This window comes from Aurantimonas sp. A3-2-R12 (assembly GCF_036016755.1).
GTDB classification, from domain to species: Bacteria; Pseudomonadota; Alphaproteobacteria; order Rhizobiales; family Rhizobiaceae; genus Aurantimonas; species Aurantimonas coralicida_A.
The window spans coordinates 1-54,503 of sequence record NZ_JAYXIH010000025.1 but is presented as its reverse complement, the minus strand read 5'-3'; the positions used below and the strand labels follow the sequence as shown (position 1 = coordinate 54,503).

The window sequence follows — 54,503 nt, the reverse complement described above, 5'->3', positions numbered from 1 at the left end:
GATGCAGGGTCTGGGTTTCCTCGCGCCCGCTCGAGCCGCTCTGCCAAGGATACATCGCGCCGCGGTAACCTGCCCCGCGCGCCAGCCGACGTGCTTCGGGCAGCCGCCGATAGCGGTAGAGCAAGAGCGCCCGGCTGATTTCCGGCAGGTGAAAGTTCAGGTACGGCAGGATGAACAGCTCGTCCCAGAAAATATGCCCCCGATAGGCTTCGCCGTGCAAGCCGCGCGCCGGCACACCGGCATCGAGATCAACCGTGTTGGGGGAGACCGTCTGTAGAAGGTGGAAGACATGCAGCCGCAGGATCATCTGCGTGCGCGAGCCCTGATCGATGGCGATGTCGCAGCGGTTCCATAAAGCGCGCCATGCACGCCTGTGAGATTCCAGAAGCATGTCGAAGCGCTCGGCTTGTTCAAGCGCCTTTATCGCGGCCTGGCGCGGCTCGGAGATCGCCCGGTCCCGCGAGGTGAAGACCGCCACCGTCTTCTCGATCGTGACGGAACTTCCTTCCGCGACCGCGAATCTCAGTTCCTGTCCGACATAGCCCTCTTCCTCGTGGCTCTCGCACGCGACGGTGAGCAGATCGTCGCCCTCGAAAATCCGTGTGCGCGCCGCTTCCGCGATCCGCAGGCGCGACTGGCTCGTCTCGGCGGTGAGCAGCATGCCGTCATCTCCCAGCACTTGCGTCTCAAGCGGCACGAGGTGCTTGCTGGCGAGTGGGCCATAGCGCTCGACGCCGCCATTGATGACGCGCCCGTCCAGGGCGGTCCGCACGACAAGCTGGCCCGACCAATTCTCCGGGAGTAGCGTGATCGCGATCGCCGCCAGATGCGGTCGTCCCATGTGGACCAGCCTGCGGCTGAGGAGGGACGTTTCGCGGCCATGGTCGTCGCGGATACGCACCTTGCGTTCGAGTACGCCGCCGCCGAGATCGAGCTCTTGCCGATAGGCGAGGATTTCGACGCGCCGCAGGTTGATCCAGTCGCCGTCCTCGGGGCGAAAGCGCAGTGGCAGCCAGTTCGGCAGATTGACGAGGTCCTCGTTCTCGACCATGCGGCCGGCGATGTCGGTGGACAAGCGGTTATAGCCGCCGGCAAGATAGGTGCCGGGGTAGTGGACATCGTCGGCCGCGCTCTCGTCCGCCGCGCCGCGTGTCGCGAAATAGCCGTTGCCGAGCGTACAGAGCGCCTCGCGGAGACCTTCCTGCGCCGGCTCGAAGCCCTCATACACGAGCGTCCAGCGGCTATCGGCCATCGCGCCGCTCCATCGATGTGGGCCCCGCCGATGGCATGGGGGACGGCAGATGCAAGGCGGCGAGGTCGGCTACGACCATGTCGGCGCCGGCCTTGCGCAGGGCCGCTGCCTGATCCGCCCGGTCGACACCCACAACCAGGCCGAAGCTGCCGGCGCGACCGGCCTGGACGCCGCTGATCGCATCCTCTAACACCGCGGCCCGTTTCGGCGGAACGCCGAGCGCCTTGGCGGCGGCGAGGAAGATGTCGGGCCGCGGCTTTCCCTTCAGGTCGAGCTGGTGTGCGTCGGTGCCGTCCACACAGACGTCGAAGAGATCCGTGAGCCCGGCGGCGGCGAGGACGGCACGAGCGTTGCGGCTGGACGAGACGAGCGCCGTCTTGACGCCGCGTGCGCGCAGCTCGCGGATTAGCGCCACGCTGCTCTCGAAGACTTCGACGCCGTCTTTCTCCAAACTCTTATGAAAATACTGATTCTTGCGGTTGCCGAGTCCGGAGATGGTTTCACGATCGGGCGGATCTGTGGCCGCGCCAGGGGGAAGCGCGATGCCACGCGATTGCAGAAAGCTCTCTATCCCGTCATAGCGCGGCTTGCCGTCGACATAGCGCCGGTAATCGTCATCGAGAAATGGGCGGAACGGCGCTCCTGTCGCTCCAGCCCGCCGCTTCAGATACTCGTCGAACAGGCGCTTCCAGGCGGCAGCGTGGACGCGGGCTGTCCGCGTGACCACACCGTCGAGATCGAAGATCGCGGCGTCAAAATCCTCGACCCGCCAGGCGGCGTCTTCACGTCGCGGACTTTGCGCATAGCCCATCGTGTCGACCTTCTTTTCCATGCCAATGACCCTTGCGGCAAACGCAGGAAACGACGTCGAATGCGTCGACGCGTGATGTCTCTTGCTAGCCTTTGGTTCACAACAGACGGAACACCATGCGCGGCGTTACAGCACTTTCGACAGACCAGCAGTCATGTCGGCGCCGAGGCCTCTCTTGCCCAAATGACACACAGTCGCGATCGTCGGACACCGGGCTTCCCCACGTGCAGACACCTCAACGACCGGGCCCAAAGCACCGATCGGCGGACACAGCTCCGCGATGAGGCATTCGACGCGGTATTATGGCCGAAGCAGGCGATCCAATCGGTCAGGAAAAGGCGACTTGGCTCATCTCTGTCGCACCAGTCGAGTGGTGGCGGTCGCCGCATGTGCAACTGTTGAAACCATGTTCGCAACAGCTGCCGCAGCATTCGTACATTGCTTCGCGCAAAGCTTGGCGTGCTCGATGCAGCCGGACTCTGGCGTTTCCAGGTGTAATGCCGAGATTCGCTACGGTCTTTTCGCGGGGTTCGTCCGATAAATCGTCCCGTTGCAGGATCACCGCATAGTCCGGCCGCAACGCGGGGAGGAGTTCGCGAAAACATTCGCAAGGGATATCTTCGAGATCGATTTCGTCAGGATTTTCGCTCAGCGTGGTCTGCTCCCGCGCATAGCTGCCTTCCCGCCGCCGTCGCGCGGCCTCCCGTCGGTAGTGATCCGTGAGGGCAGACCGCAGCACCGTATAAAGCCAAGCAATCACGCCTTCACTCTTTCTGAGGTCGACGCTGCTGGAAACTACCCGCAAGCAGAAGTTCTGAAGCACGTCCTCCGCCGTATCCCTGTCCCCGAGGCGGCGCAGGAGATAGCGCAGAAACTCACCACGATGATCAGCCAGCGCAGCGGTAACGACCGGCATTACCGGCACATAAGCATCATTGGGCTGAACCGGCTTCACATTGGGTGCGAGACTTCGGCGATCCGCTGCGAACATCTTCCAAAGCCTTTCCTGATTTGCTGCGTCGGGAGGACAGGGTCGTTTCCCGCTTCAGTCGCTAAGAAACAGCGCTTAAAAAACGATCCGGCCTTTTTCTATGGTCGCGCACGCAGTCCGAGCGCCAATTTGAGATCAATCATGCAAGAAGTGCGCGCAGGCGGCTTTGATCTTGATCAAGACCACCGGCCGCATCGGAAAAAAATTGGTAAAAGGTGTTGCGGACTCCTCGTAGGTTCGAGCCCTACACCAGCCACCAAATTATCCCTCCATTTGTCTGTATGATGTTCTCCTGATAGGCGGCAGCGGGAATTGGCCGAATACGGAGCAGCGGCGATATGACCAGCGACGACGTGCTTGCGATCTTTCGCGAGGCCGGAGCCTATCTCGAAGGCCATTTCATCCTGACGTCCGGCCTGCGCAGTCCAGTATTTCTGCAGAAGGCCAGGGTGTTCATGCATCCGCCTTTGACCGAGCGTTTGTGCCGTGCCCTGGCCGAGCGGATTCGGGCGGACGTCCCTGGACGCATCGACTACGTCGTCGGGCCGGCGATCGGCGGGCTGATTCCGGCCTATGAGACGTCACGGCATCTCGGCGTGCCGGCAGTATGGGTCGAGCGGGAAGGCGGGGTCTTCAAGCTCCGCCGGTTCGAGGTGCCGCGCGGCTCCCGCGTCGTGGTGGTGGAGGACATCGTCACAACCGGGCTGTCGATTCGCGAGACCATCGCGTGCCTGGAGGATCTGGGAATAGAGGTCGCGGCGGCGGCCTGCATCATCGATCGTTCCGCCGGTAAAGCCGATGTCGGCGTGCCGCTGGTCGCACTGGCCGAACATGCGGTCCCGGCCTATCCGGCCGATGCGCTGCCGCCCGAACTCGCCGCAATTCCGCCAGTCAAGCCCGGTAGCCGGACGCTCTGAACCGCGACCATGGCCGGTGCTCGTCAAGCCGTTTACGGAATGTCGGCATCAGGTCCTATATAGGTTGTGGACCATGGCCGGTGCGCCGGCGAGATGAGGAATGCGACGGGCATGCTGTTCGGGCGACGCCATCCGGAAAAGTTTGGATCGAAGCTTCGTACGCTGCTTTGGCCGCGCCGCTCGTTCTCGCGCTCGTTCCGTTACCTGCAGAAGCGTGTTCTGCGGCTCAATGCGACGCCGCACGCCATTGCCGCCGGCTTCGCCGCGGGGGTCTTTTCATCCTTCACACCCTTCATCGGCTTCCACTTCCTGCTCGCCTTCGCGCTCGCCTATGTGGTCGCCGGCAACATGGCGTCGGCGGCGCTCGGAACGGCGGTCGGCAACCCGCTGAGCTTTCCGTTCATCTGGGGCGCGACCTATGAAATCGGGCAGTTCTTCCTGACCTCGCGGACGATCGATGGAACGGCGCCCTCGGGGATTGGCCGCGCCTTGACGCATATGGATTTCGCCTCGATCTGGACGCCCATCGTCAAGCCGATGCTCGTCGGCGGGATTCCCCTCGGCACCGCTGCCGGGTTGCTGGCATACGGGCTGGTGTTCGCCGCGGCGCGCAGCTTTCAAAAACACCGCACGCGGCGCATTCTGGAAGGGCGGCCGCCGGCCAGACCACTTCGGAGTGCCGAGAAGGCTCAACGCTCGGTCACGGCGGGGGGAAGCCTGCGCATCTCCGACGAAGTTTAACAATTCAGTGCATTGCTCCGGTGAAAGCGAGCCGATAGAAGGCGCCGAGCGACGTTTTGCGGCGCGAAACGGCAATGAAGGGCAGGGCATGGTCGACGAGGCCGAACGGGCGGAACAAGGCGGCGGCTTCGGCGAAACCGTCAAGGTCATCGTGCAGGCGCTGCTTTTGGCGCTGATCATCCGCACGTTCCTGTTCCAGCCATTCTCGATTCCCTCCGGCTCGATGATGCCGACGCTTTTGGTGGGCGACTACCTCTTCGTCTCCAAATGGAGCTACGGCTTCTCGAAATATTCGATCCCGTTCTCGCCGCCGCTGTTCGAGGGCCGGTTGCTCGGCTCCGCGCCGGATCGGGGTGATGTCGTCGTCTTCCGCAAGCCACGCGAGGAGGACACCGATTATATCAAGCGGTTGATCGGTCTGCCGGGCGATCGCATCCAGGTCCGCGATGGCGTGCTCTCCATCAACGGCAAACCGGTACCGCGCGAAGTGGTGGGCGAGTTCGTCGCCGACGACGGCACCGCCGTGCCGCAATATCGCGAGACGCTGCCCAATGGCGTCTCCTATCTGACGCTTGATCTCAGCCCGAGCTCGGCCGGCGACAACACCCGCGAATTCGTGGTGCCGGACGGGCATTATTTCATGATGGGTGACAACCGCGACAACTCGCTGGATAGCCGGTTCGACGTCGGTTACGTTCCCTTCGAGAATTTGGTCGGCAAGGCGCAGGTGATCTTCTTCTCCGTCCAGGATGACGTGTCGCCGCTCGAAATCTGGAAATGGCCGACGGATTTGCGTCCGAGCCGCATTCTGACATGGCTAAGCTGAAAGCCGACAAGTCGCTCGACGAGCTCGAACGCCGGCTCGGCATTCGATTTCGCGAGCGCGCGCGGTTCGAGCGCGCGCTCACCCATTCGAGCCTGCGGCCCTCCGGTGGCAACGACCGCAGCTACGAGCGGCTGGAATTTCTCGGCGATCGGGTGCTCGGCCTTGTGATCGCCGAAAAGCTGTTCGAAATGTTTCCCAGTGCCGACGAAGGCGAGCTGTCGTTGCGGCTGAATTCCCTGGTCAGCGCCGAGACCTGCGCCGAAATCGCCGATGAACTCGGACTCTACGAATTCGTCCGACATGGCGGCGATCTGAAGAAGCTGAAGGGCGAGCGGACGCGGAGCATCCGCGCCGATCTCGTCGAGTCGCTGATCGCGGCGATCTATCTCGGCGAAGGGCTGGAGACGGCGCGCGGCTTCATCATCGCCCATTGGGCGGGGCGTCTCGATGACGCGGGAAGCGCCCGGCGCGATCCGAAGACGGCGCTGCAGGAATGGGCCCATACCCGCGGGCCGGAGACACCGCGCTACGACATCGTGGAACGGTCCGGCCCCGACCACGATCCGGTGTTCACCGTCCGCGTCACCGTCCCCGGTGTCGAGACGGCGGACGGCCAAGGACGCTCGAAGCGAATTGCCGAACAGGAGGCCGCCACCGCGGTCCTTATCCGCGAATCTGTCTGGAAGGATGACAATTGACCGACCAAGACGACCAGACCCACGACACCGCGGTCCCGGCCGAGGGCGCTCTCGCGCCGACCCGCTCGGGCTTCGTGGCGCTGCTCGGCGCGCCCAATGCCGGCAAGTCGACGCTGGTCAATCAGCTTGTCGGCACCAAGGTCTCGATCGTCACGCACAAGGTGCAGACGACACGGGCGCTGGTGCGTGGCATCGCCATCCGCGACCGCACCCAGATCGTCTTCGTCGACACGCCGGGCGTGTTCGCGCCGAAGCGGCGGCTCGACCGGGCGATGGTGCGGACCGCCTGGTCCGGTGCCAGGGACGCCGATATCGTGCTCGCTATCATCGATGCCGACCGGGGCATCAGCGAGGACGTGGAGACGATCCTGGAGCGGCTGAAAACCGTCGATCAGCCGAAGGTGCTCTTGCTCAACAAGGTCGATCGCATGAAACGCGACCGCCTGCTGGGGTTGACCAAGGAGATTTCGGAGCGCGGCGATTTCGCCGAAATCTTCATGATCTCGGCGCTCAACGGCTCGGGTTGCGACGATCTGATGACCTATCTGGCCCGCGCGCTGCCGGAAGGCCCGTGGTATTATCCCGAAGACCAGATCACCGATCTGCCGCTACGCCAGCTCGCGGCCGAGATCACCCGCGAAAAGCTCTTCCTGCGACTGCATCAGGAACTGCCCTATTCGTCCCATGTCGAAACCGAATTGTGGGAAGCGCGCAAGGACGGGTCGGTGCGTATCGAGCAGACGATCTATGTCGAGCGCGACAGCCAGAAGCGCATCGTCATCGGTCACAATGGCGAGACCATCAAGGCGATCGGCCAGGCGGCGCGCAAGGAGATCATGGAGGCCGCCGACCAGACGGTTCACCTGTTCCTTTTCGTCAAGGTCCGCGAAAACTGGGGCGATGACCCGGAGCGCTATCGCGAGATGGGGCTGACTTTCGAGAAATAGTCAGCGCGATCGCCGACATCGGATTGCCACCGGATTTCGGGTGCTATCCGATCCGGCGCGTCGGCGCCGGTCCAAGCGGGAAGGGACGCGGTTTCCCATGGAATGGCGTGAGGATGCGATCGTGTTGGGCGTGCGCCGACATGGCGAGACCAGCGTCATCGCCGAGGTGATGACCCGTGAGCGTGGCCGCCATCTCGGTCTCGTGCGCGGCGGGCGCTCGCGCAAGCAGCAGCCGATGCTCCAACCCGGCAATTCCGTCGCTATCCACTGGCGCGCCCGGCTCGACGAGCATATGGGCACCTTCCGCATCGAACCGCTGGAACTTCGCGCGGCGCGGCTGATGGAAAACGGCATCGGCCTCAACGGTGTCCAGCTTGTCGCCGCGCATCTGCGCCTGCTCGCCGAGCGCGACCCGCACGCAAGGCTCTATGACGGACTGGCAGTGATCGTCGATCATCTGGACGAGCCGGACAAGGCGGCGGAATTGATGCTGCGGTTCGAGATCGCACTCTTGGAAGAACTCGGCTTCGGCCTTGACCTGGAGCGTTGCGCGGCGACCGGGCGGCGGGACGATCTCGCCTATGTCTCGCCGAAGACCGGCCGGGCGGTCAGCCGGGGCGCTGGCGAGCCGTGGCGCGACAAACTGTTGCCTCTCCCCGCTTTTCTCATTGAAAGCGACACGGCGTGCGACCCGCAAAGCCTCGTCGACGGGTTTCGCATGACCGGCTATTTCCTCTCGCGGCATGTGTTCGAGCCGCGCGGCCTTGCCGAGCCGCTCTCCCGAGCGGGGTTCCTGGCCGCCATCGAGAAAATCCGCGCCCGAACAAACGCCTGATCGAACGCCGTCTTATGCCGGCAGCAATTCGCGCTCCACCGGCGCCTCACGGATCGGCCAGTGGACGACCGCCGCGATCAGGCCGAGGATGACGCCGAGCCACCAGACCGGATCGTAGGAGCCCATCGCGACGTAGAGATAGCCGCCGAGCCAGACGCCGAGAAACGAGCCGATCTGGTGCGACAAGAAGACCAGCCCGCCGAGCAGTCCCAGATAGCGGGTGCCGAACATGATCGCCACGAGCGCATTGGTCGGCGGCACCGTCGACAACCACAACAGCCCCATCACCGTGGAGAAGACGACGACCGTCGCCGGCGTCTGCGGCGTCAGCAGGAAGATGGTCACCGCGATCGAGCGGCCGATATAGATCAGCGCGAGGAAATGCGGCTTGGAATAGCGCTGGCCGATCAGGCCCGAGCCGATCGAGCCGATGATGTTGAAGAAGCCGATCAGGGAGAGCGCCGTCACCGCCCAGACCGGCGCCATGCCGAGGTCGGCGATATAGGCCGGAAAATGCGCGGTGATGAAGGCGACCTGAAAGCCGCAGACGAAGAAGCCGGTGGTCAAAAGCAGATAGCTCTTGGTCGCGAAAGCCTCGCGCAGCGCCGCGCCCATGGTCTGCTCCACCTCTGCCTGGAGGTTGCCGGAGGTGCGGCTATTGCCGCGCAAGGCATAAGCGAACAGTGGCACCAGCAGCATCATGGCCGACAGGATGAGCAGCGAATCGGACCAGCCATAGCTGTCGATCAGTGCCTGGCTGAGTGGCGCGAACAGGAACATGCCGGCCGAGCCCGCGGCGGTGCCGAGGCCGAAGACGAAGGAGCGCTGCTCGGGCGACACCCGCCGCGCGAAGGCCGCCAGCACGATGCCGAATGAGCCGGCGGCGACGCCAAGCCCGACAAGGACGCCGGAACCGATGGTCAGCCAGAACGGCGTCGGGGCGATGGCGGTGACACCGAGCCCGGCGGCGTAGAGAAACCCTGATAGAATCAGCACCCTGCCGGTGCCGAATCGGTCAGCGATGGCGCCGAAGATCGGTTGCCCCGCGCCCCAGAAGAGGTTCTGGATGGCGATCGCGATGGCGAAATCCTCGCGGCTCCAGCCATGCTCGGCGAGCATCGGAATCTGGAAGAAGCCGATTGCCGAGCGGGGACCGAAGGTCAACAGCGCGATGGCGCAACCGGCGGCGATCGCGATCCATGGCGCCGTCGCACCCTTGGCGGTCGATGTGGTCGCGCTCATGCTTCCGGTCTCCGGTTCCGCTCACCGAGCGTTAGCATCCGGATCGAGCCCAAGGGAAACGCGTTTCGGTGATCGGTGTGATCATCAAAGGGAATGCAGGCGGTCCCCCGGCGAATTGGCCGCAAGTTGATCTTGTAACGTAATTACGTTGTGATAACTTTGCTGCTATGGAAATTCGTCTGGTTCAGATCGGAAACTCGCGCGGCTTGCGCCTTCCCAAGAGCGTGATCGATGCCGTCGGGCTAACCGACAGGGCCGATCTTGCGATCGAAGATGGTGCCTTGGTCATACGGCCGCGTTCCCAGTCTTCGCGGAGTGGCTGGGCCGACGCCTTCGGGGAGCGGGGGGCCGAGATTTCGGAAGAAGATGCGACGTGGCTGGAAGCTGATCTCGAGGGGGTCGATGCCGATTGAGCGCGGCTACCCACGCCGCGGAGAGGTCTGGCTCGTGACTCTCGATCCGACCATTGGTTCCGAGATTCGAAAGACGCGACCGGCGGTGGTGGTATCCCCGGATGAAATGAACGGCGCGTTGTCGACGGCGATCGTCTGTCCGCTGACACCGCGGCTGCGGGGATGGCCGACGCGTATCGCCGTGACCTTCGATGGCCGTGACGGCGAAATCGCGGCGGACCAGATCCGAGCGGTCGATCATCGCCGGCTTGCCACGCGTCTCGGCACCCTCAGCGAAACGGATGCGCGTTCGCTCCAGGAGCGGCTCGTTCAAATGTTCGCTTTCGTTTGATTCGTCTCCATCATGGTTGGAACGCGGTTAAGCCTTCCACCGGAGGCCTCGGGTCGCTAAAAGATCCGCGACAGCCGAGGAGGGGCGCTTGCAGTTGTTCGAACGGATCGCGCCGCTACGTGCCGCGCTGAAGGCGCATCGCCTCGCCGGCGAGACGATCGGTGTCGTGCCAACCATGGGCTATCTGCACGCCGGGCATCTGAAGCTGGTCGAGCGGGCGGTGGCCGAGAACGACCGGGTCGTGGTCACCATCTTCGTCAACCCGACGCAGTTCGGTCCGAACGAGGATCTCGACGCCTATCCCCGCGATATCGAGAGCGATTTGGCGCAACTCGCGAATTTCCCGGTCGACTACGTCTTCGCGCCGCCCGTTGATGAGATGTATGGCCGGCCGATGCAGGCCTTCGTGGACCTGAAGCCGCTCGGCGACATCCTGATCGGCGAATTGCGCCCCGGCCATTTCCGGGGCGTGGCGACGGTCGTCACCAAGCTGTTCAACATCGTCCAGCCGGACCGGGCCTATTTCGGCGAGAAGGACTATCAGCAACTGACGATCATCCGGCGGATGGTCGCCGATCTGGAAATGCCGATCGAGATCGTCGCCGTGCCGACGGTGCGTGAAGCCGACGGTCTTGCCCTGTCGTCGCGCAATGTGCGCCTGTCGCCGGAGGAGCGCACAGCCGCGACGGTCCTGGCAAGCGCTCTCGACGAGGGCGAGAGATTGGTCGTTGGCGGCGAGCGCGATGCGGCGACGGTTCTCTCAGCCGTTCGGGTGATCATCGAAGCCGAGCCCCGCGCCGGTCTGCAGTCTCTCGATCTTCGCGACGCGGCGACGCTCGACGCCGTCGATCGGATCGGCGATCGGCCGGTGGTCCTGTTGGTCACGGCGCGGTTCGGCGAGGTGCTGTTGATCGATCAGCGCGTGGCCGCGCAGAAGAGCCGATCCGCCCAAACGGGAGAATGCGCATGAGTTCGCCGATCCGCACGACGCGCCTGACGGCACCGGAACTGCGTTCTCGCAAAGGTGCGACGCCGATCGTCGCCGTCACCGCCTACAACACGATCATGGCACGGCTCGTCGATCCGCATGTGGATTGCATCCTCGTCGGTGACAGCCTGGCGATGGTCGAGCACGGCATGGGGTCGACGCTCGGCGCGTCGCTGGAACTGATGATCGCCCATGGGCGGGCGGTGATGGCCGGCGCGTCCAAGGCGCTCGTCGTCGTCGACATGCCGTTCGGCAGCTACGAAGCGAGCCCGTCGGACGCCTTCCGCGCGGCCGTGCGAATGATGGCGGAGACCGGCTGCGGGGCGGTCAAGCTCGAAGGCGGCACCCGCATGGCTGAGACGATCGGTTTCCTGGCCGAGCGCGGGATTCCGGTGATGGCTCATGTCGGGCTGACACCGCAATCGGTAAACGCGCTCGGCGGCTTTCGCACGCAGGGACACGACGAATCCGGGCGCGAGCGGATTCTCGCCGACGCGCGGGCGGTCAGCGAGGCGGGGGCCTTCTCCGTCGTGCTGGAGGGAATCGTCGAGCCTTTGGCCGAGGCGATCACGCGGGATATCGCGACTCCGACCATCGGTATCGGCGCGGCCGCCGCCTGCGACGGGCAGATCCTCGTTCTGGAGGACATGCTGGGTCTGACCGAACGGGCGCCGCGCTTCGTCAAGCGCTACGCGGCCCTTGGGGAGGCTGTGGGCCAGGCGGTATCGAACTATGCCGACGAAGTTCGGGCGCGAGACTTTCCCGGACCGGATCACGTGTATCGGCCGCGGGGCTGAGGCAGGCCTTCTTCCTCGGTGACCTTCGGCGATAACGCTGGAGATCTGCCGCTAAAGCGTCAGCGGCAGAACGAAGGGCGTGCCGGAGAAGGCGTCTTCGCCGCGGCCGATGGCGTGAATTGCCTTGACCATCCGGCCGCCGCGTCCGAGCTTTTCGTCGGCCAGCGCGACGAGCCGCCGATTGGGTGTCGCGGACGGGGCGCGCCGCCGCAACTCCTGCGCCAGCGCGGCTTCCTCAAGATCCGGATTGATCGCCAGCGCCAGGATGAAGGCGGCGGCGGTGGAGCGGCTGATTCCGGCCCAGCAATGGATCGCCAGCGGCTTTTCGCGGTCCCAACGCCGTCCAAACACGAGCAGTTCGTCGATGTGGTCGACGGACGGCGCGATCATGCCCTCGATCGGCTCGGCGATGTCGTTGAAGCCGAGAAACAGATGACGCTCGGCGACAATGCCCGTCGGCCGAGGCACCGCCGTATCGGCATTGATCAGCGTCACGAGATCGCGCGCACCGTGCTGGGCGACGATGGCGGGAAGTTCGGCAAGGGAAGAGACCACGAGATAGGACATGCGCTGACATTATGTCCGGTGCCGTCGCGCTGTCACCCCCGCCTGACCGCTTTGCCAACAATCGACGTCGTCGCCGCGACTTCGGCATCGAGTTCGGCGAATCGCTGAAGGAAGGCCGCCTCTGTCGCCGCCGTCGGCACGGGCGCGAAATCATCAGGCTCGAACCGCGACGGTCCGGGCTTGCCGAAGAACGCCGCCGCTTCATGGGCTTCGAAGCCGGCGAGCAGTGTCGCCTCGAAATAGGCCGAGATCCGGTCGGCGGCCTTAATCGCCTTCTCGACCGGGGCGGGAAGCCTCGCCGGCAGACCGAAGCGCAGATGCACCGCCGCCTGGAGCCGCTTTTCGACCAGCTTGTAGTCGCCGCCCATGACGCTCTTGAACGGCGAGATCATGTCGCCGATGACATATTCTGGACCATCATGGAGAAGGGCCGCCAACCGCCAGCGCGGGTCGCTTTCTCCTCGCGCCACGATCGCTTCGACGATCAACGAATGCTGCGCGACGGAGAAGGCGTGATCGCCGCGCGTCTGGCCGTTCCAGCGGGCGACGCGGGCGAGGCCGTGGGCAATGTCCTCGATCTCGACGTCGAGCGGCGACGGGTCGAGCAGATCGAGCCGGCGGCCCGACAGCATCCGTTGCCAGACGCGCTTCGGCTTGGGTCCGATTCGGCTCATGCTTCGGTCCCGGTCCCGGTCCCGGACGCGGCCTGGTTGGGCTCCGGCAGGGAAAAGCCCGCCCAGGGCGGGATCGTCGCCGTCAGCGGGACTCCGTCGGAAGACAGCTTTTCGCCCTTCGCCAACATGTCCGCCAGCCGGTCGATCCGGACGAAGCCGAATCCGTCCGCGCCGGTCGTCGCCAGCACCGTTCCCACAGTCTTGCCGCCGGCCTCGATATTAGCGCCGGGGGTCAGATGCCGTTCGCCGGACAAGAGCATCAGGCGCCGCCGCGCGGTGCCGCGATGCTGCATCCGCGAGACCACCTCCTGGCCGACGAAGCAGCCCTTCTTGAAGGAGACGCCGCCGTTCTGATCGAGCAGCACGTCGTGAGGAAAGACATCGGAGCCGGGATAGTCGGTCTCGGCTTCGGCGACGCCGCTTCTGACGCGAAGCGCGTGATAGTCGTCCGGGCCCGCCGCTTGGATCCCTGCCGGCGCGTTGCCATAGCGACGGGCGACGTCTCCCTCCGGGAAGCGCCGGTCGACGAAGGAGCCGGCGAGGGCGGCATTTGCCTCGCCCCACAGCGCGAATACCGGCGTCGCTTCCGGCTCGATCGCGACCTTGCTGCGCAGGCGATACAATCCGAGACGCTTGGTCAGACCCGCCGCCGCGGCCAGGGCGCAGTCGAGGCGATAGCCGCCGTCGATTCGGCCGATCAAGAATTCGAACAGGATCTTGCCCTGCGGTGTCAAAAGCGCCGAGGGCCGCATCTCCGCCGCGCCGAGCTGGTCGAGGTCGGCGGTAACCAGCGTCTGAAGAAAATGATCGGCATCGTCCCCGGTGACGGCGAGAACGGTCCGCTCCGGCAATTGGGCGTAGGGCATGGGCGGCTCGCTTGTGTGATCCAGCTCAGTTACGTAAGCCGGACACGGCAGAGGGACAAGCACGGGATAGCATCGATGAGCACGACCGCCACGACCTACGAGACGGTTCTAAAGGGCGGCACGGTCGTCAATCAGGACGGCGCCGGCATCCGCGATATAGGGATCATAGAGGGACGGATCGCCGCGATCGGGACGATCGATCCCGGATCGGCCGGGACGGTGATCGATTGCACCGGCCTGCACGTTCTGCCGGGTGTCATCGACAGCCAGGTGCATTTTCGCGAACCCGGAGCCGAGCACAAGGAAGACCTCGAAACCGGATCGCGCGCCGCCGTCCTCGGGGGCGTGACCTGCGTCTTTGAAATGCCGAACACCAATCCGCTGACTACGAGCGAGGCGGCGCTCGCCGACAAGCTGCGTCGCGGTCGCCATCGGATGCATTGCGATTTCGCCTTCTGGGTCGGGGGAACGCGCGAGAACGCGGCGGAGGTTGCCGAACTGGAGCGGCTGCCGGGCGCCGCGGGCATCAAGGTGTTCATGGGCTCGTCGACCGGCTCGCTGCTGGTCGAGGACGACGACGGCGTCCGCGAGATCCTGAAACGCACGCGCCGGCGCGCCGCCTTCCACTCGGAGGACGAGTTCCGCCTGCGCGAGCGGGCGGCGCTGCGAATCGAGAACGATCCGGCGTCGCACCCGGTCTGGCGCGACGAAATCGCGGCGCTGCAATGCACCGAGCGGCTGGTGCGAATCGCCGAGGAAGAGGGCGCCCGCATCCATGTCCTGCATATTTCGACCGCAGAGGAGATCGCGTTTCTCGCCGGCCACAAGCGCAACGCCACCTGCGAGGCGACGCCGCATCATCTGACGATGACGGCGGACGATTATGCCCGCCTCGGCACCAAGCTGCAGATGAACCCGCCGGTGCGCGAGGCGCGGCACCGGGATGGAATCTGGCGAGGCGTCGCCGACGGCGTCGTCGACGTCCTCGGCTCGGACCACGCGCCGCACACGCTGGAGGAAAAGGCCAAGCCTTACCCGCAATCGCCCTCCGGCATGACCGGGGTTCAGACACTGGTGCCGATCATGCTCGATCACGTCGCCAACGGCCGGCTGTCTCTCGCCCGCTTCGTCGATCTAACCTCGGCCGGGCCGCAGCGCATCTTCGGCATAGCGGACAAGGGCCGGATCGCGCTCGGCTACGACGCCGATTTCACCATCGCCGATCTGAAGCGCCAGACGACGATCAGCGACGGCTGGATCGGCTCGCGCGCGCAATGGACGCCCTATGACGGCAAGCAGGTCACCGGCTGGCCCGTCGGCACGATGGTCCGTGGCCGCCGGGTCATGTGGGATGGCGATTTGGTCGAGAGCGCTACCGGCGAGCCGGTGGAATTCCTGGAAGCTCTGCCGGTGCGACGATAGGCGCGGCGCGCCTGGGGCGGGGCGGGAACCGCCGCCTCCACTGCGTTCAGTCGCCGGCGACGAAGAAGCTGAGTCGCCCGTCCGGCGAAATGCCGACGCGGTAGAAATTATAAGCGCCGAACTCCTTCATCGCCTCGTAGTCGCCGGCAGTAACGAGCTCGAACAGTTCGACCAATTGCGACTTCGACAGGCTGTCGATGGCAACCTGGGTAAAATACGGCCAGACATAGATCTCGTTGTCGGCGCCCGGTTCGACGCGGACGTGGCCAGCCTGGAGAATCTCTTGAAGAATCGCCAGAATTTCCAGACCTTCGCCATCGCCGGACGTCTGTTTTAGAAATTCAATCGGATCGCCGCCGACATCGCCGAAAGACAGAACCGTCCCGTCTTCGCCGGCCTCGATATAGGGGCGCAATTTCTCGATCTCGCCGGCCCTGGCGATCGCGATGAGTTTGGCGCGAAGGTCGCGCACCGGCGCGGGCAGCCCGTCGTCGCCATAGGCGATCTCGGTGGCGAGCGGAACCGCGAGCACCGTCTTCGCGTCGGCGGACGAAGGCTTCGATTTCAGATCGCCGCCGCTCTCGGGTTCCTCGGCGGGCGGCAATGGCGATTCGCCGTCGTCAGTGCGCTCGGGATCGGTATCGCTTGGGCTGTCGTCGCCGATCTGCGGCGCGGGCCTGTTCGCGTCGGCGTCCGCGGAGGGCAGCGGCGGTAACGGAACGACGAGGATTCCTTCCTTGGAATCCGATTGTCCCTCAGTCGGTTCGATCTGGGAGAAGGCCTGAGCATTGGCCGCTGCGAGCAGGGCCACGCCAAATGCGGCGACGCTGATGACAAGGTTCACGCGGCGCATCGGCTTGGCAAAACTTTCACTGCCTTCGAACGAGTGCCGGGACGCCGGCACGACAAAACGGTCGGGACGACCCTGCGCGTCTATTGGATGGTCCGGTTCGGCCGGAACTCGCCAAACTCGATTCGCTGGCGTAGCGCCTCGACCATTCCCAGGACGTCGTCCTCGCCATGCAGCCTGACAAGCTCGGTCAGCGCGGTCGTGATCGCGGTCTCCGCCAGGATCTCGGCCTCGATCCCGTCCGAGATGCCGTCGGCCCAGGCTTCGTTGTGATATTCGAAAGCGACTTGCTTTTTTTCGGCCTGGATCATCTCGTCCAGCTCGGCACCCTGCAAATCGATCATTGCGATCCCCTCAATTCCAGCCTTTCGGCTTCACGTCCCGTTAACGTCCTAACACGATCTCATTGCAAAAATCGAAGCCGTTTTCGAGGACCGTTAATCCGAGGTTAATTTCCGTACCTAGCGCCAATCTCGCGTGCGAGCGTCGCCCCCTCGCCCTGATAGCGATTGACCGCGACGCGAGCGGCCGGTGTGCAACTGCGGTAGGTCGATTCGAACGAGCGGTAGCCGCCGTTGAAACTCGCCACCAGATGCCTTCTGTCAGCGTCGTTGGGCGCTTGCGCCTCGATCAGTTCCCGCATTTTCTCCCGCCACACGGCGGCCTGAGGATCGTTGCAAAGCGTCCGCAGAAAATGCATCGACCCGAGAATCGAAGCGAGGCGGTTCAACGACTTCGTGTAGGGCGCGTCGATCGGCGCCACCGTCGCCGGAGTTTCCCCCGCGTCCACGACACCCTCTTCTTGCGCCGGCGTCTCGGTTGTCTGTGCGTGTAGGTCAGTGCCGCCGACGGAACCCAGAAGGACCGCCGCGATGGCGATGGCCGAGAAAGAAACACGCAGACGCATCGGAAATCTTTCAGCTCTCGTTAACGGATTTGCAAGGGTTGCCTCACAATGCCGGGCCTTATCCCGCAGCCTGCGCCATTCTGGCAACAACCAGAGGCGCCGCCGACGGCGAAAGTCTGCCGAAACCCGCTCGCTGGCCTCCCACTCAGTCCTTGACCAGTTGCTCCGCAGCGGCGCTCACGGCCTGCCAAAGGCCAGGCGTCGTTCGGCCGTCGGCGTCCGCTGCTGCGACCTCCGCCAAGCTCATCAGATACAGCGCAGCGGCGTCGTCCGCCGCTTGCATCGCCGCGTCCTCGGGAACCCGTCCACAGAAAACAGCGATCACGGCGTGAAATGCGTCGTCGATCGCCTCGTGCAGTCGCAAAAAGGTCAGCGGTCCGGCGATCACGCCGGTTTCCTCGGCCAGCTCGCGCCGGGCCGCGGCGTCGAGGCGCTCGCCCCACATCACCTTGCCGCCGGGCAGGCTCAGGCGACCGGCGAAAGGTGGCTGCCCCCGTTCCACCAGGAGAACGCGATCGCGACTCATCAGGCAGACGGAGACGCCGACAAGCGGGCGGGCAGGGGGGTTATCCATGGTGTCTCATTCCGATCCCCTTCCGTTGCCCGCGCACTTCTTGACTTCATGTCGTCGCTCCGGCTCAACAGCGCCATGTGCGGACGCTTTACCCTGACGGCAACCCCCGAGACGATAGCCGAAATGCTTGCGCTGGCGGAGATCGAGCCGTTTCCCCCGCGCTATAACATCGCGCCCACCCAGCCCATTCTGATCGCAATCGGCGGCCAGGAGGAGCGGCCGGGGGCGAATTTTCTTCATCGCACGGCGCTTCTCGCCCGTTGGGGGTTCATTCCCGCCTGGGTCAAGGATTGGCGGAGTTTTCCGCTGCTGTTCAACGCCCGGGCCGAGACGGCCGCCGAGAAGAATTCCTTTCGCGCGGCGATGCGATACCGCCGCTGCCTGATCCCCGCCAGCGGCTTCTACGAATGGCGGCGGCGCGGGAGGGCGAAATCCGAGGCCTATTTTCTGCGGCCCGGCGATGGCAGGCCCTTCTGCTTTGCGGGATTGATGGAAACCTGGCTTGGCGCCGACGGCAGCGAAGTCGACACCGCCGCGATCCTGACGACGGCCGCCAACCGGCGGATCGCGCAGATCCACGAGCGGATGCCGGTCGTCGTGGCGCCGGCTGACCACACACGCTGGCTGAACTGTCGGGACAACGACCCTGCGGCGGTCGCCGATATTCTGTATGCCGCCAACGACGATTTCTTCGACCCGGTGCGCGTGTCGGACCGCGTCAACGCAGTGGCGAATACCGATCCGGACATCCAGCGCCCGATCGCCGAGGCGGAACCGCTGAAAACCGGGGGAGACGCGGCGCTCGAGGTTCAGCGGAAACTGCTTTGACCGACTTCTTCCAAACGCAAACCGAGCGATACGGACAGCCATGACGGACCTTCTGCCGGCGTCCTTTGGCGGCTTTGCCCTCGGACTCGGGCTGATCGTGGCGATCGGCGCGCAGAACGCGTTCGTGCTCGAACGCGGGCTCGTGCGCAATCACGTCCTCGCCGTCGTGCTGGTCTGCAGTCTGTCGGATGCTGTGTTGATCGCCGCCGGCGTCGCCGGACTCGGCAGCCTGATCACCGGCGCGCCCGGTGTGGTCCGGTTCGTCACCTTCGCCGGCGCTGCGTTCCTGTACGTCTATGCGTTCCTCGCCCTGCGCCGTGCCTTCGACCGCAACGCCATGGCCGTGCGGGGCGGCCGGCTCATGAGCCTGCGCGCGGCGCTCGCGACGGTGCTCGGGCTGACATTCCTCAACCCGCATGTCTATCTGGATACGGTGGTTCTGCTGGGAAGCCTTTCGGCGCGATACGCAACGGGGGCGGAGAAAGCCGCCTATGCCGGCGGCGCGATGGCCGCCTCGCTCGTGTGGTTCGTGGCGCTTGGCTACGGCGCGCGATTGCTGGCACCGCTCTTTCGAAAACCCGCCGCATGGCGGATTTTGGACCTTTCGATCGCCGCTGTGATGGCGATGCTGGCAACCGGCCTGCTAGTTGGAGGCGGGTAACTCGTCAGCCGGCGTCTTTTTTAGCGTTCGAAGTGTCAGCCTTCGCCTGCTTCTGCTTGCAGCAGCCCTGGCTCGCCGCCGCAATCGCGGGGATGCCGATCTCGTGGTAGTTGCGCTCAAGATCTACGTCACGCTCGCGGTCGCTCTTGGAGCGAAATTGAATTGTCTCGGTTTTCATGGCCTCGATCCGTGGCTTGTTTGGACAGCTACAGGGCACCCCGATCGTGCCATTTTCAAGGGCAATGGCTAAGACGAACTTAACGCCCTAAGCCTTTGTCCTTCTTGACAATATGAAGTGATAATCCCGCCACAAGGCTGCGGTTCCAAAGCGGCATGAATTTTCCTGATTCCACTGGAAAATCGGACGATTGTTGCGCGGAACCTCACGGGCGATCACGGGACATTTGTCGCAGTCAGACAAGTTGTTCGGCGGAGGCGAGGCGAAGCGCGTTTGTCAGCCGCCTCGATTGGCGCTAGCGAGAGCGCTGCAATTACGAGCGCGACGAGGACGACGCATGGATGACGGGTTTCGCGGGCTGAGGCTCTGGAACACGATGACGCGGACGAAGGAGGAGTTTCGGCCGCTGGATTGGCAGGATTCGGCAAAGGCCGAGGCAGACCGGCGCGTGCGTATGTATGTTTGCGGCCCGACCGTCTACGACTACGCCCATATCGGCAACGCCCGGCCGGTCATCGTGTTCGACGTCCTCTACCGGCTGCTGCGTCACCTCTACGGCGAAGATCTTGTCACCTATGTCCGCAACATCACCGACGTCGACGACAAGATCAACGCACGGGCGGCGCGGGACTATCCGGACCTGCCGCTGAACGCGGCGATCGCCAAGGTGACGCAGGCGACCGCCGATCAGTTCCATGACGACGTCAAGGCGCTCGGCTGCCTTCCCCCGACGCACGAGCCGCGCGCCACCGACTTCGTCACCGGACACGCCGACGGCCACGACATGGTGTCGATGATCCAGACGCTGATCGACAAGGGCAACGCCTATGAGGCGGGCGGCGAGGTGCTGTTCGACGTCACCTCGATGCCCGATTACGGCAAATTGTCGAACCGGCGGCTGGAGGACCAGCAGGCCGGGGCGCGGATCGCCGCCGGCAGCCACAAGAAGAATCCCGGCGACTTCGTCCTGTGGAAGCTCTCGACCGAGAATGAGCCCGGCTGGGATAGTCCGTGGGGAAGAGGCCGGCCCGGCTGGCACATCGAATGCTCGGCGATGAGCGAAGCCTATCTCGGCAAGACTTTCGACATCCACGGCGGCGGCCTCGACCTGATCTTTCCGCACCACGAGAACGAGATCGCCCAGTCGCGCTGCGCCCACGGTACCGACCAGATGGCGCAGGTGTGGATGCACAACGGCTATCTGCAGGTCGAGGGCCGCAAGATGAGTAAGTCGGAGGGGAACTTCGTCACCATTCACGACCTCCTGCACACCGAAAAATTTGGCGGGCGGAAATGGCCGGGCGAGGTACTGCGGCTGGCCATGCTGATGACCCACTATCGCGAGCCGATCGACTTTTCTGTGAAGCGGCTGGAGGAGGCTGCGGCTATTCTGAGCCGATGGGCCGATGTCGCGTTTGGAGCTGAGACTATTGGTTACTCAGCTGTCCTCGCGGATGTGAACCCGCTTTTGGATGATCTAAACACGCCCCGGTTCATCAACGAACTTCACAGCTTGGCCCGAGCAGCTACGGGTGGGCAAGAAGAGAGTCGAAGGTCCTTTCGGCTCGCGCTGAGGCTGTTAGGCTTCGAGGAAACAGACTTTTTGACGCAGTTCGCGGCAGATGCTGACGTCCTCCTAGAGAAAGAAGCGAGGGAGACTGTATGGGCCGCCATTACTGGACGCCTCGAACTCATCCGCGAGAAGAATTGGCCCGAAGCTGACAGGATTCGCGACGAGCTTTTGGCCAAGGGCATCCAGCTCAAGGACGGCAAGGACCCGGAGACCGGCGAGCGGGTGACCACTTGGGAAGTGAAGCGGTAGACGCTGACCCACCCACTTGGGGCATTCACGTCTCTCATTTAGCTGCGTCGATCACACGGACGTGGCCTTCCGCGCCATAGGACAGGATGGCGCGATCAGCCGTCAACAGTGGCAGGTCGTGGTGGCGGGCTGTCGCCACGATCAGGCGGTCGGACGGATCGCCGTGGAAGGAGCCCGGCAAATTGGCGCTGTCGACGGCTACAGGCGGTCCCAGCGGCAAGAGTCTCATGCGGCCGTCCTCCAGGAGCCAGGAAAACCAGGCGCCCAGATCCTGGCCCACACTGACGCGGTCCTTTGACACGAGGATCGCGATTTCCCACAGGGTGATCGCGGCAATGCTTGCGGCTCCCCCATCCGGCCCACGCTCGTCATCGATCCTTTCTCGCGCCCGCGGTCCCAGACGCCGATCGCCTTTCAGGTACCAGATGAGGCAATGGGTATCGAGAAGGATCACCGAAGTGCTTCCCATTCCGACGGGTCGGCTGCCGGTTCGATAAGATCGTCGTCGTAGTGAATCGTGTCCTTCATCGCGCCGAACAAGGACTGGCGCCCCTCATTCGTCTCGACTGGCACTAGCCTCGCCACCGGCTTGCCGTGGCGCGTCACCACGACCGGTTCGTGATCGCGATTCATAGCGTCGATGAGCTTGAGGCAGTCCGACTTGAACACGGTGGCGGTCACGGTTTTTTCGGTCATGGCCAAGCTCCCTCATTTTTGTCTATAAAATATGTACATTAACTGCAGGGATGCAAGCGCGCTCGGTGTCGGTTTTGATCGGATGCGGTCGAGCGTCCCTGTCCATTTCATCAGACAGCGCTAGTAATCACTTCTAATGACAGGTCCGCTTCGCAAACCCTTTCCCGGCCTCGAGCCCTATCAGACCGGTCGCCTCGACGTCGGCGACGGGCACCAGCTCTATTATGAGCTGTGCGGCAATCCCGATGGCAGACCCGTCGTCTTCCTGCATGGTGGACCCGGCAGCGGCGCCTCGTCGCAGCACCGTCGGCTGTTCGATCCGGCGCGCTATCGCATCATATTGTTCGACCAGCGTGGCTGTGGCCGCTCGACGCCCCTCGGTCGTCTGGACGCCAATACCACCTGGCACCTCGTCGCCGATCTGGAGCGCCTGCGCGCCTTGCTCGGCGTGGAACGCTGGCTGCTGTTCGGCGGCTCCTGGGGCGCGACGCTGGCGCTGGCCTATGCCGAGACGCACCCGAAGCGGGTGAGCGGCATGATCCTGCGCGGCGTCTTCACCGGCCGGCGCTCCGAACTCGAATGGTTCTACGAGCGCGGTGCCAACCGGCTTTTCCCGGATCGCTGGGAGGATCTGGTGGGGCAAATCCCGGCGGCCGAGCAGGACGACCTCGTCGCGGCTTATCGCAAACGGCTCACCCATCCCGATCGCGCCGTCCGCGCCGCGGCGGCACGCGCGTGGACGAACTGGGAGTCGGCGACGGTCATGTTGCGGCAGACCCCGGCAGGTGAAAACGGCAGCGGCGGGGCGGTGTCCGACGCCACGATCGCCTTCGCCCGGATCGAGAACCATTATTTCTACCACGACCTCTGGCTCAAGGAGGGGCAGTTGATCCGCGACGGACACCGTCTGGCGGATATTCCAGGCGTCATCGTCCAAGGCCGTTACGACGTGGTCACGCCGGCGGTCACCAGCTGGCAGCTCGCCCAGGCATGGCCGAAAGCCGACTACCGGATGGTGGAGGGCGCCGGCCACGCCTTCGCCGAGCCGGGCATCCTGCACGAACTGCTGGAAGCCACCGACCGCTTCGCGCGGGCGCCATAATCGTCCATCCGGCGACAACCCATCACCAAAACGGATCACTACGATCACCAGAAACCGGCTGTCGCCAGCCGGCATGGCCTGCTAGACCATGCTCATTCCATTCCATGATCGAGCGATGTCATGCCAGCGGCCGACGCCGGATCAAACAAGGGCTTCGCCTACGCCCTTGGGGCCTTTGCCATCTGGGGACTGATCCTCCCGATCTACATGAAGCTGCTCGACCATGTCTCGCCCTTCGAGATCGTGGCGCATCGAATTTTATGGGCGATCCCCGTCGCCATGCTGATCCTTTGGTGGCAGGGGGTGCTCGGGACGGTCTGGCGGCATTTCGCCAATGTGCGGACCGTGGCGTTGGCGGCACTGGCCGCGACGCTGATCTCGGTCAACTGGGGAACCTACGTCTACGCCATCGTGTCGGGGCAGGCGCTCGATGCCGCGCTCGGCTATTATATCAACCCGCTGGTCAACATCCTGCTCGGCGCCATCGTCCTTGGCGAGCGGCCGAACCGGCCGCAGTCCTTCGCGATCGGACTTGCCACCGTCGCCGTCGTCATTTTGACGGTACGGGCCGGCGGTCTTCCCTGGATATCCCTGACGCTGGCCTTTTCGTTCGGCGTCTACGGATTGCTGCGCAAGATGGTCCCCGTGGGAGCCAGCGAGGGCTTCTTCCTGGAGGTAATGATCCTGGCGTTACCCTCGGCGGTCGTGCTTGTGGCGATGGCGGGCGAGAGCCGTTTCCTCCACGATGGAGTGGAGACGGCGCTGCTCATCGGAACGGGTCCGCTGACCGCGATCCCGCTGATCCTGTTCGCGACCGGCGCGCGGCTGTTGCACTATTCGACGATCGGCGTCTTGCAATACATGGTGCCGACGCTGCTTTTCCTGGGAGCGATCTTCCTGTTCGGCGAGCCCTTCGATATCTGGCAGCTGGTCGCCTTCGGTTTCATCTGGGCAGCGCTGGCGCTTTACACCTTTGCGCTGTTCCAGAAGGGCCGGGCGGCGCGGCGAGCGCTGCGGCCGCAGGGCCTCTGAGCGAGCGCCATTCCTTGCGCGCGCTCAGGAAACCGGTCAGCCGCCGTCGGACCATGTCGTGCGGTAGAGATCGAGCCGGCGGTCGCGCAGATTGCGCACCGAGCCCTCGTAGCGGGCCCAGCCGAGCGTCGCCAGGTTGAGGTCGGCGACGGTCACCATCTCGACATTCTCCGAGGCTTCGGCGGCAATGCCGTCGCGGGCGAAGGGAAAGTCGCACGGCGTGAAGATGCCGGACTGGGCGTATTCGATGTCGAGATTGTCGACATTGCCGAGATTGCCGGTCATGCCCGAGGTGACCACGTAGCACTGGTTCTCGATCGCCCGCGCCTGGCAGCAATAGCGCACGCGCAGATAGCCGTGGCGGGTGTCGGTGTTGAACGGCACGAACAGGATGCGCGCGCCCTGGTCGGTAAGCCGCCGGGCGACCTCCGGGAATTCGGAATCGTAGCAGATCATCACGCCGATCGAGCCGCAATCGGTCTCGATCGTGTCGATCGGATCGCCGCCCTTGATCTGCCAGTATTGCCGCTCGTTCGGCGTCGGGTGGATCTTCTCACGGGCATGGACAGAGCCGTCGCGCAGAAACACGTAGCCGACATTCTGGATGTCGCCATCGTCGGTCTTGGTGGCGTGGCTGCCGCCGATGATGTTGATGTTCCTGCGGATCGCCATGTCGGTCAGCCGCGCGACGAAGTCCGGCGTGTGCTCGGTCAGCCGCTGGATCGCGGCCTCCGGCTTCAATTCCTCGGCCTCGCAGGACAGAAGCATCAGCGTGAACAGCTCGGGAAAGACGACGAAATCGCCGCCATACTCCGACGCGACCTCGACGAAATAGTCGACCGCGTCGTAGAAATCCTGCGGCTTTTCGATCCGCCGCGCCTTCATCTGGACGGTGACGACGCGCACCACATCCGGATTGCCGCGATTGACCGGCTGCTCTTGACGGGATGGATCGAAATAGGGGTTGCGCCAGACCATGAGCACGCCGTAGCCGCCGGAGGCGCGGTCGCTCGGATAATAATCCTTCAAAAGGGTTTCCGGCTCGAAGCCGGCTTTCAGATGGAAGGAGGCGACCGGGTCCTTCACCTCGCTGGCCTTGACGGCTTCGAGATAGGCCTGCGGCGACGCATATTTCCTGGCGTTGCGCTGATAGCCCGGCATCCGGCCGCCAAAAGCGATGCCCTTGAGATGCAGATCCTGGCAAAGCCGCCGCCGCGCGTCATAGAGGCGCTTGCCGATCCTGAGGCGCCGCCGGTCCGGATCGACACAGATTTCGGTACCATAGAGCCATTCCCCCCGGCGATCGTGCATCGCCGCGTAACCGCCGCCGGTCACCTCCGCCCATGTGTGCTGACCCAGCGCCTTGTCCTCGGACAGGATCATGGTCGCGGCATAGCCGACGATCTCGCCCTCGTAGGCGACGACGAACTGACCCTCCGGGAAGGCCGAGAGCTGCCCCAGAATCATACCGCGCGTATAGGCCGGCTCGTCCTTGAAGACCTTGGCTGAGAGGGCGATGATGGCGGCGACGTCGCTCTTTTCGGCCGTGCGGATTTCAAGTTTCGGGGTCGAGCGCTTCTCGGCCATGGGCGGGTGGGTCCTTGTCACGCGAGGGGAGAGCGGCATGGCCGCGTCCCCGGCATCTAGGACGAAAGCGTGATTGCGCAACCGTGGCGCGGGACGCTGAGGCTCAAAGCCGCTCGATGATCTCCGGCCGGCCTTCGCCGTCGTCCACCGGTGCCGCGCCAAGAAGGTGCGGAACAATGTCAGCGACATCGTCGATGACGATCGGCCGGACCTGATGGGCGCGATGGAGAAAGCCTTCGTCGCCCATATGGTCGAGCAGCCGCGAGAGCGGGTCCCAGAAGCCGCCGATATTGGCGATGACGATGGGTTTTTCGTGCCGGCCGAGCTGGCTCCAGGTCAGGATCTCGACCAGTTCCTCCAGCGTACCGATGCCGCCGGGCAGAGCGACGAAGGCGTCCGAGCGCTGAAACATCAAATGCTTGCGCTCGTGCATGTCCTCGGTAACGATCAACTCGTCCAGCCGCTTCAGTTCGCGCTCGGTTGCCTCCATATCGATGAGGAAGCGCGGGATGATGCCGGTGACGCCGCCGCCCGCCGCGATGACGCCCTCGGAAACGGCGCCCATGATGCCGCGCGTGCCGCCACCATAGACGAGCCGCATGCCGGCGTTGCCGAGCGCCTCGCCGAGCTTTCGTCCGCTATCGATGTAAAGCGGATCACGGCCCGCCGAGGAGCCGCAATAGACGCAGACGGATCGAATCGTGCTCATGGTCGCGAGAGTCGGATGAGCGGGAGGGGAGGTCAAGCGGGAAGGGGCAAGCCTTCCCGATGATTTCCGCAGCGGATCACCGTGAAATTCAGCCCGTCGGCCATCTTCACAGAACCCCCGGAAATGCTGCGTCCACCGCCTGCAGCGTGTGTTCCGCCCACACCGCATCCCGCTCGGCGCGGGGCGTGTCGATCTCGTAGACGCCGCGCCCGGTCGCCGGCCGCGCCGTCAGAAAGACGATGCGATCTGACAGTTGCAGCGCTTCCCTCAGATTGTGGGTGACCATCAGCGCCGTCGTCGGCCGGGCCGACCAGACCGTCATCAGGAGCTCCCGCAGACGGTTCGCGGTCATTTCGTCGAGCGAGACGAAGGGTTCGTCGAGCAGCAGCAGCGCCGGCTCGATAGCGAAGGCACGGGCGAGCGCGACCCGGCGCGCGAGGCCCAGCGACAATTCCCCCGGATAGCGCGAGCGCATCTCATCCAAGCCGAGGATGGCGAAGAGATCGCCCAAGTCGGCGTCGGCCTTCGCCTCGGGCAGCGCCAGCCGGACGTTGTCTTCGACCGTCCGCCAGGGCAGGAGGCGCGGCTCCTGGAAGACGGCGGCGACGCGCCCGGTCTCGTCCGGCAACCGGACGTGACCGGAAAAGTCGGTGTCCAAGCCGAGGATGATCCGGAGCGTCGTCGTCTTGCCGCAGCCGGATGGGCCGATCAGCGTGGTGAAGCTGCCGGGCGGCGCCTGGAAGGCGATCTCGGCGATTGCCCGCACTTCTGCGCCGTCGACCGCGTGGAAGGTCTTGTCGCGGACGAGGACGTCAAGCGGGCCGGATGCGCCAGCGGGTGGAATAGGCTTCGAGCGGTTGGACAAGCAGGAACTCGATCAGGAGCATGATGGCGACGAAGGCCAGCGTGTAGGCGAGAATGGCGGCCACGTCGAACAGTTGGAAATAGAGATAGATCTGGAAGCCGACGCCGTTCGAGCGGCCGAGGAGTTCGACCACCAGCGCGATCTTCCAGATCAGCGCGATGCCGGAGCGGGACGCGGCGGCGAAATAGGGCTGCAATTGCGGGATCACCACGTGGCGCATCGTCTTTGCCCGGCCGAAGCGGTAGACGGACGCCATCTCGCTCAGGTTCCGGTCGAGGGCGCGGGCACCCTCGCGCATCGTCACGACGACATTGGGGATCTTGTTGACCGCGATGGCGCCGATGGCGGCGGCCTCATTGAGGCCGAACCAGATATAGGCGAGGACGATGACGACAAGCGCTGGGAGGTTAAGGAAGAGGATCACCCAAGGATCGAAGAACCGGTTGGCGTCGCGGTTGAGTCCCAGCGCGATGCCGATCGCCGCGCCGATCGCCATGGCAAGCACGAAGGAGACGGCGACGCGAAACAACGTCATGGCGAGGTGAAAGAACAGCTCGCCGGTCCTTGCGTCGCGCCAGAAGGCGTCGAGCACGGCGGGCGGCGCCGGCAGGGCGCGGCTGTCGGCGAAGGTCGCCCCGACCCACCAAAGGGCGAGCAGGCCTGCCAGCGACAAAAGCGTCATCAGGGCCGGGCCAGCGCGAGCGACGCAGCGGCGCCCACCTGCTATGGGGGGACTATCAGCCGCCATCGGCGAGGTCGGGCCAGTATGTGCCCTCGAACAGCTCAGTGGACGGCCCGACGAGCTTTTCTCCGCCAATCTCGGCGAGCAATTCGTAGAGCATCTTGGTATCGGCTTGCTCCTTTGCGGCGCTGCGAGACGGAATGCCCTCCCGGTAGCGATCTCGCAGGGTTTGCAGCGTCTTGTCGTCCTCGGCCTTGGTCAGGGGGGCCAGTGTCCGCCACTCCTCGTCGGATGATGCGAGCAGCGCTTTCGTCGCCTTGTCGGCGGCAAGAAAGCCCTCGATCGCCTTGGGGTTCTTCTCGGCGAAGCTGTCGCGGAATACCCAGCCAAGCGCCGCGACCGGACCCGAGGTTCCCATCTGGATGGCTGCGTCGGTTCCCGAAATCAGCGTGCGAAATCCTTCCGCCTCGAGGCGCGCGGCGTAGTGCCAGAAATTCAGGACAGCGTCGAGTTCACTGGACTGGGCCTTGGCCATCAGCAGCGGCGGCGCGCCAAAAACCACATCGTTTTCGCTCGCCAGGTCGATCCCGTATTTCTTTTTGGCAAGTGCCTGGATCAGCAACCAGTTCTTGTCGAGCGGCCCGCCGGCGACGCCGATGGTCTTGCCTTTCAGGTCACCGAGAGCCTTCATTTCACTGTCGCCGGCGACCATCATCGAGCCGACCGATGTCGAATAGGGTGCGAAGGTCAAGTCGGCCCCGGCCGACCGCTGGCGCGAGACCCACAGCCAGTCGGAAACGATGATATCGACGTCGCCGGCCTGGATCGCAACGGTGGAGGCATCCTCGCCGGCGAAGGGGACGATCTCAACATCGACGCCATTCTTCTCGTCGAGCCCATTGCGGGTCATAGCGTCGAGCGCCCAGTTGACGGTGCCGTATTTGAGCACGCCGACGCGGATTTTTTCCTGCGCCATCGCGCCGGTCAAGAAAACCGCGAGCAACAAGGCGGCGCCTAGCGCCGAGCGAAGCCAAGCCATTGTGGCGATCCTCCCAATCATCTTTTTAACAGTGCCCCGATCCGAGAACATAGCACGCGCTGCCGTTGCCACGCGTCGACGCCAAGGATCGGGAAAATGTCCCCATCGCGACGGAGGCGGCGTGTCAGGACCGCGCGTCGATCGCCTCGGCGATCTCGTCGGCCATCTTCAGGAGCCTCACGATCACCGGAACCGCGAGCGCGACGATCGAGCGGTCCTGTCCGCGCGCGCGCTGGGCCTCGCGGACTTCCTCGACGATCGCGCCGACCGCCGGGATGAAGCGGATCGCCAGGGATATCGCCAGGCTCACCTTGCCGACATCGAACCCGAGGCGGGCGAGGGGGCTGAGCGCCCGTTCGATGACGGCGACGAGGTCGGTCGTGCGTGTGGTCAGGGTGACCAGGGAGGCGGCGAGGATCAGGGCGGCGAAGCGCAGGACGAGAAGCAGCGCCGCGGAAAGATCGGCCAGCCACAGCTGTGCCGCGAACAGAACGGCGAGGACCCAGAGAACCGGGCGGATCTGGGCGAAGGCGACCTGGGCTGGAATGCGTGCCAGCGCGTAGCCGGCAAGGACCATGACGAGCGCGGTTGCCGCGAGCCACGCTTCGTCGAAGGCGAAGAGGACGGTTCCAAGCACGAGGAGGGCGATGAGCTTTACCGACGCGCTGACGCAGTGGACGGGGCTCGAACCCGGCCGGTAGAGGCCGGCGATCACCCGACGATCCCCAGATAGGCCGAGATCGCTTCCTTTGGCGCGGCGTCGGTGATGAGTTTCCCTTCGTCGAAGACCAGAACCCGGTCGAAACCGGCGAGGAGATCGAGATCATGAGTGACGAGGAGGACGTGCTGATCCAGTGCTGCTACCGCTTCCATGACGCGACGGGTGTTGCGCCGGTCGAGGAGCGTCGTCGGTTCGTCGAGGACGAGCCAGGCGGGTTCGAGGATCATGACGCCGGCCAGCGCCACCATCTGGCGTTCGCCGCCACTGAGCTCGTGGACGAGCCGATCGCCGAAACCGTCCAGGCCGAAGCGGTCGAGCGTTCGTTCCACCTTGCCGGGAATGGCGGCGGCCGCGACGCCGCGACCCTTGAGCCCGAAAGCGAGATCCTCACCGACGGTCGGATAGACGATCTGATTGTCCGGGTTCTGAAAGACGAAGCCCACCTGGCGGCGCACCTCGCGGCCCTTCGTCCGGGTGTCGAGCCCGCCGACGGCGACCTGCCCGGTGGTCGGCAGGATCAGCCCGTTGAGCAGCCGGGCGAAGGTGCTCTTGCCGGAGCCGTTGGCGCCGATGATCGCGATCCGCCGTTCCGCGAGCCGAAGGTCCAGATCGACGAGGATCCGGCGCCCAGCGCGCTCGAGCGAAACTCCGGCGAGCTCGATCATCGACCGCGGGTCTGCCGTCAGGCCCGGCCCGCGCGCACTCGCGAGGGGATCAGCGGGTAGGACCGCTTGACGGTCGTGATCACCGCCGCGGCGATGCCGGCCTTGATCAAATCACCCGGGATGAAGGCAGCCGAGCCGGTGAGGGCCGTCCAGAGCGGAATGTCGGCGATGGCGGCAACCACCGGGATGCCGATCGCGTAGAGAACGACGATGCCGCCGAAGACCGAGATCAGGAAGGCGCCGACAAAGCCGAGGCTGGTCCAGAAACGCTCGGTCAGCCAGCCGATGACATAGGCGGCGACGATCCAGCCGAACAGGAAGCCGGCGGTCGGGCCCGCGAAGACGCCGATGCCGCCGCGCCCGCCCGACAGGAGCGGCAGGCCGATGGCCACCAGCACAAGGAAGAGGACCATAGACAGTGCGCCGCGCTTGGCGCCGAGGATGCCGCCGGCCAGCATGACGCCCATCGACTGCGCGGTGATCGGCACCCCGAGGGCCGGGATCGTCAGCGGCGGGAATACCGCAAGGACGGCCATCAGAGCGGCGAAGAGGGCGATGTAGACAACGTCTTTGGTAGCCATCGGAGGATGCCTTTGCTGCGGGGTGGAGGGCCGGCGAGAGCGCGCCGTGTGGCGGCGAACGCTGCTTTCTCTGACCCGATCGGGCGGTAAAGGTCAATTGGAGCTGCGGAAGATGCGTTGCGTTTCCGCCGCGATGCGCGGTCACGTCAATGTCCGGCGCACCGCGTCGGCCCAGCCGGCGAGCTTGCGCCCGCGCGTGGCCGCGTCCATTTGCGGCTCGAAGCGGCGCTCCAACCGCCAGCGCTCGGAAAAGCCGGCCATGTCCGGCCAAACGCCTGCCTTCTGTCCAGCCACCCAGGCAGCGCCGAGCGCTGTCGTTTCCAGCACGACCGGACGGTCGACCGGCGCATCGAGAAGGTCGGCGAGGCGCTGCATCGTCCAGTCCGATGCGACCATGCCGCCGTCGACGCGCAGGATCGTGTCGCTCGCGCCGGTCCAGTCTTTCTTCATGGCCGAGAGAAGGTCGGCGGTCTGGAAGCAGACGGCCTCGAGCGCCGCGCGGGCGATCTCGTTCGGACCGGTGTTGCGGGTCAGGCCGTAGATCGCGCCGCGCGCCTCCGCGTCCCACCAGGGCGCGCCGAGCCCGGTGAAGGCCGGCACCATGTAGACGTCCTGGGCGTCGTCGGCCTCGGCCGCCATCGGGCCGGTGCGATCGGCGCGCTCGACGACGCCGAGCCCGTCGCGGAGCCATTGCACGGCAGCCCCGGCGATGAAGATCGAGCCTTCGAGGGCGAATGCGGTCTTGCCGGACAGGCGATAGGCGATCGTGGTCAAAAGCCGGTTGGAGGATGGCACGCGGGTATCGCCGGTGTTGAGCACCGCGAAGCAGCCGGTGCCGTAAGTGGATTTCAGCATCCCCGGCGCGAAACAGGCCTGGCCGAGCGTCGCCGCGTGCTGGTCGCCGGCGATCCCGCAGACCGGGATCGCAGCGCCGAACAACGACGTCTCGGTCACGCCGAATTCGGCGTCGCAGTCCTTCACCTCCGGCAAGAGCGCGCGGGGGACGTTCAGCAGCCTGAGGAGGTCGTCGTCCCAGGCGTTCGCCTCGATGTCGAACAGCATGGTGCGGCAGGCATTGGTGGTGTCGGTCGCGTGGACCTTGCCGCCAGTGAGGCGCCAGAGCAGGAAGGTGTCGACCGTGCCGAAGGCGAGCTTGCCGGCCTCGGCCTTGGCGCGTGCGCCCTCCACATGGTCGAGCATCCAGGCGATCTTGGTGCCGGAGAAATAGGGGTCAACGATCAGACCGGTCTTTGCCGTGATCTCCGGCTCGGCGCCATCATCGACGAGCTTGCGGCAGATGTCGGCGGTGCGGCGATCCTGCCAGACGATGGCGTTGTGGATCGGCTTGCCGGTGTCGCGGTCCCAGATCAGCGCGGTCTCGCGCTGATTGGTGATGCCGATTGCGGCGATGTCGGAGGCCGACAGCGACGCGTCGGCGAGGGCGATGCGGACCGTGGCGACGACCGAGCGCCAGATGTCTTCGGGATCATGCTCGACCCAGCCCGAGCGCGGAAAATGCTGCGGAAACTCCTGTTGCCCCACGCCGACGATGCGAAAGCCGTCGTCGAAGACAATGGCGCGTGACGATGTCGTGCCCTGGTCGATGGCGAGGGCGTATCCGGACATGGGCGTTTCTCCCTGAGGCGCAAGGTTGTACGCGAATAGCAGAAAGCCGGGGCGAGCCCGGCTTTCCTTGTCGTTGCGGACCGGCCGATTATTTGGCGGCCGGCTTTTCCATGGCGGCGTCGCCACTGGCCGCGTTGGCGTCAGCCCAGCTCTTGACCAGCTCGTCGTAGTTGACGGTCATCGGCTGTTCTTTTTCGTTCTCGATCTTGGGCTGAGGGGCGAGCGTGCCGTTCTTCTTGGCCTCCTCGACCCAATAGGCCAGATCCTGCTCCTCGTTGAGCTTCGGGCCGATGTCGCCCTGGATCCCGGCGCGCTCGAGACGCTCCAGGATCTGCTCCTGCTCGGCGCAGAGCGAATCCATGGCTCCCTGCGCCGTCTTGGCGCCGGAGGCTGCATCGCCGATCGCCTGCCACCAGAGTTGCGCCAGCTTCGGGTAGTCCGGCACGTTGGTGCCCGTCGGCGACCACTGCACGCGCGCCGGCGAGCGGTAGAACTCGATGAGACCACCGAGCTTCGGTGCCCGCTCGGTGAAGCTGGCGTCGCGGATCGTCGATTCGCGGGTGAAGGTCAGGCCCACATGGCTCTTCTTCACGTCGACGGTCTTCGAGGTGACGAACTGCGCGTAGAGCCAGGCGGCCTTGGCGCGATCGACCGGGGTCGACTTCATCAGCGTCCAGGAACCGACGTCCTGGTAGCCGAGCTTCATGCCCTCCTTCCAGTAGACGCCGTGTGGCGAGGGGGCCATGCGCCATTTCGGCGTGCCGTCCTCGTTCACGACCGACAGGCCGTCCTTCACCATGTCGGCGGTAAAAGCGGTGTACCAGAAGATCTGCTGGGCGATCTCGCCCTGCGCCGGCACCGGACCGGATTCGGAGAATGTCATGCCCTGGGCGGCCGGCGGCGCATAGGCCTTCAACCAGTCGAGATATTTCTGGATGGCGTAGACAGACGCCGGGCCGTTGGTGTCGCCGCCCCGGGCGACGCAGGAGCCGGTCGGTTGGTCTTTGTCATTGACGCGGATGCCCCATTCGTCGACGGGCTTGCCGTTCGGAATGCCCTTGTCGCCATTGCCGGCCATCGACAGCCAGGCGTCGGTGAAGCGCCAGCCGAGCGAGGGATCCTTCTTTCCATAGTCCATGTGGCCATAGACTTTCTTGCCGTCGACGTCGCGGCCGGTAAAGAACTCGGCGATGTCCTCATAGGCCGACCAGTTGACCGGAACGCCGAGATCGTAGCCGTACTTCTCCTTGAAGTCGGCCTTGTTTTTCTCGTCGTTGAACCAGTCGTAGCGGAACCAGTAGAGGTTCGCGAATTGCTGGTCGGGAAGCTGGTAGAGCTTGCCGTCTGGCGCGGTGGTGAAGGAGGTGCCGATGAAATCTTCCAGGTCGAGGCCCGGATTGGTGACATCCTTGCCTTCGCCGGCCATCCAGTCGGTCAGGCTGCGGGCCTGCTGGTAGCGCCAGTGGGTCCCGATCAGGTCGGAATCGTTGATGTAGGCGTCGTAGATATTCTCACCCGACTGCATCTGCGTCTGCAGCTTTTCGACGACGTCGCCCTCGCCGATCAGGTCGTGGGTGACCTTGATGCCGGTGATCGCCTCGAAGGCGGGCGCCAGCACTTTGGATTCGTATTCATGCGTGGTCAGCGTTTCCGAGGCGACCTTGATGTCCATGCCCGACAGCGGCTTGGCTGCGTCGACGAACCACTGCATTTCCGCTTCCTGATCGGCGCGGTCGAGGGTCGACACCTCCTTGATTTCGGCATCGAGGAATTTTTTGGCCGCTTCCATGTCGGCGAAAGCCGGCGCGGATGCGAGCGCGATGGCCAGCATCGCTGCCGAGCCCATCAGATGGCGTTTCATAGTCTTATACCTCCCAAAACGAGTGCCGGTCTTTTGGTGTGGCGGATCCGCGACGACCGGTGGGACGCGGAGTGGCCGGAATCCGCCTCGCTAGACGAGGCGAAAGACGAGAATGAAGAAGACCGCGCATACGATCAGCGCGTACCAGAGAGACAGGTCGACGCCCCAGAGCCAGGCAAGGCAGATAAAGGCCGAGCCGAGCAGCGAGACGAACAGGCGGTCGCCGCGGGTCGTCTCGAAGCGCAGGATGCCGACGCGGGGACTGCCGCCGGGGGAGGCGTATTCCCAGACGCCCATGCCGGCGATCATGGCGAAGATCACTAGGAAGAAAATCGCGGTCGGCCAGGTCCAGGCCATCCATGAGAAATCCATCAAACCCTCCCCAGGGCGAAGCCCTTGGCGATGTAGTTACGCACGAACCAGATGACGATCGCGCCGGGAATGATGGTCAGCGCGCCGGCTGCGGCCAGAACGCCCCAATCCATGCCCGACGCCGAGACCGTGCGGGTCATGATTGCCGAGATCGGCTTGGCGTCGGTCACCGTCAGCGTCCGCGCGATCAACAGCTCCACCCATGAGAACATGAAGCAGAAGAAGGCGGCGACGCCGATGCCGCTGGCGATCAGGGGCGTGAAGATCTTGAAGAAGAAGCGCGGGAACGAATAGCCGTCGATATAGGCGGTCTCGTCGATCTCTTTCGGAATTCCCGACATGAAGCCTTCCAGAATCCAGACGGCGAGCGGCACGTTGAAGAGTGTGTGGGCGAGCGCCACCGCGATATGCGTGTCGATCAGTCCGAAGGCCGAATAGAGCTGGAAGAAGGGCAGGGCGAACACCGCCGGCGGCGCCATCCGGTTGGTCAGCAGCCAGAAGAACAGGTGCTTGTCGCCAAGGAAGCGGTAGCGCGAAAAGGCGTAGGCGGCCGGCAAGGCCACCGCCACCGAGATCACCGTGTTCATGGCCACGTAGATGATCGAGTTGATGTAGCCCGAATACCAGGATGGGTCGGTGAAGATCACCGCGTAATTGGCGAGCGTCGGATTGGCCGGGAAGAGCGTGACGCTCGACAGGATTTCCTGGTTGGTCTTGAAGCTCATATTGATGAGCCAGTAGATCGGCAGCATCAAGAACAGGATGTAGACGATCGGGATCAATGCCTTCCAGCGGAAGTGGCGTGTTCGTGCCCGCTCACGCGTCCTGAGCGCGGTTTCCGAATGGCTCGCTGCCGGCAGGCCGCGGTGGGTCTCGTGGCCGGCGGTGGTGGTTTGATCGCTCATTCCGAAACTCCCGTCAGCGGCTTGTCGGCTCCGGCGTTGGTCATCACGGTGTAGAAGACCCAGGAGAGCGCGAGGATGATCAAGAAGTAGACGAGCGACATGGCGGCCGCCTCGCCGAGGTTGAACTGGCCGATCGCGAGCTTGACGAGGTCGATCGACAGGAAGGTGGTCGAGTTGCCCGGACCCCCGCCGGTGACGACGAAGGGCTCGGTGTAAATCATGAAGCTATCCATGAAGCGTAAGAGTACGGCGATCAAAAGCACCCGGCCCATCTTCGGCAGCTGGATGAAGCGGAAGACGGCCCAGCGCGACGCGCCGTCGATCTTGGCGGCTTGATAATAGGCGTCTGGGATCGAGACGAGGCCGGCGTAGCACAACAGCACCACGAGGCTGGTCCAGTGCCAGACATCCATGACGATGACGGTGACCCAGGCGTCGAACGGATCGCGGACGTAATTGTAGTCGATGCCGAGCGCCGCGACCGAATAGCCGAGCAACCCGATGTCGGTGCGGCCGAAGACCTGCCAGATGGTGCCGACGACGTTCCAGGGGATCAGCAGCGGCAGCGCCATCAAGACGAGGCAGACGGAGACCCAAAAGCCTTTCTTCGGCATCGACAGCGCCACCAGAATGCCGAGGGGAATCTCGATCGCCAGGATGATTCCCGAGAACATCAGATTGCGGATCAGCGCGTCGTGGAATCTTGCCGAGGTCAGGATGTCCTGGAACCAGGATGTGCCGGCCCAGAAGAACTGGTTGTTGCCGAAGGTGTCCTGCACCGAATAATTGACCACCGTCATCAGCGGGACCACCGCCGAGAAGGCGACAAGCAGCAGCACCGGCAGGACCATGAACCAGGCTTTGTTGTTCCAGGTCTTTTCCATGATCTGTCTCCCTATGCCCGCTCGACCAGCCAGGAATCGGCGTAAAGGTTGAGCGCGTCCGGCGCGAAGCGGACGGCCGGGTCCGCCGGAATGCTCGCGCCTTCCGGCACGATGGCGCTCAGCCGCGTGCCCGCCAGCGTCGCGCGCACGATGCGCTCCGAGCCGACATCCTCGACCTTCTCGACCGTGACGGGGATGCCGTCGTTTCTGCCGACGATCTCGACGAATTCCGGCCTGATTCCGAGTTCGGTCTTCTGGCCTGAACGGAACCCGATCGGGTTGCCGGGAAGGGCGATGCGTATGTCGGAGATGACGGCCTCGCCGCCCTCCATCCGGCAGGGCAGGACGTTCATGCCGGGCGAGCCGATGAAATAGCCGACGAAGGTGTGTTTCGGCCGCTCGAACAGCTCTTCCGGCGTGCCAATCTGGACGACCTCGCCGTCATACATGACGACGACCTTGTCGGCGAAGGTCAGCGCCTCGGTCTGATCATGGGTGACGTAGACCATGGTCATCTGGAACTCCCGGTGCAGTTGCTTCAGCTCCGAGCGCAACTGCCACTTCATATGCGGATCGATGACGGTCAGCGGCTCGTCGAACAGGATCGCGTTGACGTCGGAGCGCACCAGGCCGCGCCCGAGCGAGATCTTCTGTTTTTCGTCGGCAGTCAGGCCGCGGGCCTTGCGGTCGGCCTTTGCTTCCAGACCGATGCGGCGGATCATGTCCTCTACGCGGGTCTTGATCTCGGCGGCCGGCACCTTTCGGTTCTTCAAGGGGAAGGCGAGGTTCTGGCGCACGGTCATAGTGTCGTAGATGACCGGAAACTGGAACACCTGGGCGATATTGCGCGCCTCGGGCGTCAGTTCGGTGACGTCGCGGTCGTCGAAATAGACGTGCCCCTCGGAGGGCGTCAGCAGTCCGGAAATGATGTTGAGCAGCGTGGTCTTGCCGCAGCCGGACGGACCCAGCAGGGCATAGGCGCCGCCATCCTCGAAGGCGTGGTCGACCTCGCGGAGCGCGTAGATGCCGGCGTCGCCCAGCGCTCGCGAATAGGCGTGGCGGATATGATCGAGACGGATGCGAGCCATGAACGTCTCCTCAAGCCGCTTGTCGCGCGGACGCGGACGTGGCGTTGCCGTGTTCGTCGAAGATCAGGATTTTCGCCGGATCGAAGGACAGGCGAATAGGATCGCCGGGTTCGATGCGGCGGACTCCGTGGACGAGGGCAATGATGCTGTCGTTGCCGACATCGGCGTGGACGAAGGTTTCCGAACCGGTGACCTCGGTCAGGACGACTTGCGCCTCAAAGCCGCCGTCGCCGGTCTCGAACGCCAGATGATGCGGCCGGATGCCGCCGCGATAGGCACCGTCCGGAAGATCGGAAAAAGCGGGTCCGGCATCGAAGACGACGCCGTTCGGCGAGGCGAAGTGTGTTCCGGTCTTGACGAAATCCATGACGTTGAGCGGCGGATCGGAGAAGGTTCGCGCCGTCAGCAGGTCGTGCGGCTGGCGGTAGATCTCGGTGGTCTCGCCGAACTGGGTGACGCGGCCTTTCGCCATCGTCGCGGTGCGCCCGCCCAAGAGCAGCGCCTCATGCGGCTCGGTCGTCGCGTAGACGAAGATCGCGCCCGTTTCGGCGAAAATTCGCGGCAGTTCCTCGCGCAATTCCTCGCGCAGCTTGTAGTCGAGATTGGCGAGCGGTTCGTCGAGCAGAACCAGTTCGGCGTTCTTGACCAGCGCGCGGGCCAGCGCCGTGCGCTGCTGTTGACCGCCGGAGAGATTGAGCGGCGTGCGGTCGAGAAACGGCGTCAGCTTCATCAACTCGGCCGCCTTGTGCACCGCCGCCTCGATCTCGGCCTTGGAATGACCGGCGATCCGCATCGGCGAAGCGATGTTCTCGTAAACGGTGAAGGAGGGGTAGTTGATGAACTGCTGGTAGACCATGGCGACGTTGCGCTTGCGCACGGGAACGCTGGTCACGTCCTTCCCGTCCATGAGGATGCGGCCAGAGGTGGGGACGTCGAGGCCCGCCATCAGCCGCATCAGGCTGGTCTTGCCGGCCAGCGTCGGACCGAGCAGCACGTTGAGCGAGCCACGCTCGAGAGTCAGCGACACGTCGATAATGTGTTTTTCGCCGCCGACGCTGCGGCTGACGTTCTGCAATTCGAGCAAATTGCCCTCCCAGGCGGCTGCTATTCGGCCGCTTTGCGCCAGTCAGCTTTTCGATTCTTCATGTGTTCGGCAAGCCTTGATTGCTGGTCCCCGTCAAACCGAAGCCCGAGCTTGGTTCGGCGCCAGAGAATGTCCTCCGCCGTCCTCGCCCACTCGTTCAGGACGAGCCAATCGACTTCGGCCTCATAGAGCCCGTGACCGAAATCCAGCCCCAGCGCGCCGGGCCGAATGAACTTGCGGATGTCGGTGCCGTAGCCGCGCGCCAGACGCCGAACGGTGCGTGCATCGAGTTCCGGAACGGAGCGTTGCAATTCCTCTTCCAGCGCGGCCAAGCCATCGACCGGAAAGTCGCCGCCGGGCAGCGGCTTGTCGCCGGTCCAGCGCGATCCCCTGGCGCCGAGGCGGCGTTCGATCTTCTCCAGAACCTCTTCGGAGAGCACCCGATAGGTGGTGATCTTGCCGCCGAAACCGTTGAGAACCGCCGGTTCGTCCTTGTCGCCCTCGACCTTCAGGACGTAGTCGCGCGTGGCCTCCTGCGCCTTGGACGCGCCGTCGTCGAAAAGGGGGCGCACACCGGAATAGGACCAGACGATGTCGTCGGGGGCCACCGGTCGTTTGAAATATTCGCTGGCCGCTGAGAGGAGATACTGGGTCTCCGCCCCGGTGATCGCCGCGTCGGCCGGATCGCCATCGAAATCCTGGTCGGTCGTGCCGACGAGGGTGAAGTCTTCCTCATAGGGGATCGTGAAGATAATCCGCCCGTCGGCGTTCTGGAAGATATAGGCGCGGTCATGGTCGTAGAGCTTGCGGGTGACGATGTGGGAGCCCTGGACAAGGCGGATGTTGTGGGCCTCGTTCTGGCCCATCGCGGTCTGGATGATCGCGTCGACCCAGGGGCCGCCGACATTGACGAGGAAGCGGGCGGAGACCGTGTAGGTCCGGTCATCGTCCTGGTCGGCCAAGGTGATCTGCCAAAGGCCGGCCTCGCGACGGGCCTCGATCACCTTGGTGCGGACCATGATGTCGGCGCCGCGCGCCGCCGCGTCGCGGGCGTTGAGGACGACCAGGCGGGCATCGTCCACCCGGGCGTCGGAATATTCAAAACCCTTGTGGAATTCGTCCTTCAGCGGCGCGCCCATAGGTCCGTCGAGATCGACCGTCGTCGTCGCCCTCAGCTTCTTGCGGCCGCCGAGATGGTCGTAGAGGAACAGTCCGAGCCTCAGCAGCCATGCCGGCCGAAGTCCGGAATGGTGCGGCAGGATGAAACGCAGCGGCCGGATGATGTGCGGTGCGATGCCCCACAGCACCTCGCGCTCCATCAGCGCATGGCGCACAAGGCTGAATTCGTAGTGTTCGAGATAACGCAAACCGCCATGGACCAACTTGGTCGACCAGGAGGAGGTGCCGGAAGCCAAATCGTTCATCTCGGCCAGGCCGACCCGATAGCCGCGCCCCGCCGCGTCGCGGGCGATGCCGCAGCCGTTGATGCCGCCACCGATGATGAACACGTCGTAGTCCAGAAGAGCCTCCCCAGGCTTCGCGTTGCAACATTCAAGTTGCGATTGCGAGCAACGAGAAGGTTATTACGAAACCAAATCGAAGGTCAAACGAAAATTAACTAAGGGAAGGCCTGTTTCGATCGCCGACGTGTGGGGCGGTTTCGATCAAGCGCACATCGTTGTCGCGGCAGATGCGGTGGATGGAGGCGGGGGCGATGTCGGTGACGAAGGTGTCCATCTGGTCGAGGTGGCCGATGCGCACCGGCGCGCTGCGCTCGAACTTCGACGAATCCGACGCCAGAATCACATGACGGGCGTTGGAGATGATCGCCTGGGCGACGCGTACTTCGCGGTAGTCGAAGTCGAGAAGCGACCCGTCGGCATCGATCGCCGAGACGCCGATCACGGCGAAGTCGACCCGGAACTGGCGGATGAAATCGACCGCTGCCTCGCCGACGATACCGCCGTCGGAGCGGCGCACGACGCCGCCGGCGATCACGACCTCCATCTCCGGATAGGGCCGCATGGCCGTGGCAACGTTGATGTTGTTGGTGATCACCATCAGTCCGGCGTGGCGAAGGAGGGCGTGCGCGACCGCTTCGGTGGTGGTGCCGATATTGATGAACAGCGAGGCCCGGTCGGGAATGAGATCGGCGACGGCCTTGCCGATCGCCGCCTTTTCCTCGGCCGCGATCGTCCGCCGAGCGTCATAGCCGACATTCTCCACGCCGGAGGAGAGAACGGCGCCGCCATGCACGCGGGACAATAGCCGCTGCTCGCAAAGCTCGTTCAGATCCTTGCGGATGGTCTGCACGGAAACGTCGTAGTGCCCCGCCAGTTCGTCGACGGTGACCCTGCCCGAGCGCTTGGCGCCCTCGAGAATCTGCATTTGGCGATCGGATAACATGGTGGATCCCTCCCAAGACGGAAGGGATCATGGGAAAAACGAAACTAAAACGCAAGAAACGAAAGTGGAGCACCCGCGCTGACCATCGGATGGATTCGACTCGCTGTGCCGCAAGGCCGCTTGCACCAGACAGGATCAAGCCTTGCCGGCCAGAACGCGCCGGGGATGACGAGAAGCGCCTTAGCGAATGATCCAAGTCAAGGCCAGAGTTGGTCCAGAGGCTCGTTGATATTGATGTTCCCTGAGCCACTCGAGCCCTCTGTCAGGCAATAGCAGTTCATGTTCTCAAGAACGAGGCAGCCGTCAGCACCCATAGCCATGCAGATCGCGCAGCATTCCTCCGCTGGACTGGGAGGCAGCTTCGGCCGACCTCCGCCTCCGCCCTTCTTCTTGGCTTCCGCCACATATTCCTGGTTCTGCGACAGTGCGAAGCCGACCTTTCCACTCTCGGGGTCGACCACAAAAACGGTCTTGAAGGGCGATTTTTCCACGGCGCGCATCGCCTGCGCGACCGTCCGTCGCGAACTCATGGCTATGACCGCTAGATCCGTCTCAAATTCCTTTGCGTTGGCTGACATCTTAAATTGAAAGGCCTGAAATGCAGCGCACGTCAGATAATGAAAGGTTCTCTCGGTTTCCTTTTTATGATCGGCCATAATATTCTCCTGTACTTGAAAATCCAGGGAATTTCGATATAATTTAGCATTATTCGCAAAAATACCAGAATGACAACCCTAAATAAGCAAAAAATTCCGCAAGGGCATAAAATTGAAAAGCTTGACCGAGGCTATTAAGCTTGGATGCCCTTGATCGCCTGTCCTCGGACTATCCTCAGATCGCCGTGCGGTCCGCCTCGGCCAGGTAGATTTCGCGTAGCCGCCGCGCCACCGGCCCGGGCATGCCGTCGCCAAGGGCGACGCCATCGATCTCCACCACCGGCAGAACGAAGGCGGAGGCGGAGGTGATAAAGGCTTCCTTGGCGCGCTTGGCCTCTTCCAGCGTGAAGCTGCGCTCCTCGATCCGCAGGCCGTCCTCCTCCGCCATTCGCAACACGGCGGCGCGGGTAATGCCGTGCAGAATCGCATGTGACAGCGCGCGCGTGACCAGGGCGCCGTCTTCCGTGAGGATGTAGGCATTGTTGGAGGTGCCTTCAGTGACCATACCGTCCTCGACCAACCAGGCGTCGTCAGCGCCTTTCGCTTTGGCTTCCGTCTTGGCGATCGAGGGATAGAGCAGCTGCACGGTCTTGATGTCGCGGCGAGCCCAGCGCAGATCCGGCACCGACGCGATCTTGATGCCGGTGCGCGCGGCGGGCTTGTCGCGCAGCCCCATCGCCTGGGTGAACAGGACCAGCGACGGCTTGGTATCTTCCGGCGGAAACAGGAAGTCGCGGTCGGCCGCCCCGCGCGTCACCTGCATGTAGACCATGCCTTCGTCGATGCCGTTGCGTTTCACCAGCTCCCGGTGGATCGCCAGGAGTTCCGCGTCGCTGGCCGGGGTCGCCATCTTGAGCTCCGACAGCGAACGCTCGAGGCGTTTCATGTGGGCGGCGAAGTCGACGAGCTTTCCCGACAGGACGCTGGTCACCTCATAGACCGCGTCGGCGAACAGGAAGCCACGGTCGAAAACCGAGATTTTTGCCTCTTGTTCCGGGAGGTAGTCGCCATTGACGTAGACGGTGCGGCTCATGCCAAACTCCGGGCCGGATGTTGCGTTGCCCGCTCCATACGACAGGGCGACGAGGCAGGGAAGGTGGCCATACGATATCGCCGGTAGGACGGGGCCTTTCATCCGGGGCTTTCGCTACTCTGGTGACGTGCTAATTCATCATCGACGGCACCGGCGGCGACGGACGATCGAGTCGGGCCAGCGAAACCGGAGGAGAGATTCTTGGACATTGGACAGACGACGCCGGCGATCGTGTCGGGTGCGGGATCGGGGCTTGGCCGTGGCACGGCGCGGGCGCTCGCGGCGATGGGCGCGAAGGTCGCCGTGCTCGACGTGAACGAGGAGGGCGGTCGCGCGGTCTCCGAGGAGATTGGCGGCCTGTTCATCAAGTGCGACGTGTCCGATCCGGGCGCAGTGGCCGACGCCGTGGCCAAGGCCGTCGAGGCGCACGGAACGCCGCGCATCCTGGTCAATTGCGCCGGCATCGCAGTCGGCCGCAAGACGGTGTCGCGCGGCGAGGCGCACGATCCGGCGCTGTTCCAGAAAGTGATCGCCGTCAATCTCATCGGTACGTTCAACCTCTCGTCCCAGGTGGCGCTGAGGATGTCGGAGGCCGAACCGCTGAACGCGGACGGCGAGCGCGGCGTCATCGTCAGCACGGCCTCGGTCGCCGCCTTCGACGGGCAGATGGGGCAGATCGCCTATGCCGCCTCCAAGGCCGGTATCGCGGGGATGACGCTGCCGATGGCGCGCGACCTAGCCAAGTCCGGCATTCGGGTGATGACCATCGCCCCCGGTATCTTCGAGACGCCGATGCTCGCCGGTATGCCGGAGGATGTGCAGGCCTCGCTCGCCGCCTCGATCCCGTTCCCCTCGCGGCTCGGCACGGCGGAGGAATACGCCAAGCTCGCTATCCACGTCGTTGAGAACCCGATGCTGAACGGCGAGACGATCCGCCTCGACGGCGCGATCAGGATGCAGCCCAAATAATCGACTATCGGCCGGACGCGATCGCGAGGCCGGCCCATAGACCTGTCACGCGGGCGAGCGGTGCTCGTCCTGGCTCGATCCAGCGGGAGATAACCCAATGAGCGAAACCGACATCGTCCTCCAACGCCGCGAGGGCCGCGTCGCGATCCTCACCCTCAACCGTCCCAAGGCACTGAACGCGCTGAACAGCGCGGTCATGCGCCAACTGGTCGAGCTAACCGGCTCGCTCGACCGCGATCCCGAGGTTGGCGCGATCCTGATCACCGGCTCGGAGAAGGCCTTCGCGGCCGGGGCCGACATCAAGGAAATGGAAGACCGCTCGGCAATGGAGATGATGCTCGCCGACTGGTTTTCCGAATGGGAGGCGCTGGAGCGGGTGCGCACGCCGATGATCGCGGCCGTCGCCGGCTTCGCTCTCGGTGGCGGTTGCGAGCTGGCGATGATGTGCGATCTCATCGTCGCGGCCGACAGCGCCAAGTTCGGTCAGCCGGAGATCAAGCTCGGCATCATTCCCGGCATGGGCGGCTCCCAGCGCCTGACCCGCGCGGTCGGCAAGTACAAGGCGATGGACATGATCCTCACCGGCCGGATGATCGGCGCCGAGGAGGCCGAGCGCATCGGTCTCGTTTCGCGGTTGGTGCCGGCGGATAAGCTGATGGAGGAGGCGCTCGGCGCGGCAACGACGATCGCGGACTTCTCCAAGCCGGCGACGATGACCGCCAAGGAAGCGACCAACCGTTCCTTCGAGGTCGGTCTGCGCGAGGGACTTCTGCACGAACGCCGGATCTTTCACGCGCTGTTTGCCGGCGGCGACCAGAAGGAGGGGATGTCGGCTTTCCGCGAGAAGCGGCCGGCGACCTTCCGACACGGCTGACAGTGAGCCTGCGGCACCGGTTTGCGAGGGAACGGGTGTCGCGGTCGTAACCCGGCACAGGCCAGATGAAAAAGAACCCCGGCGCCGAGCGCCGGGGTTCTGTCACTGTCGGATGGCGCGGGCAGAGCCCGCCGACCGTCTTACTTGGTCGTGGTTTCGCCTGCCGGGTCGGCCGGCTTCTCGGCATCTGCGCCGTCCGCAGGCTTCTCGCCTTCCTTGGACATGCTTTCCATGCCCTCTTTCATCTTGTCGTCTTTCATCATCGCGCCGCCGGCATCGGCGGTCTCGACGTAGTCGTACTTGCCGTCCTTCCACTCATAGAGGACGTAGCCCGGCAGGGTCACGTCACCCTTGTCGTCGAACTTCAGATCGCCAATCACAGTGGTGAAATCGTTGGCATTGAGCGCCTCGACGACGGGGTCGTAGTCGGTGGAGCCGGCTTTGGTCACCGCGTCCGCCCAAGCCTGGATCGCCGCGTAGGTGTAGAGCACGTAGCCCTCGGCGGTCTTGCCCTGCTTCTCGAGCTCGGCGACGACCGGAGCGGCCGCCTCGTTCTTGCGCGGGTCCGGGGAGAAGGTCATCAGCGTGCCCTGGCCGGCATCGCCGGTGATCGCCCAGTACTCGTCGCTGACCAGTGCATCGCCGGACATCAAGATGGTGTCCATACCCTGCTCGCGCATCTGACGCGCCATCAGGCCGGCTTCGGTATGATAGCCGCCGACATAGACGAGGCCGACGCCGGCTTCCTTCATCTTGGTGACAAGAGCGGTGTAGTCCTTTTCGCCGGCGGTGTAGGACTCCACGAGAACCGGGGTCTTGCCGGCCGCCTCGTAAGTCTTCTGCGTCTCGTCGGCCAGGCCCTTACCATAGGCGGTCTTGTCGTTGATGATCGCGACCTTGAGATCTGGGAAGGTCTCGGCGATGTAATTGCCGGCAACCTCACCTTGCTGGTCGTCACGGCCGCAGACGCGGAAGATGCCGCCACCGGGACGCTTGTCGGTGAAATCGGGATTGGTCGAGGCCGGCGAGATCTGCACGATCTGCTCGTCGTTATAGACCTGGCTGGCCGGGATCGAGGAACCCGAGCAGAAGTGACCGGCGACGAAGGGCACGCCCTGCGAGGCGAACTGGTTGGCGACCGCGACGGCCTGCTTCGGGTCGCAGGCGTCGTCGCCGACGGACAGTTTCAGCATTTCGCCGTTGACGCCGCCCTTGGCGTTGATGTCGGCGACGGCTTGCTCGGCGCCGGTGCGCAACTGCTCGCCGAAGCTGGCATACTGGCCGGTCATGGGGCCGGCGACGCCGATAGTGATCTCGGCGTAGGCCGCGCCCGCGAAGACGAGGTTGAGCGCTGCGCCCGCTAGAAGTATTTTCTTCATGAGAATCTTCCCTGTTTATTCTTTGAGGCGGCCAGAAGGCCACGGAGATGCAATGTGCATCCCCTCCTGGCGGGGATTAAAGACCGGATCGGCCGGCGTTGGAATAGCGCCGGCCTAAAAATTCAAAGATGCTGAATCGCGGAGCAGACCGATCAGTTTTCGTGGCGCAAGACGCCGTATTGCCGGCTCATTTGCCGAGTGCGCACGAAACTGCGCCCGGCGGCCGCGAAAGCGAACAGCACGATGTAATCGATAAGCGCATAGTAGAACGCGACGCCGAAGGTCGCGGGCGGCAGAAAGAAGGTCCCGCCAAACAGGCTGAAATGAATAAAGCGGACCGCGATGGTCAGAAGCAGGACATAGAACGCCATCAGACCCCAGCCGCTCCAGGTCAGAGCTGTCGACCGCCCGATCATCCAGGCGCCGCCGCCGCCCAGAATTACCGTGACGAACAGGAATTCACCGATCGCGACTTCCCAGAGCAAGGACATTTCGGGCGCCATCAGTGTGCTCCTCCCTCGAGATAGGCGCTGCGAACCTCCTCGCGGGCGAGTAGCTCCTTCCCGGTGCCGGTCATGGTGATCGTGCCGTTGACCATCACGTAGCCGCGATGGGCGAGGCGCAGGGCATGGAAGGCGTTCTGCTCGACGAGAAAGACCGTCAGGCCCTCGTTGCGGTTGAGTTCGCGAATGACCTCGAAGATCTGCTTGACGATCAAAGGGGCGAGGCCGAGCGAGGGCTCGTCCAGCAACAGCAGCTTCGGCCGGCTCATCAGCGCCCGTCCGATCGCCAGCATCTGCTGCTCGCCGCCGGACAGGGTGCCGCCACGCTGGCCGCGGCGCTCTTTGAGGCGCGGAAACAGCTCGAAGACCTTGCGCAAATCGTCGTCGAAAAAGGAGTCGTCCTCCAGGATCGCGCCCATCTGGAGATTCTCCATCACCGTCATGCGCCCGAACACCCGGCGCCCCTCGGGCGACTGGGCGATCGACTTGGACATGATGGTATGGGTCGGCAGATGGGTGATGTCCTCGCCGCGGTAGACGATCTGGCCCTCGCGGGCGCGCGGATTGCCGCAGATCGTCATCATCAGCGTCGATTTTCCGGCGCCATTGGCACCGATCATCGTAACGATCTCGCCTTCGTAAACGTCGACATCGACCCCCTTGAGCGCCTGGATCTTGCCGTAGAAGGTCTGAAGGCCACGGATCGTCAGCAACGGTTCGGCCGTCGGCTGCGTTTCGACAACGGCGCTCATGTGGCGCCTCCCTGAGGGCTTGCGGGCGCGGCGTTGGCGGGCCCTTTCTTGATGTGAAGGTCTTCCTCGATCGCGTCGACCTCTTCATCGTCGACGCCGAGATAGGCCGCGATGACCTTCGGATCGTTGCGGACCTTGTCGGCCGAACCGTCCGAAATCTTCTTGCCGTAGTCGAGGACGATGATGTGATCGGAAATTTCCATGACCACGCCCATGTCGTGCTCGATCAGCAGAACCGACACGTCGTGCTCGTCACGAATATATTTCAACAACGTGTTGAGCTCGGCGGATTCGCGCGGATTAAGGCCGGCGGCCGGCTCATCGAGGCACAGAAGCGACGGATCAGTGCACATCGCGCGGGCGATTTCCAGCCGACGCTGGGCACCGTAAGGAAGATCCGACGCCGGATCGTCCGCCCGATCGAGCAGGTTGGTATGACGCAGCCAATCGACGGCCTTGTCCTTGGCGGCGGCCGCGGCGCGGCGGTAGCCGGGCAGGCCGATCAATCCGCCGATGGTGAAGTTGGAGGCATCCATCAGCTTGTTATGCTGGGCAACGAGCAGGTTTTCCAGCACCGTCATGCCGCCAAACAGGCGGATGTTCTGGAACGTCCGCGCGACCCCGGCGACCTCGGTGATCTTGAAGTCCGCCATGCGCTCGAGGAGAAAGATTGAGCCAGATTCGGCGTCGATATACTGCCGGCCGCTATCAGTGAGTTCGCGGACCTTCGCCTCCGGGATGCCGCGGCCGCGGCGCAGCGCGATGCGCCCTTCGGTCGGCTTGTAGAAGCCGGTGACGCAGTTGAACACCGTGGTCTTGCCGGCGCCGTTCGGACCGATCAGCGCGGTGATGTCGCCGCGGCCGACGTTAAAGGACAGATCATCGACGGCGGTGAGGCCGCCGAAGCGCATCGTCAGATGCTCGACCGTGAGGACCGGGTCGACCGACCAGCGTTCGCTTTCCTTCAACATCAGTGACCCTCGCCCTGGGCGACAAGATCGGCGCCGATCTTCTTCTTTTGTTTGTAGAATACGGAAGGCGAGCGAGACGAAATCAGGCCGCGCGGCTTCCACACCATGATCCCCACCATGGCCAAGCCGAAGATCAGCATCCGGTACTGGGTGGGATCGAAATCGCTGCCGAATACGGCCTGCAGGGCCGTCAGGTTTCGCAGGAGCTCGATGCCGCCGATCATCACCACCGACGCGATGACCACGCCGAGCTGCGAGCCGAGACCGCCCAGCACGACGATGGCCAGCACGATTGCCGATTCGATGAAGGTGAAACTCTCGGGGGAAATGAAGCCCTGGCGCGCGGCGAAGAACGAGCCGGCGAAGCCGCCGAACATCGCGCCGGTGGCAAAAGCCGTCAGCTTGACGTTGACAGTATTGATGCCGAGCGAGCGACAGGCGATCTCGTCCTCGCGCAACGCTTCCCAGGCGCGGCCGACGGGCAGCTTGCGTAGCCTGAGGGTCACCAAATTGGTGATCAGAGCCAGTGCGAGAATGATATAATACAGGAACACGAAGCGCTGCACCGAGCTGTATTCGAGGCCGAAGAAGTCCGAGAAGGAGCCCTCACCGCGCGAAAATTCGAGACCGAAAAGGGTCGGTTTCGGGATGCCTAGCAGGCCGTTCGGTCCGCCGGTGAACTCGTACCAATTGAGCAGCACGATACGGATGATCTCGCCGAAGGCGAGCGTCACGATCGCCAGATAGTCACCGCGCAGGCGTAGCACCGGGAAGCCGAGCATGACGCCCCACATCGCCGCGAACAGCCCGGCCATCGGCAGGCAAACCCAGAAGCCGAGGCCGAAATTCGTCGACAGCAGCGCGAAGGAATAAGCGCCCACCGCATAGAAGGCGACGTAGCCGAGATCGAGCAGGCCAGCGAGACCGACCACGATGTTCAGGCCCCAGCCCAGCATGACATAAGTGAGGATGAGGATGGCCAGGTCGAGGAGATAGCGGTTCTGACTCGGCAGGAAGGTGTCGAGCAGGAAGGGCAGCGTGAAGGCGACCAACAGCAGGAGGATACCGAACACCTTGCCGAGAGGGATACCTCCGGCAGCAGAAGAGGTGGCCTTGGTCCGTTTGAAATAGCCGCTGATCGGCCGCTCGGCCTTGAACAGGAAGTAGGACAGCACGAACCGCCCGACGAAGGCGATGGCGATCCAGCTGAGCCACAGCATCGGCCGGGCTAAGAGGTCGAGGCCGCCGGTCGCGATGTCGCTGCGAAAGGCGAGAAAGACCAGCGTCAGCCCGGCGACGATCGCCGCTGTGATGCCCGCCTCCTTCAGCGAGGCGACGAGGCGGCTGTCGCTTTGCGGTGCCTCTACGAAGGGGGGCTCGCCGCGTGCTGCCTCGCGGCGCTCTTCCTGCTTGAGTTCGGCGCCTTCCGGAGTGATCGTGGCGGCTGTCGGATCGTCGGCCATCGTCTCAGACCTTCTCGACTTCCGGCCGGCCAAGCAGGCCGGACGGCATGAAGATCAGGACGATCGCGAGAATGGAAAAGGCCGCGACGTCCTTGTACTCGACCGAGAAATAGCCCGACCAGAATGTCTCGATCAGGCCGATGGCCAAACCGCCGAGCATGGCGCCCGGCATCGAGCCGATGCCGCCGAGAACGGCCGCGGTGAAGGCTTTCACGCCGGCGACGAAGCCGATGTAGAAGTCGATGACGCCGTAATAGAGCAGGTACATCATGCCGGCGACGGCGGCGAGGGTGGCGCCCATTACGAAGGTCAGCGAAATCGTCCGGTCGACATTGACGCCGAGCAGCGAAGCCATCTTCTGATCCTGCTCGCAGGCCCGCTGCTGCCGTCCGAGCGATGTGCGCGAAATGATCAGCGAGAATACCGCCATCAGGACGATGGTCGTCGCGATGATGATGATCTGCATGTAGGAGATCTGCACCGCGATGGCGCCGGGACCGTCGATGAGCGTGATTCCGCCCTGGATCTGCGGCGGCAGCGGCTTGACGCGCGCGCCCTGCGTGATCTGGACGAAGTTCTGCAGGAAGATCGACATGCCGATGGCGGTGATCAGCGGCGCCAGCCGGAACGAGCCGCGCAACGGCCGATAGGCCACCCGTTCGATGGTCCAACCCCAGAGCGCTGTGAGAAGCATGGCGACCGCCAGCATGATCACCAGCACCAGCGGCAGGAAGGTGATGCCGATCGCGGCGAGCAGGAGGAACGTGGTGAGCGCGATGAAGGAGCCAAGCATGAAGATTTCGCCATGGGCGAAATTGATCATGCCGATGATGCCGTAGACCATCGTATAGCCGATGGCGATCAGGCCGTAGATCGACCCGAGAGTGATCCCGTTGATCAATTGCTGGAGAAAATATTCCATTGTCCGCCCGTGTTCCGGTGCTGGGTTCGCCGTTTCCGGCCGACGCATCGAGCTGTCAGGAACGCCGCGTCGCATGCCATGATCAATTCCATAGCAACGCTACGTCCGCAAGCCTCGGCGGCTCGTGGCGGCAAAGTTGTTCACCTCATGCACAGTCATGATGTCGCGGTTTGGTCAGACCGCAGCAGCGGCACGTCCGCCGCGATGTTCAGATGGTCGGCGAGCGGGGTGCGGGCCGGTTTGCATCGAAATCGTCGGCTGCGGTCGCTTCAGGCTCGACCGCGCCGCGCGATTCCAGCCATCGGGCGATCATCCACCAGCCGACCGCCCAGGCCGCGCCCGCCGTCCAGCCAGCCAGCACGTCGGATGGCCAGTGCACGCCGAGATAGACCCGGCTAACCCCGACGAGCACCGTGAGGAAGACCGCCACGCTGATGAGAAACGCGCGCACCCGTCGCTGCGTTTGAACCCGGGCGACAAGGATCGCCAGGGTCAGATAGGTGATTGCGGACATCATGGCGTGACCACTGGGGAAACTCGCCGTGTAGACGAACGACCCGTGCGGAACGAGCGAGGGACGGGGTCGGTCGAAGCCGTATTTGAGAAGCTGGCTCATCAGGAAACCGCTGCCGATCGCGGCGAGGACCAGCAGCATCGAGCGGCGGTTGCCCTGCATCCATAAAAAGCCGGCTGTGAAGACGGTAATGAGGACCAACGCTCCGGTGCCGCCGAAGGCGGTCATGTCGCGGCCGAACTCCTCCGCCCAGCGCGGGCCAAGCGGGTCGGAGGCATCGGCCGGATTGCGCAGCGACACCAAGATCTCGGCGTCGAAGCCCTTGGTGTCACCCTCCACCACTTCGCCGGCGACCGAGACGAAACCCCAGATCGATGCGGCGACGAGGAGCGCGGCGATGAGGGTGGTCAGTTCCACCCGGTCACTGATCCATTGTTTGACGGCGTAAAGTCTCATGAAGGCTGCTTTCGTCATGGCATAGTTGCTACGGCGGTGGCCGCGCGCAGGCTAACGCTCAGAGCGGCCGCCACCGGATCACCCGTTCATCATTCGGTCGGTCCGGTCAACGTTCTGGACCCGGCTCGACCACCCTTGGGAGGCGCGCACATAATTGCGCGAAACATTGTCAGGCGCTACCGACAGAGCCAAGGGATTTACGGACCGGAGTTGAGATGGACCTGATCGAACCGCGCGGCGGAGTCTGGCATGTGGCCCATGGCCGCAGCCTTGATCTGTCCGGCACCGCCCGCATCATGGGCGTGCTCAACGCCACGCCCGACAGCTTTTCCGACGGGGGACGCTACGCCAGCGTCGAGGCGGCGGTGGCGGAATCGCTGAAGATGGTCGAGGAGGGCGCGGCGATCGTCGATATCGGCGGCGAATCGACCCGGCCCGGCGCGACGCCCATCGACGCCGCCGAGGAGCAGCGCCGGATCATGCCGGTGATCGAGGAATTGGCGCGCCGGTCCGACTGCCTCATCTCGGTCGACACCTATCGCTCGGAAACCGCGCGGATGGCCGTGGCGGCCGGCGCGCACATCGTCAACGACGTCTGGGGCGCCCAGAGGGATGAGGTCATCGCACGGGTTGCGTCGGAGACCGGGGCCGGCCTGTGCCTGATGCATACGGGGCGCGAGCGCGAGAAATTGCCGGGCGTCATCGCCGATCAGTTCCTGTTTTTGAAAAAATCGCTGACGATCGCGCGGGAAGCCGGGGTGCCGGATGCGGCCATCGTCCTCGATCCCGGCTTCGGCTTTGCCAAGGACGGGTCGGAGAATTTGATGCTGCTGGCGCGGCTGGGTGAGTTGAAGGCGCTCGGTTTTCCGCTGCTCGTCGGCACCTCGCGCAAGCGCTTCGTGCGCGGCGCGGTGGGCAGCGAGGATCCGGAGCCGGACATCGCAACGGCGGCGACGAGCGCGCTGTTGCGCGAGCGTGGCGCCGACATCTTTCGCGTCCACAACGTGCCGGCCAACCGCGATGCGCTGCGGATCACCGACGCCATGCGCCGCGCCATGAAGGGCGAACGCTGGTGACGGCCACGGCGACTCTCGGTCTCGGCGGCAATATCGGCGATCCGGCAAGGACGATGGCGGCGGCGTTGCGCCTGATCGACGCGCGCGACGATATGCGGATCGTCGCCGTCTCGCGGCTTTATCGCACCCCGCCCTGGGGCAAAACCGACCAGCCATTCTTCGTCAACGCCTGCGCCATGATCGAGACGACGCTGGCGCCTCGCGACGTCCTCGATCTGTGTCTTGAGACCGAGCGGGCGTTCAAGCGCGAGCGGCACGAGCGCTGGGGGCCGCGCACGCTCGATCTCGACGTGCTCGATTATGACGGGATGCCTTACGAGGACGCGGCGCTGACCCTGCCGCACCCGCGCGTGAGCGAGCGGGCCTTCGTCATCGTGCCGCTCGCCGATATCGCGCCGGATCTGGTCTTTGGGGAGCGGACGGTGGCGGAATGGGCCGCGCGGGTCGACCGGGAGGGGATCGAACCGGCGAGCGCGGACGGTGAGTGGTGGCGGGGGGAAGCTGGCGCGCGTTGAGGAAAGAACACTGACGCGGAGCAAGGGCATTCCGCGCGAGGCGCGTTTGAAACATAATACGACGGTTCTGTTTCACAACAAATCGCAAGAAATCTCTACGTTTCGTGATTCCATCCTTTCGGACGAGATCGGGAGCCAGCCTACAAAGGCTGGCTCCCTTAATGTCGAAACCGACACGGGGCCTCATTGATGCGCAACGGCGTAAGCTCGAAGAACCTCCTGCATTTTCGTCAGGTGGCCTTTGCCCTTCGACTTGTAGAAGTCGAACACCTCGGGATCGAGCTTCAGATGCACCGATTTCGGCGGCGTGCCTTGGGGTGAAGACACCATGGCCTTGGCCCAGAACTCCCGGCCTAGGCTCTCGCCAACGGGTGCATTGGGATTGTGGTGAAGCTCACCCGCTTCCCTCATCCGTTTGATTTCGGCGGACGATGCCTGCCTCATATTCGGACCGCTCATCACGACCTCCTTTCCATGCTGTGATTAGCCGAGTGACGCCGTTTCGCTCGGTGTGGACGACGACGAAGCACTCGTCCTCGACCAATCCCATCGAGATCAGACGTTCTTCGCCGTAATCGGCTCGATCGTCGGGGTGCGTCAAAAACTCGCCTTCGAAGATGCCGGCGGCGTAGACCATATCGACATCACGCTTGGCGATTACTTCTCGTCTTTTGGGCTCATCCCATTCAAATTGCATAAATTATTCCTTTTTTAAAATGCGGCCACCTGAAAAATCCTTATGAAAATAGCTCGCGAAAGTAGGCCAATTCCTACACCATAAATATATACGCTATCATGTACACTTTTGCAAGAAATTTTTAGAAGGATCAACGCCACATGCGCTCGGCAATCGAGCGTTGTTCCTCGCCCAGGGCATTGGCGTAAATCGCCGTCGTCTCGTGACGGCATGGCTCATCCATTTCGACAGCATGTTGAGCGGTACCGTCGCGCCGATCGCCGCGACACCGTAGCCATCGCGCTAGCCCTTGGAGGTTGCCTGTGGTCCCTTGATGCCGACAGCACCGGAACGGCCCTGTAGACGCCTGTGCGGCGCTTCTTGAGCGTCTCGAACACGAGCGACTGTCCGTCGAGTTCGATCAAGTCGGGCATTTGAAACGGAATACAAAAATTCTGTTTCAAAACCGAGCGAAACCGTAATGCGGCTCATCGCTTGTGCCTAACGAAAAAATTTCCAACGGGAGGTAACTGCCGACCGAAGATCCGTTACGCTATTTCTTCGTGGTAAGAGATAAGATTTGACAAATTCTACCTAGCATTACAGTTGCTCTTTGGATTTGAGATGCGCTTGTCGAGCTGCGGCTTGGTGGGCGCGTCGCCAAGTTGACCAAGCAATGACGTGGGCTGGTCGGATTTGGC

General features: G+C 64.0%; 61 protein-coding genes (1 of these 61 running past the window's edge). 19 read left to right on the top strand and 42 right to left on the bottom strand.

Features of this window, described 5'->3' with window-relative positions; genetic code table 11:
* From VSX60_RS14035 to VSX60_RS14025, 3 genes are all read right to left on the bottom strand, one after another.
* A protein-coding gene (locus VSX60_RS14035; protein WP_327624847.1) for a glycoside hydrolase family 65 protein crosses the window boundary here: on the bottom strand, nt 1–1,252 show its beginning. It extends 1,259 nt beyond the left edge of the window; the window shows 1,252 of its 2,511 coding nt (coding positions 1–1,252); the start codon lies at nt 1,250–1,252; its stop codon lies beyond the left edge, outside the window.
* Entirely contained in the window at nt 1,242–2,084 is an 843-nt protein-coding gene (locus tag VSX60_RS14030; protein ID WP_327624846.1) for an HAD family hydrolase, read from the bottom strand. The genes VSX60_RS14035 and VSX60_RS14030 overlap by 11 nt, the downstream gene beginning before the upstream one ends.
* 307 nt (nt 2,085–2,391) lie before the next feature.
* Nucleotides 2,392–3,054 (bottom strand): RNA polymerase sigma factor, encoded by a 663-nt coding sequence (locus VSX60_RS14025; RefSeq protein WP_327624845.1) that lies wholly within the window; start codon nt 3,052–3,054, stop codon nt 2,392–2,394.
* A 338-nt stretch (nt 3,055–3,392) separates the two neighbouring features.
* Here VSX60_RS14025 and pyrE point away from each other — a divergent pair, with 338 nt between their 5' ends.
* The 6 genes from pyrE (at nt 3,393) to recO (ending at nt 8,018) form a co-directional block, all read left to right on the top strand.
* Nucleotides 3,393–3,971 carry an orotate phosphoribosyltransferase gene (gene pyrE, locus VSX60_RS14020; protein WP_327624844.1) on the top strand — a complete coding sequence of 193 codons (579 nt, stop codon included), beginning with the start codon at nt 3,393–3,395 and terminating at the stop codon, nt 3,969–3,971.
* Nucleotides 3,972–4,082: 111 nt separating this feature from the next.
* The gene (locus VSX60_RS14015) at nt 4,083–4,712 is read left to right on the top strand and encodes a DUF2062 domain-containing protein (RefSeq protein WP_442873102.1); all 630 of its coding nucleotides are present in this window, start codon (nt 4,083–4,085) and stop codon (nt 4,710–4,712) included.
* A gap of 88 nt (nt 4,713–4,800) precedes the next feature.
* Nucleotides 4,801–5,538, top strand: coding sequence for a signal peptidase I (gene lepB, locus VSX60_RS14010; RefSeq protein ID WP_327624842.1), 738 nt, complete (start codon nt 4,801–4,803; stop codon nt 5,536–5,538).
* A complete protein-coding gene (rnc, locus tag VSX60_RS14005; protein ID WP_327624841.1) occupies nt 5,526–6,236 on the top strand; it encodes a ribonuclease III in 711 nt (236 codons plus the stop codon). The genes lepB and rnc overlap by 13 nt, the downstream gene beginning before the upstream one ends.
* On the top strand, nt 6,233–7,183 hold the full coding sequence (gene era, locus VSX60_RS14000) for a GTPase Era (protein ID WP_327624840.1): 951 nt from the start codon (nt 6,233–6,235) through the stop codon (nt 7,181–7,183). Before rnc ends, era begins: the two co-directional genes overlap by 4 nt.
* 97 nt (nt 7,184–7,280) lie before the next feature.
* Entirely contained in the window at nt 7,281–8,018 is a 738-nt protein-coding gene (recO, locus tag VSX60_RS13995) for a DNA repair protein RecO (protein ID WP_327624839.1), read from the top strand.
* Nucleotides 8,019–8,030: 12 nt separating this feature from the next.
* Here recO and VSX60_RS13990 read toward each other — a convergent pair whose 3' ends face one another.
* On the bottom strand, nt 8,031–9,260 hold the full coding sequence (locus VSX60_RS13990; RefSeq protein ID WP_327624838.1) for an MFS transporter: 1,230 nt from the start codon (nt 9,258–9,260) through the stop codon (nt 8,031–8,033).
* Between the two features lie 402 nt (nt 9,261–9,662).
* On the opposite strand from VSX60_RS13990, the gene VSX60_RS13985 reads away from it, so the two are divergent.
* From VSX60_RS13985 to panB, 3 genes are all read left to right on the top strand, one after another.
* The gene (locus VSX60_RS13985; protein ID WP_327624837.1) at nt 9,663–10,004 is read left to right on the top strand and encodes a type II toxin-antitoxin system PemK/MazF family toxin; all 342 of its coding nucleotides are present in this window, start codon (nt 9,663–9,665) and stop codon (nt 10,002–10,004) included.
* An 88-nt stretch (nt 10,005–10,092) separates the two neighbouring features.
* Nucleotides 10,093–10,974, top strand: coding sequence for a pantoate--beta-alanine ligase (panC, locus tag VSX60_RS13980; RefSeq protein ID WP_327624835.1), 882 nt, complete (start codon nt 10,093–10,095; stop codon nt 10,972–10,974).
* Nucleotides 10,971–11,789, top strand: coding sequence for a 3-methyl-2-oxobutanoate hydroxymethyltransferase (gene panB, locus VSX60_RS13975; protein ID WP_327624834.1), 819 nt, complete (start codon nt 10,971–10,973; stop codon nt 11,787–11,789). The genes panC and panB overlap by 4 nt, the downstream gene beginning before the upstream one ends.
* Nucleotides 11,790–11,840: 51 nt before the next feature.
* On the opposite strand, the gene VSX60_RS13970 is transcribed toward panB, so the two are convergent.
* Genes VSX60_RS13970 through ygfZ form a run of 3 tightly spaced genes read right to left on the bottom strand, consistent with a single transcriptional unit; the run spans nt 11,841 to nt 13,896 of the window.
* Entirely contained in the window at nt 11,841–12,356 is a 516-nt protein-coding gene (locus VSX60_RS13970; RefSeq protein WP_327624833.1) for a tyrosine phosphatase family protein, read from the bottom strand.
* A 32-nt stretch (nt 12,357–12,388) separates the two neighbouring features.
* Complete coding sequence (locus VSX60_RS13965) at nt 12,389–13,030, bottom strand: HD family hydrolase (protein ID WP_327624832.1); 642 nt, start codon at nt 13,028–13,030, stop codon at nt 12,389–12,391.
* Complete coding sequence (ygfZ, locus tag VSX60_RS13960) at nt 13,027–13,896, bottom strand: CAF17-like 4Fe-4S cluster assembly/insertion protein YgfZ (protein WP_327624831.1); 870 nt, start codon at nt 13,894–13,896, stop codon at nt 13,027–13,029. Before ygfZ ends, VSX60_RS13965 begins: the two co-directional genes overlap by 4 nt.
* A 75-nt stretch (nt 13,897–13,971) precedes the next feature.
* Between ygfZ and VSX60_RS13955 the strand changes: the two genes are divergently transcribed.
* Nucleotides 13,972–15,318 (top strand): dihydroorotase, encoded by a 1,347-nt coding sequence (locus VSX60_RS13955; protein WP_327624830.1) that lies wholly within the window; start codon nt 13,972–13,974, stop codon nt 15,316–15,318.
* Nucleotides 15,319–15,364: 46 nt separating this feature from the next.
* Here VSX60_RS13955 and VSX60_RS13950 read toward each other — a convergent pair whose 3' ends face one another.
* The 4 genes from VSX60_RS13950 to VSX60_RS13935 form a co-directional block, all read right to left on the bottom strand.
* Nucleotides 15,365–16,162, bottom strand: a complete 798-nt coding sequence (locus VSX60_RS13950) for a hypothetical protein (protein ID WP_327624829.1) — start codon at nt 16,160–16,162, stop codon at nt 15,365–15,367.
* Nucleotides 16,163–16,251: 89 nt separating this feature from the next.
* Nucleotides 16,252–16,512, bottom strand: coding sequence for a hypothetical protein (locus tag VSX60_RS13945; protein WP_206453373.1), 261 nt, complete (start codon nt 16,510–16,512; stop codon nt 16,252–16,254).
* A gap of 104 nt (nt 16,513–16,616) precedes the next feature.
* Entirely contained in the window at nt 16,617–17,075 is a 459-nt protein-coding gene (locus tag VSX60_RS13940) for a TIGR02301 family protein (RefSeq protein ID WP_327624828.1), read from the bottom strand.
* A gap of 145 nt (nt 17,076–17,220) precedes the next feature.
* On the bottom strand, nt 17,221–17,649 hold the full coding sequence (locus tag VSX60_RS13935; RefSeq protein ID WP_327624827.1) for an NUDIX domain-containing protein: 429 nt from the start codon (nt 17,647–17,649) through the stop codon (nt 17,221–17,223).
* Between the two features lie 48 nt (nt 17,650–17,697).
* Here VSX60_RS13935 and VSX60_RS13930 point away from each other — a divergent pair, with 48 nt between their 5' ends.
* The gene (locus VSX60_RS13930) at nt 17,698–18,477 is read left to right on the top strand and encodes an SOS response-associated peptidase (RefSeq protein WP_327624826.1); all 780 of its coding nucleotides are present in this window, start codon (nt 17,698–17,700) and stop codon (nt 18,475–18,477) included.
* Between the two features lie 40 nt (nt 18,478–18,517).
* The gene (locus tag VSX60_RS13925) at nt 18,518–19,138 is read left to right on the top strand and encodes a LysE/ArgO family amino acid transporter (protein WP_327624825.1); all 621 of its coding nucleotides are present in this window, start codon (nt 18,518–18,520) and stop codon (nt 19,136–19,138) included.
* A 4-nt stretch (nt 19,139–19,142) separates the two neighbouring features.
* Here VSX60_RS13925 and VSX60_RS13920 read toward each other — a convergent pair whose 3' ends face one another.
* On the bottom strand, nt 19,143–19,316 hold the full coding sequence (locus VSX60_RS13920) for a hypothetical protein (RefSeq protein WP_327624824.1): 174 nt from the start codon (nt 19,314–19,316) through the stop codon (nt 19,143–19,145).
* 337 nt (nt 19,317–19,653) lie between these two features.
* Here VSX60_RS13920 and cysS point away from each other — a divergent pair, with 337 nt between their 5' ends.
* The gene (gene cysS, locus VSX60_RS13915) at nt 19,654–21,138 is read left to right on the top strand and encodes a cysteine--tRNA ligase (RefSeq protein WP_327624822.1); all 1,485 of its coding nucleotides are present in this window, start codon (nt 19,654–19,656) and stop codon (nt 21,136–21,138) included.
* Between the two features lie 34 nt (nt 21,139–21,172).
* On the opposite strand, the gene VSX60_RS13910 is transcribed toward cysS, so the two are convergent.
* Together VSX60_RS13910 and VSX60_RS13905 are read right to left on the bottom strand one after the other, a co-directional pair.
* Nucleotides 21,173–21,592 (bottom strand): type II toxin-antitoxin system VapC family toxin, encoded by a 420-nt coding sequence (locus VSX60_RS13910; RefSeq protein ID WP_327624821.1) that lies wholly within the window; start codon nt 21,590–21,592, stop codon nt 21,173–21,175.
* The gene (locus tag VSX60_RS13905) at nt 21,589–21,834 is read right to left on the bottom strand and encodes a type II toxin-antitoxin system Phd/YefM family antitoxin (protein WP_327624820.1); all 246 of its coding nucleotides are present in this window, start codon (nt 21,832–21,834) and stop codon (nt 21,589–21,591) included. The genes VSX60_RS13910 and VSX60_RS13905 overlap by 4 nt, the downstream gene beginning before the upstream one ends.
* 136 nt (nt 21,835–21,970) lie before the next feature.
* On the opposite strand from VSX60_RS13905, the gene pip reads away from it, so the two are divergent.
* Together pip and rarD are read left to right on the top strand one after the other, a co-directional pair.
* Nucleotides 21,971–22,936, top strand: a complete 966-nt coding sequence (gene pip, locus VSX60_RS13900) for a prolyl aminopeptidase (RefSeq protein WP_327624819.1) — start codon at nt 21,971–21,973, stop codon at nt 22,934–22,936.
* A 120-nt stretch (nt 22,937–23,056) separates the two neighbouring features.
* Nucleotides 23,057–23,968 carry an EamA family transporter RarD gene (rarD, locus tag VSX60_RS13895; protein WP_327624818.1) on the top strand — a complete coding sequence of 304 codons (912 nt, stop codon included), beginning with the start codon at nt 23,057–23,059 and terminating at the stop codon, nt 23,966–23,968.
* A 36-nt stretch (nt 23,969–24,004) separates the two neighbouring features.
* Here the strand turns inward: rarD and VSX60_RS13890 are convergent, their stop codons facing one another.
* The 19 genes from VSX60_RS13890 to VSX60_RS13800 form a co-directional block, all read right to left on the bottom strand.
* Complete coding sequence (locus VSX60_RS13890) at nt 24,005–25,555, bottom strand: GNAT family N-acetyltransferase (protein WP_327624817.1); 1,551 nt, start codon at nt 25,553–25,555, stop codon at nt 24,005–24,007.
* A gap of 103 nt (nt 25,556–25,658) precedes the next feature.
* Entirely contained in the window at nt 25,659–26,264 is a 606-nt protein-coding gene (locus VSX60_RS13885) for a TIGR00730 family Rossman fold protein (protein ID WP_327624816.1), read from the bottom strand.
* A 106-nt stretch (nt 26,265–26,370) separates the two neighbouring features.
* A complete protein-coding gene (locus VSX60_RS13880) occupies nt 26,371–27,129 on the bottom strand; it encodes an ABC transporter ATP-binding protein (RefSeq protein WP_327624815.1) in 759 nt (252 codons plus the stop codon).
* On the bottom strand, nt 27,077–27,814 hold the full coding sequence (locus VSX60_RS13875; protein ID WP_327624854.1) for an ABC transporter permease: 738 nt from the start codon (nt 27,812–27,814) through the stop codon (nt 27,077–27,079). Before VSX60_RS13875 ends, VSX60_RS13880 begins: the two co-directional genes overlap by 53 nt.
* A gap of 52 nt (nt 27,815–27,866) precedes the next feature.
* The gene (locus VSX60_RS13870; protein ID WP_327624814.1) at nt 27,867–28,850 is read right to left on the bottom strand and encodes an ABC transporter substrate-binding protein; all 984 of its coding nucleotides are present in this window, start codon (nt 28,848–28,850) and stop codon (nt 27,867–27,869) included.
* A 124-nt stretch (nt 28,851–28,974) separates the two neighbouring features.
* Complete coding sequence (locus tag VSX60_RS13865) at nt 28,975–29,565, bottom strand: energy-coupling factor transporter transmembrane component T family protein (RefSeq protein ID WP_327624813.1); 591 nt, start codon at nt 29,563–29,565, stop codon at nt 28,975–28,977.
* Nucleotides 29,562–30,236, bottom strand: coding sequence for an energy-coupling factor ABC transporter ATP-binding protein (locus tag VSX60_RS13860; RefSeq protein ID WP_327624812.1), 675 nt, complete (start codon nt 30,234–30,236; stop codon nt 29,562–29,564). The genes VSX60_RS13865 and VSX60_RS13860 overlap by 4 nt, the downstream gene beginning before the upstream one ends.
* 17 nt (nt 30,237–30,253) lie before the next feature.
* The gene (locus tag VSX60_RS13855; RefSeq protein WP_327624811.1) at nt 30,254–30,817 is read right to left on the bottom strand and encodes a biotin transporter BioY; all 564 of its coding nucleotides are present in this window, start codon (nt 30,815–30,817) and stop codon (nt 30,254–30,256) included.
* 141 nt (nt 30,818–30,958) lie between these two features.
* Nucleotides 30,959–32,443, bottom strand: a complete 1,485-nt coding sequence (gene glpK / locus VSX60_RS13850) for a glycerol kinase GlpK (RefSeq protein WP_327624810.1) — start codon at nt 32,441–32,443, stop codon at nt 30,959–30,961.
* An 88-nt stretch (nt 32,444–32,531) separates the two neighbouring features.
* Nucleotides 32,532–34,304, bottom strand: a complete 1,773-nt coding sequence (locus VSX60_RS13845; RefSeq protein ID WP_327624809.1) for an ABC transporter substrate-binding protein — start codon at nt 34,302–34,304, stop codon at nt 32,532–32,534.
* 90 nt (nt 34,305–34,394) lie between these two features.
* Nucleotides 34,395–34,676: a DUF2160 domain-containing protein gene (locus VSX60_RS13840; protein ID WP_327624808.1), complete on the bottom strand. Its 282-nt coding sequence runs from the start codon at nt 34,674–34,676 to the stop codon at nt 34,395–34,397.
* Entirely contained in the window at nt 34,676–35,581 is a 906-nt protein-coding gene (locus VSX60_RS13835) for a carbohydrate ABC transporter permease (RefSeq protein ID WP_327624807.1), read from the bottom strand. Before VSX60_RS13835 ends, VSX60_RS13840 begins: the two co-directional genes overlap by 1 nt.
* Complete coding sequence (locus VSX60_RS13830; RefSeq protein WP_327624806.1) at nt 35,578–36,465, bottom strand: carbohydrate ABC transporter permease; 888 nt, start codon at nt 36,463–36,465, stop codon at nt 35,578–35,580. The genes VSX60_RS13835 and VSX60_RS13830 overlap by 4 nt, the downstream gene beginning before the upstream one ends.
* An 11-nt stretch (nt 36,466–36,476) precedes the next feature.
* A complete protein-coding gene (locus VSX60_RS13825; protein ID WP_327624805.1) occupies nt 36,477–37,553 on the bottom strand; it encodes an ABC transporter ATP-binding protein in 1,077 nt (358 codons plus the stop codon).
* A 10-nt stretch (nt 37,554–37,563) separates the two neighbouring features.
* Nucleotides 37,564–38,637 carry an ABC transporter ATP-binding protein gene (locus VSX60_RS13820; RefSeq protein ID WP_327624804.1) on the bottom strand — a complete coding sequence of 358 codons (1,074 nt, stop codon included), beginning with the start codon at nt 38,635–38,637 and terminating at the stop codon, nt 37,564–37,566.
* Nucleotides 38,638–38,657: 20 nt separating this feature from the next.
* The gene (gene glpD / locus VSX60_RS13815) at nt 38,658–40,145 is read right to left on the bottom strand and encodes a glycerol-3-phosphate dehydrogenase (protein WP_327624803.1); all 1,488 of its coding nucleotides are present in this window, start codon (nt 40,143–40,145) and stop codon (nt 38,658–38,660) included.
* 106 nt (nt 40,146–40,251) lie between these two features.
* Nucleotides 40,252–41,043, bottom strand: coding sequence for a DeoR/GlpR family DNA-binding transcription regulator (locus VSX60_RS13810; RefSeq protein WP_327624802.1), 792 nt, complete (start codon nt 41,041–41,043; stop codon nt 40,252–40,254).
* A gap of 197 nt (nt 41,044–41,240) precedes the next feature.
* The gene (locus VSX60_RS13805; protein WP_327624801.1) at nt 41,241–41,699 is read right to left on the bottom strand and encodes a hypothetical protein; all 459 of its coding nucleotides are present in this window, start codon (nt 41,697–41,699) and stop codon (nt 41,241–41,243) included.
* Between the two features lie 175 nt (nt 41,700–41,874).
* Complete coding sequence (locus VSX60_RS13800) at nt 41,875–42,732, bottom strand: D-amino-acid transaminase (RefSeq protein WP_327624800.1); 858 nt, start codon at nt 42,730–42,732, stop codon at nt 41,875–41,877.
* A gap of 201 nt (nt 42,733–42,933) precedes the next feature.
* On the opposite strand from VSX60_RS13800, the gene VSX60_RS13795 reads away from it, so the two are divergent.
* Nucleotides 42,934–43,701, top strand: coding sequence for an SDR family NAD(P)-dependent oxidoreductase (locus VSX60_RS13795; RefSeq protein WP_327624799.1), 768 nt, complete (start codon nt 42,934–42,936; stop codon nt 43,699–43,701).
* A gap of 97 nt (nt 43,702–43,798) precedes the next feature.
* Nucleotides 43,799–44,575, top strand: a complete 777-nt coding sequence (locus VSX60_RS13790) for an enoyl-CoA hydratase (protein ID WP_327624798.1) — start codon at nt 43,799–43,801, stop codon at nt 44,573–44,575.
* A 140-nt stretch (nt 44,576–44,715) separates the two neighbouring features.
* Here the strand turns inward: VSX60_RS13790 and VSX60_RS13785 are convergent, their stop codons facing one another.
* The 7 genes from VSX60_RS13785 to VSX60_RS13755 all read right to left on the bottom strand — a co-directional run bounded on the left by VSX60_RS13785 (nt 44,716) and on the right by VSX60_RS13755 (nt 51,535).
* Nucleotides 44,716–45,954, bottom strand: a complete 1,239-nt coding sequence (locus tag VSX60_RS13785) for a branched-chain amino acid ABC transporter substrate-binding protein (protein WP_327624797.1) — start codon at nt 45,952–45,954, stop codon at nt 44,716–44,718.
* 152 nt (nt 45,955–46,106) lie between these two features.
* The gene (locus VSX60_RS13780) at nt 46,107–46,457 is read right to left on the bottom strand and encodes a DUF6867 family protein (RefSeq protein ID WP_327624796.1); all 351 of its coding nucleotides are present in this window, start codon (nt 46,455–46,457) and stop codon (nt 46,107–46,109) included.
* On the bottom strand, nt 46,457–47,209 hold the full coding sequence (locus VSX60_RS13775; protein WP_327624795.1) for an ABC transporter ATP-binding protein: 753 nt from the start codon (nt 47,207–47,209) through the stop codon (nt 46,457–46,459). Before VSX60_RS13775 ends, VSX60_RS13780 begins: the two co-directional genes overlap by 1 nt.
* Nucleotides 47,206–48,180: an ABC transporter ATP-binding protein gene (locus VSX60_RS13770; RefSeq protein ID WP_327624794.1), complete on the bottom strand. Its 975-nt coding sequence runs from the start codon at nt 48,178–48,180 to the stop codon at nt 47,206–47,208. The genes VSX60_RS13775 and VSX60_RS13770 overlap by 4 nt, the downstream gene beginning before the upstream one ends.
* Nucleotides 48,180–49,643, bottom strand: a complete 1,464-nt coding sequence (gene livM / locus VSX60_RS13765; protein ID WP_327624792.1) for a high-affinity branched-chain amino acid ABC transporter permease LivM — start codon at nt 49,641–49,643, stop codon at nt 48,180–48,182. The genes VSX60_RS13770 and livM overlap by 1 nt, the downstream gene beginning before the upstream one ends.
* A 4-nt stretch (nt 49,644–49,647) precedes the next feature.
* Nucleotides 49,648–50,565 (bottom strand): ABC transporter permease subunit, encoded by a 918-nt coding sequence (locus VSX60_RS13760; RefSeq protein ID WP_327624791.1) that lies wholly within the window; start codon nt 50,563–50,565, stop codon nt 49,648–49,650.
* 208 nt (nt 50,566–50,773) lie between these two features.
* On the bottom strand, nt 50,774–51,535 hold the full coding sequence (locus tag VSX60_RS13755) for a phosphatase PAP2 family protein (protein ID WP_327624789.1): 762 nt from the start codon (nt 51,533–51,535) through the stop codon (nt 50,774–50,776).
* A gap of 215 nt (nt 51,536–51,750) precedes the next feature.
* Between VSX60_RS13755 and folP the strand changes: the two genes are divergently transcribed.
* Both folP and folK read left to right on the top strand, forming a co-directional pair.
* Nucleotides 51,751–52,611 carry a dihydropteroate synthase gene (gene folP, locus VSX60_RS13750; RefSeq protein ID WP_327624788.1) on the top strand — a complete coding sequence of 287 codons (861 nt, stop codon included), beginning with the start codon at nt 51,751–51,753 and terminating at the stop codon, nt 52,609–52,611.
* A complete protein-coding gene (folK, locus tag VSX60_RS13745; RefSeq protein ID WP_327624787.1) occupies nt 52,608–53,126 on the top strand; it encodes a 2-amino-4-hydroxy-6-hydroxymethyldihydropteridine diphosphokinase in 519 nt (172 codons plus the stop codon). Before folP ends, folK begins: the two co-directional genes overlap by 4 nt.
* Before the next feature lie 183 nt (nt 53,127–53,309).
* Here folK and VSX60_RS13740 read toward each other — a convergent pair whose 3' ends face one another.
* Nucleotides 53,310–53,537: a BrnA antitoxin family protein gene (locus VSX60_RS13740; protein ID WP_327624786.1), complete on the bottom strand. Its 228-nt coding sequence runs from the start codon at nt 53,535–53,537 to the stop codon at nt 53,310–53,312.
* Complete coding sequence (locus VSX60_RS13735; protein WP_327624784.1) at nt 53,521–53,823, bottom strand: BrnT family toxin; 303 nt, start codon at nt 53,821–53,823, stop codon at nt 53,521–53,523. The genes VSX60_RS13740 and VSX60_RS13735 overlap by 17 nt, the downstream gene beginning before the upstream one ends.
* Nucleotides 53,824–54,503: the final 680 nt, after the last annotated feature.

Excerpts from the sequence above, each read along its gene's own strand:
- VSX60_RS14030 (WP_327624846.1), bottom strand. The coding sequence starts at position 2,084 with ATGGAAAAGAAGGTCGACACGATGGGCTATGCGCAAAGTCCGCGACGT.
- VSX60_RS14025 (WP_327624845.1), bottom strand. The coding sequence starts at position 3,054 with ATGTTCGCAGCGGATCGCCGAAGTCTCGCACCCAATGTGAAGCCGGTT.
- pyrE (WP_327624844.1), top strand. The coding sequence starts at position 3,393 with ATGACCAGCGACGACGTGCTTGCGATCTTTCGCGAGGCCGGAGCCTAT.
- VSX60_RS14015 (WP_442873102.1), top strand. The coding sequence starts at position 4,083 with ATGCTGTTCGGGCGACGCCATCCGGAAAAGTTTGGATCGAAGCTTCGT.
- lepB (WP_327624842.1), top strand. The coding sequence starts at position 4,801 with ATGGTCGACGAGGCCGAACGGGCGGAACAAGGCGGCGGCTTCGGCGAA.
- rnc (WP_327624841.1), top strand. The coding sequence starts at position 5,526 with ATGGCTAAGCTGAAAGCCGACAAGTCGCTCGACGAGCTCGAACGCCGG.
- recO (WP_327624839.1), top strand. The coding sequence starts at position 7,281 with ATGGAATGGCGTGAGGATGCGATCGTGTTGGGCGTGCGCCGACATGGC.
- VSX60_RS13990 (WP_327624838.1), bottom strand. The coding sequence starts at position 9,260 with ATGAGCGCGACCACATCGACCGCCAAGGGTGCGACGGCGCCATGGATC.
- VSX60_RS13985 (WP_327624837.1), top strand. The coding sequence starts at position 9,663 with ATGCCGATTGAGCGCGGCTACCCACGCCGCGGAGAGGTCTGGCTCGTG.
- panB (WP_327624834.1), top strand. The coding sequence starts at position 10,971 with ATGAGTTCGCCGATCCGCACGACGCGCCTGACGGCACCGGAACTGCGT.
- VSX60_RS13970 (WP_327624833.1), bottom strand. The coding sequence starts at position 12,356 with ATGTCCTATCTCGTGGTCTCTTCCCTTGCCGAACTTCCCGCCATCGTC.
- VSX60_RS13965 (WP_327624832.1), bottom strand. The coding sequence starts at position 13,030 with ATGAGCCGAATCGGACCCAAGCCGAAGCGCGTCTGGCAACGGATGCTG.
- ygfZ (WP_327624831.1), bottom strand. The coding sequence starts at position 13,896 with ATGCCCTACGCCCAATTGCCGGAGCGGACCGTTCTCGCCGTCACCGGG.
- VSX60_RS13955 (WP_327624830.1), top strand. The coding sequence starts at position 13,972 with ATGAGCACGACCGCCACGACCTACGAGACGGTTCTAAAGGGCGGCACG.
- VSX60_RS13945 (WP_206453373.1), bottom strand. The coding sequence starts at position 16,512 with ATGATCGATTTGCAGGGTGCCGAGCTGGACGAGATGATCCAGGCCGAA.
- VSX60_RS13940 (WP_327624828.1), bottom strand. The coding sequence starts at position 17,075 with ATGCGTCTGCGTGTTTCTTTCTCGGCCATCGCCATCGCGGCGGTCCTT.
- VSX60_RS13935 (WP_327624827.1), bottom strand. The coding sequence starts at position 17,649 with ATGGATAACCCCCCTGCCCGCCCGCTTGTCGGCGTCTCCGTCTGCCTG.
- VSX60_RS13930 (WP_327624826.1), top strand. The coding sequence starts at position 17,698 with ATGTCGTCGCTCCGGCTCAACAGCGCCATGTGCGGACGCTTTACCCTG.
- VSX60_RS13925 (WP_327624825.1), top strand. The coding sequence starts at position 18,518 with ATGACGGACCTTCTGCCGGCGTCCTTTGGCGGCTTTGCCCTCGGACTC.
- VSX60_RS13920 (WP_327624824.1), bottom strand. The coding sequence starts at position 19,316 with ATGAAAACCGAGACAATTCAATTTCGCTCCAAGAGCGACCGCGAGCGT.
- cysS (WP_327624822.1), top strand. The coding sequence starts at position 19,654 with ATGGATGACGGGTTTCGCGGGCTGAGGCTCTGGAACACGATGACGCGG.
- VSX60_RS13905 (WP_327624820.1), bottom strand. The coding sequence starts at position 21,834 with ATGACCGAAAAAACCGTGACCGCCACCGTGTTCAAGTCGGACTGCCTC.
- pip (WP_327624819.1), top strand. The coding sequence starts at position 21,971 with ATGACAGGTCCGCTTCGCAAACCCTTTCCCGGCCTCGAGCCCTATCAG.
- rarD (WP_327624818.1), top strand. The coding sequence starts at position 23,057 with ATGCCAGCGGCCGACGCCGGATCAAACAAGGGCTTCGCCTACGCCCTT.
- VSX60_RS13890 (WP_327624817.1), bottom strand. The coding sequence starts at position 25,555 with ATGGCCGAGAAGCGCTCGACCCCGAAACTTGAAATCCGCACGGCCGAA.
- VSX60_RS13885 (WP_327624816.1), bottom strand. The coding sequence starts at position 26,264 with ATGAGCACGATTCGATCCGTCTGCGTCTATTGCGGCTCCTCGGCGGGC.
- VSX60_RS13870 (WP_327624814.1), bottom strand. The coding sequence starts at position 28,850 with ATGGCTTGGCTTCGCTCGGCGCTAGGCGCCGCCTTGTTGCTCGCGGTT.
- VSX60_RS13860 (WP_327624812.1), bottom strand. The coding sequence starts at position 30,236 with ATGATCGAGCTCGCCGGAGTTTCGCTCGAGCGCGCTGGGCGCCGGATC.
- VSX60_RS13855 (WP_327624811.1), bottom strand. The coding sequence starts at position 30,817 with ATGGCTACCAAAGACGTTGTCTACATCGCCCTCTTCGCCGCTCTGATG.
- glpK (WP_327624810.1), bottom strand. The coding sequence starts at position 32,443 with ATGTCCGGATACGCCCTCGCCATCGACCAGGGCACGACATCGTCACGC.
- VSX60_RS13845 (WP_327624809.1), bottom strand. The coding sequence starts at position 34,304 with ATGAAACGCCATCTGATGGGCTCGGCAGCGATGCTGGCCATCGCGCTC.
- VSX60_RS13840 (WP_327624808.1), bottom strand. The coding sequence starts at position 34,676 with ATGGATTTCTCATGGATGGCCTGGACCTGGCCGACCGCGATTTTCTTC.
- VSX60_RS13835 (WP_327624807.1), bottom strand. The coding sequence starts at position 35,581 with ATGAGCGATCAAACCACCACCGCCGGCCACGAGACCCACCGCGGCCTG.
- VSX60_RS13830 (WP_327624806.1), bottom strand. The coding sequence starts at position 36,465 with ATGGAAAAGACCTGGAACAACAAAGCCTGGTTCATGGTCCTGCCGGTG.
- VSX60_RS13825 (WP_327624805.1), bottom strand. The coding sequence starts at position 37,553 with ATGGCTCGCATCCGTCTCGATCATATCCGCCACGCCTATTCGCGAGCG.
- VSX60_RS13810 (WP_327624802.1), bottom strand. The coding sequence starts at position 41,043 with ATGTTATCCGATCGCCAAATGCAGATTCTCGAGGGCGCCAAGCGCTCG.
- VSX60_RS13805 (WP_327624801.1), bottom strand. The coding sequence starts at position 41,699 with ATGGCCGATCATAAAAAGGAAACCGAGAGAACCTTTCATTATCTGACG.
- VSX60_RS13800 (WP_327624800.1), bottom strand. The coding sequence starts at position 42,732 with ATGAGCCGCACCGTCTACGTCAATGGCGACTACCTCCCGGAACAAGAG.
- VSX60_RS13790 (WP_327624798.1), top strand. The coding sequence starts at position 43,799 with ATGAGCGAAACCGACATCGTCCTCCAACGCCGCGAGGGCCGCGTCGCG.
- VSX60_RS13785 (WP_327624797.1), bottom strand. The coding sequence starts at position 45,954 with ATGAAGAAAATACTTCTAGCGGGCGCAGCGCTCAACCTCGTCTTCGCG.
- VSX60_RS13780 (WP_327624796.1), bottom strand. The coding sequence starts at position 46,457 with ATGGCGCCCGAAATGTCCTTGCTCTGGGAAGTCGCGATCGGTGAATTC.
- VSX60_RS13775 (WP_327624795.1), bottom strand. The coding sequence starts at position 47,209 with ATGAGCGCCGTTGTCGAAACGCAGCCGACGGCCGAACCGTTGCTGACG.
- VSX60_RS13770 (WP_327624794.1), bottom strand. The coding sequence starts at position 48,180 with ATGTTGAAGGAAAGCGAACGCTGGTCGGTCGACCCGGTCCTCACGGTC.
- livM (WP_327624792.1), bottom strand. The coding sequence starts at position 49,643 with ATGGCCGACGATCCGACAGCCGCCACGATCACTCCGGAAGGCGCCGAA.
- VSX60_RS13760 (WP_327624791.1), bottom strand. The coding sequence starts at position 50,565 with ATGGAATATTTTCTCCAGCAATTGATCAACGGGATCACTCTCGGGTCG.
- VSX60_RS13755 (WP_327624789.1), bottom strand. The coding sequence starts at position 51,535 with ATGAGACTTTACGCCGTCAAACAATGGATCAGTGACCGGGTGGAACTG.
- folP (WP_327624788.1), top strand. The coding sequence starts at position 51,751 with ATGGACCTGATCGAACCGCGCGGCGGAGTCTGGCATGTGGCCCATGGC.
- VSX60_RS13740 (WP_327624786.1), bottom strand. The coding sequence starts at position 53,537 with ATGAGGGAAGCGGGTGAGCTTCACCACAATCCCAATGCACCCGTTGGC.
- VSX60_RS13735 (WP_327624784.1), bottom strand. The coding sequence starts at position 53,823 with ATGCAATTTGAATGGGATGAGCCCAAAAGACGAGAAGTAATCGCCAAG.